50 protein-coding genes (1 of these 50 only partly in view) are annotated in these 57,671 nt (G+C 52.6%); 21 read left to right on the plus strand and 29 right to left on the minus strand.

The genetic code is table 11. From position 1 onward, the window contains the following. Positions 1-4: 4 nt before the first annotated feature. On the minus strand, positions 5-1,378 hold the full coding sequence (gene cpxA / locus JSN25_RS06250) for an envelope stress sensor histidine kinase CpxA (RefSeq protein ID WP_042313425.1): 1,374 nt from the start codon (positions 1,376-1,378) through the stop codon (positions 5-7). Then, complete coding sequence (gene cpxR / locus JSN25_RS06255; RefSeq protein ID WP_038635960.1) at positions 1,375-2,073, minus strand: envelope stress response regulator transcription factor CpxR; 699 nt, start codon at positions 2,071-2,073, stop codon at positions 1,375-1,377. Before cpxR ends, cpxA begins: the two co-directional genes overlap by 4 nt. 150 nt (positions 2,074-2,223) lie before the next feature. On the opposite strand from cpxR, the gene cpxP reads away from it, so the two are divergent. Further along, positions 2,224-2,724, plus strand: coding sequence for a cell-envelope stress modulator CpxP (gene cpxP / locus JSN25_RS06260; protein ID WP_069324867.1), 501 nt, complete (start codon positions 2,224-2,226; stop codon positions 2,722-2,724). Positions 2,725-2,848: 124 nt separating this feature from the next. On the opposite strand, the gene JSN25_RS06265 is transcribed toward cpxP, so the two are convergent. Further along, complete coding sequence (locus tag JSN25_RS06265; protein ID WP_087856657.1) at positions 2,849-3,307, minus strand: DUF3757 domain-containing protein; 459 nt, start codon at positions 3,305-3,307, stop codon at positions 2,849-2,851. A 325-nt stretch (positions 3,308-3,632) separates the two neighbouring features. On the opposite strand from JSN25_RS06265, the gene fieF reads away from it, so the two are divergent. From fieF to JSN25_RS06295, 6 genes are all read left to right on the plus strand, one after another. Then, positions 3,633-4,535, plus strand: a complete 903-nt coding sequence (fieF, locus tag JSN25_RS06270) for a CDF family cation-efflux transporter FieF (RefSeq protein WP_038635968.1) — start codon at positions 3,633-3,635, stop codon at positions 4,533-4,535. Positions 4,536-4,720: 185 nt separating this feature from the next. Next, the gene (pfkA, locus tag JSN25_RS06275; protein ID WP_006686196.1) at positions 4,721-5,683 is read left to right on the plus strand and encodes a 6-phosphofructokinase; all 963 of its coding nucleotides are present in this window, start codon (positions 4,721-4,723) and stop codon (positions 5,681-5,683) included. 204 nt (positions 5,684-5,887) lie between these two features. Next, a complete protein-coding gene (gene sbp / locus JSN25_RS06280) occupies positions 5,888-6,877 on the plus strand; it encodes a sulfate/thiosulfate ABC transporter substrate-binding protein Sbp (protein WP_085049739.1) in 990 nt (329 codons plus the stop codon). Between the two features lie 104 nt (positions 6,878-6,981). Next, positions 6,982-7,731: a CDP-diacylglycerol diphosphatase gene (locus JSN25_RS06285; protein WP_038635973.1), complete on the plus strand. Its 750-nt coding sequence runs from the start codon at positions 6,982-6,984 to the stop codon at positions 7,729-7,731. Positions 7,732-7,804: 73 nt separating this feature from the next. Further along, positions 7,805-9,109: an SLC13 family permease gene (locus JSN25_RS06290; RefSeq protein ID WP_204525536.1), complete on the plus strand. Its 1,305-nt coding sequence runs from the start codon at positions 7,805-7,807 to the stop codon at positions 9,107-9,109. A 113-nt stretch (positions 9,110-9,222) separates the two neighbouring features. Beyond that, on the plus strand, positions 9,223-10,695 hold the full coding sequence (locus JSN25_RS06295; RefSeq protein ID WP_121529791.1) for a DASS family sodium-coupled anion symporter: 1,473 nt from the start codon (positions 9,223-9,225) through the stop codon (positions 10,693-10,695). Between the two features lie 40 nt (positions 10,696-10,735). On the opposite strand, the gene tpiA is transcribed toward JSN25_RS06295, so the two are convergent. Both tpiA and JSN25_RS06305 read right to left on the minus strand, forming a co-directional pair. Continuing rightward, positions 10,736-11,503 carry a triose-phosphate isomerase gene (tpiA, locus tag JSN25_RS06300; RefSeq protein ID WP_038635981.1) on the minus strand — a complete coding sequence of 256 codons (768 nt, stop codon included), beginning with the start codon at positions 11,501-11,503 and terminating at the stop codon, positions 10,736-10,738. Positions 11,504-11,614: 111 nt separating this feature from the next. Next, complete coding sequence (locus JSN25_RS06305) at positions 11,615-12,211, minus strand: YiiQ family protein (RefSeq protein ID WP_038635984.1); 597 nt, start codon at positions 12,209-12,211, stop codon at positions 11,615-11,617. A gap of 100 nt (positions 12,212-12,311) precedes the next feature. Here JSN25_RS06305 and JSN25_RS06310 point away from each other — a divergent pair, with 100 nt between their 5' ends. After that, positions 12,312-12,740: a DUF805 domain-containing protein gene (locus JSN25_RS06310; RefSeq protein WP_038635986.1), complete on the plus strand. Its 429-nt coding sequence runs from the start codon at positions 12,312-12,314 to the stop codon at positions 12,738-12,740. Positions 12,741-12,809: 69 nt separating this feature from the next. On the opposite strand, the gene fpr is transcribed toward JSN25_RS06310, so the two are convergent. The 4 genes from fpr to JSN25_RS06330 form a co-directional block, all read right to left on the minus strand. Continuing rightward, positions 12,810-13,556: a ferredoxin--NADP(+) reductase gene (gene fpr / locus JSN25_RS06315; RefSeq protein ID WP_038635988.1), complete on the minus strand. Its 747-nt coding sequence runs from the start codon at positions 13,554-13,556 to the stop codon at positions 12,810-12,812. Between the two features lie 95 nt (positions 13,557-13,651). Further along, positions 13,652-14,662, minus strand: a complete 1,011-nt coding sequence (gene glpX / locus JSN25_RS06320) for a class II fructose-bisphosphatase (RefSeq protein ID WP_038635990.1) — start codon at positions 14,660-14,662, stop codon at positions 13,652-13,654. Positions 14,663-14,802: 140 nt separating this feature from the next. Further along, positions 14,803-16,311, minus strand: a complete 1,509-nt coding sequence (gene glpK, locus JSN25_RS06325; protein ID WP_085049741.1) for a glycerol kinase GlpK — start codon at positions 16,309-16,311, stop codon at positions 14,803-14,805. A 22-nt stretch (positions 16,312-16,333) separates the two neighbouring features. Continuing rightward, positions 16,334-17,179: an MIP/aquaporin family protein gene (locus JSN25_RS06330; RefSeq protein ID WP_038635996.1), complete on the minus strand. Its 846-nt coding sequence runs from the start codon at positions 17,177-17,179 to the stop codon at positions 16,334-16,336. 428 nt (positions 17,180-17,607) lie between these two features. Between JSN25_RS06330 and zapB the strand changes: the two genes are divergently transcribed. Beyond that, positions 17,608-17,853, plus strand: coding sequence for a septal ring assembly protein ZapB (zapB, locus tag JSN25_RS06335; protein WP_019077914.1), 246 nt, complete (start codon positions 17,608-17,610; stop codon positions 17,851-17,853). A 206-nt stretch (positions 17,854-18,059) separates the two neighbouring features. Here the strand turns inward: zapB and JSN25_RS06340 are convergent, their stop codons facing one another. The 11 genes from JSN25_RS06340 to priA all read right to left on the minus strand — a co-directional run bounded on the left by JSN25_RS06340 (position 18,060) and on the right by priA (position 30,884). Beyond that, on the minus strand, positions 18,060-19,991 hold the full coding sequence (locus tag JSN25_RS06340) for a sigma 54-interacting transcriptional regulator (protein WP_087856660.1): 1,932 nt from the start codon (positions 19,989-19,991) through the stop codon (positions 18,060-18,062). 159 nt (positions 19,992-20,150) lie between these two features. Further along, the gene (locus JSN25_RS06345; protein ID WP_038636001.1) at positions 20,151-21,110 is read right to left on the minus strand and encodes a 2-keto-3-deoxygluconate permease; all 960 of its coding nucleotides are present in this window, start codon (positions 21,108-21,110) and stop codon (positions 20,151-20,153) included. A gap of 86 nt (positions 21,111-21,196) precedes the next feature. Then, complete coding sequence (locus JSN25_RS06350; protein ID WP_085049743.1) at positions 21,197-22,360, minus strand: UxaA family hydrolase; 1,164 nt, start codon at positions 22,358-22,360, stop codon at positions 21,197-21,199. Positions 22,361-22,381: 21 nt separating this feature from the next. Continuing rightward, a complete protein-coding gene (locus JSN25_RS06355; RefSeq protein ID WP_038636007.1) occupies positions 22,382-22,672 on the minus strand; it encodes a UxaA family hydrolase in 291 nt (96 codons plus the stop codon). Between the two features lie 227 nt (positions 22,673-22,899). Then, positions 22,900-23,385 (minus strand): ribonuclease E activity regulator RraA, encoded by a 486-nt coding sequence (gene rraA, locus JSN25_RS06360; protein WP_204525537.1) that lies wholly within the window; start codon positions 23,383-23,385, stop codon positions 22,900-22,902. Between the two features lie 92 nt (positions 23,386-23,477). Next, the gene (menA, locus tag JSN25_RS06365) at positions 23,478-24,407 is read right to left on the minus strand and encodes a 1,4-dihydroxy-2-naphthoate polyprenyltransferase (protein ID WP_160955458.1); all 930 of its coding nucleotides are present in this window, start codon (positions 24,405-24,407) and stop codon (positions 23,478-23,480) included. A 67-nt stretch (positions 24,408-24,474) separates the two neighbouring features. Beyond that, positions 24,475-25,806 (minus strand): HslU--HslV peptidase ATPase subunit, encoded by a 1,332-nt coding sequence (hslU, locus tag JSN25_RS06370; RefSeq protein ID WP_038636017.1) that lies wholly within the window; start codon positions 25,804-25,806, stop codon positions 24,475-24,477. A 9-nt stretch (positions 25,807-25,815) separates the two neighbouring features. Next, positions 25,816-26,346 carry an ATP-dependent protease subunit HslV gene (hslV, locus tag JSN25_RS06375; RefSeq protein WP_003028805.1) on the minus strand — a complete coding sequence of 177 codons (531 nt, stop codon included), beginning with the start codon at positions 26,344-26,346 and terminating at the stop codon, positions 25,816-25,818. Positions 26,347-26,437: 91 nt separating this feature from the next. Then, the gene (ftsN, locus tag JSN25_RS06380) at positions 26,438-27,412 is read right to left on the minus strand and encodes a cell division protein FtsN (RefSeq protein WP_074458535.1); all 975 of its coding nucleotides are present in this window, start codon (positions 27,410-27,412) and stop codon (positions 26,438-26,440) included. 93 nt (positions 27,413-27,505) lie between these two features. Continuing rightward, entirely contained in the window at positions 27,506-28,531 is a 1,026-nt protein-coding gene (gene cytR, locus JSN25_RS06385; protein ID WP_003028807.1) for a DNA-binding transcriptional regulator CytR, read from the minus strand. Between the two features lie 154 nt (positions 28,532-28,685). Continuing rightward, positions 28,686-30,884 carry a primosomal protein N' gene (priA, locus tag JSN25_RS06390; RefSeq protein WP_204525538.1) on the minus strand — a complete coding sequence of 733 codons (2,199 nt, stop codon included), beginning with the start codon at positions 30,882-30,884 and terminating at the stop codon, positions 28,686-28,688. A gap of 257 nt (positions 30,885-31,141) precedes the next feature. Between priA and rpmE the strand changes: the two genes are divergently transcribed. From rpmE to JSN25_RS06405, 3 genes are all read left to right on the plus strand, one after another. Further along, the gene (gene rpmE, locus JSN25_RS06395; RefSeq protein ID WP_038636025.1) at positions 31,142-31,354 is read left to right on the plus strand and encodes a 50S ribosomal protein L31; all 213 of its coding nucleotides are present in this window, start codon (positions 31,142-31,144) and stop codon (positions 31,352-31,354) included. A gap of 338 nt (positions 31,355-31,692) precedes the next feature. Further along, positions 31,693-32,373: an oligogalacturonate-specific porin KdgM family protein gene (locus tag JSN25_RS06400; RefSeq protein WP_087856663.1), complete on the plus strand. Its 681-nt coding sequence runs from the start codon at positions 31,693-31,695 to the stop codon at positions 32,371-32,373. A gap of 89 nt (positions 32,374-32,462) precedes the next feature. After that, positions 32,463-33,887 (plus strand): MFS transporter, encoded by a 1,425-nt coding sequence (locus JSN25_RS06405; protein WP_204525539.1) that lies wholly within the window; start codon positions 32,463-32,465, stop codon positions 33,885-33,887. A 53-nt stretch (positions 33,888-33,940) separates the two neighbouring features. Here JSN25_RS06405 and metJ read toward each other — a convergent pair whose 3' ends face one another. Beyond that, positions 33,941-34,258, minus strand: a complete 318-nt coding sequence (gene metJ / locus JSN25_RS06410; RefSeq protein WP_003825168.1) for a met regulon transcriptional regulator MetJ — start codon at positions 34,256-34,258, stop codon at positions 33,941-33,943. 265 nt (positions 34,259-34,523) lie between these two features. On the opposite strand from metJ, the gene metB reads away from it, so the two are divergent. Beyond that, the gene (gene metB / locus JSN25_RS06415; RefSeq protein WP_069324858.1) at positions 34,524-35,684 is read left to right on the plus strand and encodes a cystathionine gamma-synthase; all 1,161 of its coding nucleotides are present in this window, start codon (positions 34,524-34,526) and stop codon (positions 35,682-35,684) included. Positions 35,685-35,686: 2 nt separating this feature from the next. After that, a complete protein-coding gene (gene metL, locus JSN25_RS06420; protein WP_069324857.1) occupies positions 35,687-38,119 on the plus strand; it encodes a bifunctional aspartate kinase/homoserine dehydrogenase II in 2,433 nt (810 codons plus the stop codon). A gap of 26 nt (positions 38,120-38,145) precedes the next feature. Here the strand turns inward: metL and JSN25_RS06425 are convergent, their stop codons facing one another. Then, entirely contained in the window at positions 38,146-39,330 is a 1,185-nt protein-coding gene (locus JSN25_RS06425) for a cytoplasmic protein (protein WP_204525540.1), read from the minus strand. A gap of 133 nt (positions 39,331-39,463) precedes the next feature. On the opposite strand from JSN25_RS06425, the gene JSN25_RS06430 reads away from it, so the two are divergent. Continuing rightward, entirely contained in the window at positions 39,464-41,020 is a 1,557-nt protein-coding gene (locus JSN25_RS06430; RefSeq protein WP_204525541.1) for a bifunctional metallophosphatase/5'-nucleotidase, read from the plus strand. A 38-nt stretch (positions 41,021-41,058) separates the two neighbouring features. Here JSN25_RS06430 and JSN25_RS06435 read toward each other — a convergent pair whose 3' ends face one another. Next, a complete protein-coding gene (locus JSN25_RS06435; protein ID WP_061382562.1) occupies positions 41,059-41,436 on the minus strand; it encodes a carboxymuconolactone decarboxylase family protein in 378 nt (125 codons plus the stop codon). An 89-nt stretch (positions 41,437-41,525) separates the two neighbouring features. Between JSN25_RS06435 and JSN25_RS06440 the strand changes: the two genes are divergently transcribed. The 3 genes from JSN25_RS06440 to katG all read left to right on the plus strand — a co-directional run bounded on the left by JSN25_RS06440 (position 41,526) and on the right by katG (position 45,827). Then, positions 41,526-42,434 carry a LysR family transcriptional regulator gene (locus JSN25_RS06440; RefSeq protein WP_204525542.1) on the plus strand — a complete coding sequence of 303 codons (909 nt, stop codon included), beginning with the start codon at positions 41,526-41,528 and terminating at the stop codon, positions 42,432-42,434. A gap of 157 nt (positions 42,435-42,591) precedes the next feature. Continuing rightward, a complete protein-coding gene (gene metF, locus JSN25_RS06445; protein ID WP_038636049.1) occupies positions 42,592-43,479 on the plus strand; it encodes a methylenetetrahydrofolate reductase in 888 nt (295 codons plus the stop codon). Between the two features lie 167 nt (positions 43,480-43,646). Then, entirely contained in the window at positions 43,647-45,827 is a 2,181-nt protein-coding gene (gene katG, locus JSN25_RS06450; RefSeq protein ID WP_204525543.1) for a catalase/peroxidase HPI, read from the plus strand. 84 nt (positions 45,828-45,911) lie between these two features. Here the strand turns inward: katG and gldA are convergent, their stop codons facing one another. From gldA to argE, 6 genes are all read right to left on the minus strand, one after another. Beyond that, positions 45,912-47,015 carry a bifunctional L-1,2-propanediol dehydrogenase/glycerol dehydrogenase gene (gene gldA, locus JSN25_RS06455; RefSeq protein WP_038636055.1) on the minus strand — a complete coding sequence of 368 codons (1,104 nt, stop codon included), beginning with the start codon at positions 47,013-47,015 and terminating at the stop codon, positions 45,912-45,914. Between the two features lie 12 nt (positions 47,016-47,027). Continuing rightward, positions 47,028-47,690, minus strand: a complete 663-nt coding sequence (fsa, locus tag JSN25_RS06460) for a fructose-6-phosphate aldolase (protein ID WP_038636057.1) — start codon at positions 47,688-47,690, stop codon at positions 47,028-47,030. Between the two features lie 245 nt (positions 47,691-47,935). Further along, on the minus strand, positions 47,936-48,796 hold the full coding sequence (locus JSN25_RS06465; RefSeq protein ID WP_204525544.1) for an AraC family transcriptional regulator: 861 nt from the start codon (positions 48,794-48,796) through the stop codon (positions 47,936-47,938). 85 nt (positions 48,797-48,881) lie between these two features. Further along, on the minus strand, positions 48,882-50,615 hold the full coding sequence (locus JSN25_RS06470) for a phosphoethanolamine transferase CptA (RefSeq protein WP_204525545.1): 1,734 nt from the start codon (positions 50,613-50,615) through the stop codon (positions 48,882-48,884). 210 nt (positions 50,616-50,825) lie between these two features. Next, the gene (gene ppc / locus JSN25_RS06475; RefSeq protein WP_087856670.1) at positions 50,826-53,477 is read right to left on the minus strand and encodes a phosphoenolpyruvate carboxylase; all 2,652 of its coding nucleotides are present in this window, start codon (positions 53,475-53,477) and stop codon (positions 50,826-50,828) included. A 279-nt stretch (positions 53,478-53,756) separates the two neighbouring features. Then, a complete protein-coding gene (gene argE / locus JSN25_RS06480) occupies positions 53,757-54,908 on the minus strand; it encodes an acetylornithine deacetylase (protein WP_038636066.1) in 1,152 nt (383 codons plus the stop codon). A 155-nt stretch (positions 54,909-55,063) separates the two neighbouring features. On the opposite strand from argE, the gene argC reads away from it, so the two are divergent. The 3 genes from argC to argH form a co-directional block, all read left to right on the plus strand. After that, entirely contained in the window at positions 55,064-56,068 is a 1,005-nt protein-coding gene (gene argC / locus JSN25_RS06485; RefSeq protein WP_038636069.1) for an N-acetyl-gamma-glutamyl-phosphate reductase, read from the plus strand. A gap of 10 nt (positions 56,069-56,078) precedes the next feature. Then, positions 56,079-56,852, plus strand: a complete 774-nt coding sequence (gene argB, locus JSN25_RS06490; RefSeq protein WP_038636072.1) for an acetylglutamate kinase — start codon at positions 56,079-56,081, stop codon at positions 56,850-56,852. A 117-nt stretch (positions 56,853-56,969) separates the two neighbouring features. Next, positions 56,970-57,671, plus strand: the 5' portion of a protein-coding gene (gene argH / locus JSN25_RS06495; RefSeq protein WP_204525546.1) for an argininosuccinate lyase. Its footprint extends 672 nt past the window's final position; the window shows 702 of its 1,374 coding nt (coding positions 1-702); it begins with the start codon at positions 56,970-56,972; the stop codon falls past the right edge of the window.

Raw genomic sequence — 57,671 nt, forward strand, 5'->3', positions numbered from 1 at the left:
GCTGTTAAGCGCGTTTGTACAGCGGTAACCAAATCACCAGCCGTAAACCACCCAGCGGGCTGTCTTCGGCCTTCACCCAGCCACGATGCTGCTGGATCGCGGTTTCCACAATCGCCAGACCCAGCCCCGTTCCGCCAGACTCGCGATCGCGCGCCTCATCGGTACGATAGAACGGACGGAAAATCTGCTCCCGGTCTTCAGGGCTAACACCCGGACCATCGTCGTCCACGGTGATGGTGATCCCGTCTTTATCCACCGCGAAGCCCACTTCAATCTGCGTGTGTGAATAGCGCAGGGCGTTGCGCACAATGTTTTCCAGTGCGCTTTCCAGCGCATTTGGGTTACCGTACAGCGGCCACGGACCCGGCGGGAAATTCACCGTGAGCGATTTACCCATCTGCTCGGCTTCAAAGGCGGCGTTATCCAGCACTTCGCCCCATAGCTGATTGGCTTTCACCGTTTCACTGACCAGCGCGTTTTTCTGCTGATTACGTGACATCACCAGCAGGTCGTTGATCATGCTGTCCAGCCGATGCGCTTCTGTTTCAATGCGCTCCAGCTCCTTGCTCTCGCCACTACGACGACGCAGCAGGGCAGTGCCCAGTTGCAGACGCGTCAACGGCGTTCTCAACTCATGAGAGATGTCCGACAGCAGGCGTTGCTGCGTGGTCATCATCCGCTCCAGCGCCGTCACCATCTGGTTAAAGCTGGCGCCCGCCGCCAGAAACTCCTGCGGACCGGCTTCCAGTTCCGGATGCTGACGCAGGTTGCCCTGGGCCACTTCATCTGCCGCGTTTTTCAACTTACGCGCCGGTTTCGCCAGACTCCAGGCAAGCCAGAGCAATAACGGAGAGCTGACTAACATGGTGACGATCAGCAACAACAGCGGTCGGTCGAACAGCAGGTTGATAAAGTCAGATTGCGAGCTGCTGGCAGGTCGAATGAGATACAACTGGTAGTTATCTTCACCGTCTCTGACGGAAAAAGGCCCGACCATCTCAACGCGACCGTATTTTTTCTTTTGCGGATGGTCGGCGTTATCGGCCTGACCAATAAAGTTACGAATGATCTGCATTTCGTTGCGTTCTGCGCCGATCACGCGTCCTTCCGTGGTAACAAGTAATAACCGCTGTCCTGGCGGCGCCCACTTGTCTATCGCCCGAAACAAGCGACGCCACCACATCAAATCGTTGGGTGGATCGTTCGCCAGTTCAGCTTCAACGTGTTGCTCAATCATCAACCCCTGGCGCTGCTCGCTGTCCAGTAGCTCGGTCATCTGACGTGAGTCGAGCTTGGGTAGCATCAGTACCAACATCAACACCAGTGCCAGCGTCAACCAGAAGATGGCAAAGATGCGTGCGGTTAAACTCCCTATCATGAAGCGGAGACCATCAGGTAGCCGCGACCACGCAGCGTTTTAAACCACGGATGCCCATCTTTACGCTCTGGCAGCTTACGACGCAGGTTCGAGATATGCATGTCGATCGCGCGATCGAAAGGCGTCAGGCGTTTGCCCAGCACTTCCTGGCTCAGATGTTCACGCGAAACCACCTGGCCGAGATGCTGCGCCAGCAAATAGAGCAGGGTGAATTCGGTGCCGGTTAGCTCCAGAGTTTGCCCGTCGAAGCTGGCTTCCTGGCGACCTGGGTTGAGGCTTAACGCATCCACTTCCAGAGTCGGCGAACCGTTGTCGCTGCTCTGCTGCTGTTCGCTCCAGTGCGAGCGACGCAGAATAGCGCGGATGCGCGCGACCAGTTCGCGGTCGTTAAACGGTTTCGGTAAATAGTCGTCCGCGCCCAGTTCAAGGCCGAGAACGCGATCCAATTCACTGCCGCGAGCGGTCAGCATGATTACGGGGGTCTGGTGTGTCTGGCGAAGCGCTTTCAGTGTATCGATGCCGTTTTTCTTCGGCATCATGACGTCGAGCAAAAGTAAATCGATGCTGTCATCCAGAAGCTCGAGCGCCTGCTCCCCATCATGGGCAACCAGCACATCGAAACCTTCCATTTCGAGCAACTCCTTTAACAGGGAAGTCAGCTCTCGGTCATCATCAACTAACAGGATTTTATTCATTGTTTACGTACCTCCGAGGCAGAAATTACGTCATCAGGCGTCGCTAATCTATGACTTTACGTTGTTTTACACCCCCTGACGCATGTTTGCAGCCCGAATCGTAAACTGTCTCTCGTTGAATCGCGACAGAAAAGATTTTGGGAGCAAGTGATGGGCAAAGTTACCGCTGCCGTCATGGCCTCAACGCTGGCATTCAGTACCTTAAGCCATGCAGCTGAAGTCGTCACAGGCGATCACTGGCACCTGGGTGAAGGCTCCGCGCAACGCAGCGTACAGAGCCACATGTTTGACGGTATCAGTTTAACCGAACATCAACGTCAACAGATGCGAGATTTAATGCAGCAGGCAAGACACGAACAGCCTCCTGTTAATGTTAGCGAAATGGAGACAATGCATCGCCTTGTCACCGCAGAGAAATTTGACGAAAGCGCTGTGCGCGCTCAGGCAGAAAGAATGGCGCAAGAACAGGTTGCCCGCCAGGTTGAAATAGCCAGGATTCGCAACCAGATGTATCGCCTGTTAACGCCCGAGCAGCAAGCGGTTTTAAATGAGAAACATGAACAACGAATGGAGCAACTGCGCGACGTCGCGCACTGGCAAAAAAGCTCATCGTTGAATTTATTGAGTAGTAGCAACTCACGTTCCCAGTAGTAACCCTGTTTTCCTTGCCATAGACACCATCCCTGTCTTCCCCCACATGATGTGGGGGTTTTTTTTTGCCCAAAAAACGGTCTCTGATGGGGCGTGCTTGGGTGGCAGGCGAAGGGAGAAGGGATCAGTTATAGACTGTCTGCAGTGGTTCGAATCCGCAGGCGTCTGCTGACTTGTCGCAATCATAAAAACGTTCGGTTTTCGCGGCCGATTCAGGATACCAGTTATCGTTTCCTTCAATCGACACAATCAGATTGCTGAGTATATTCTCTTTCCCTTTACGGCTATACGTCAGGTCAATTTCCTGGCCGTTTGCCAGTTCGTAAGTGCAGTTGACTAATACGCCTTCAGCCAGTTTATTTTTTGCAAAATAAAGTGCAGTGACGAAGCGTTTAATGTCCTTCTGTTGGTGTACTTGAGAATTCCAGCTCCCTTCCCATCCGGATAAGGTAACGGGAGAGGTATAAATATGGTTTTCATAAGTGATGTTTTCTGGCGCTGGGCATTGCATGCTTTCCGTCGCGGCTGCCGCAGAGCCTGAAAGTAGGGCGAGCGTAAGCGCAGTACATATACTATGTTTCATTATTTTTTCCTTTATATTCGCTTGACTTATCTATTACAGAGTGAATAAGTGACCTGCAAGGAAAATATAATAATAAAAGAGTAGTAAAGGCAATATTAATTATGAGTAATTCAGAGGCTGTGCCGATTTTTATTATTATTTAGGTCGTTTGATTTTTAATTGATGCTAAATGATATATATATAAAATGTTTTCTATTATTCACTTTGTTGATAATTGTTTACTCAGGCTGGTGCTAAACGGTTATATCTCATTTTCTACACTTCGCTGTCGTCAGACGATCATCGCTATGAGTTATACTACGCCAAGATGATGGCAGGAGTGTTTATGAATCAAACCTATGGGCGGCTGGTTAGCCGGGCGGCAATCGCGGCGACCGTGATGGCATCGCTGTTACTTTTGATCAAAATTTTTGCGTGGTGGTACACCGGATCGGTCAGTATTCTGGCTGCACTGGTGGATTCTTTGGTGGATATCGCGGCATCGTTAACCAACCTGTTGGTGGTGCGCTATTCTTTGCAGCCGGCCGATGATGAACATACCTTCGGACATGGTAAAGCGGAATCGCTGGCGGCGCTGGCGCAAAGCATGTTTATTTCCGGTTCGGCGCTGTTTTTATTCCTGACCGGGATTCAGCATCTTATCCAACCCACGCCGATGAAAGATCCCGGTGTCGGGGTGATTGTCACCATCATTGCGTTAGTGTGCACAATCATACTGGTCTCGTTTCAGCGCTGGGTGGTAAAGCGTACGCAAAGTCAGGCAGTTCGGGCGGATATGCTTCATTATCAGTCTGATGTTATGATGAACGGTGCGATTCTCATTGCGCTTGGGCTGGCATGGTACGGCTGGCATCGCGCAGATGCCTTGTTTGCGCTCGGGATTGGCATCTATATTTTATATAGCGCATTACGCATGGGGTATGAGGCGGTACAGTCATTGTTGGATCGCGCCTTACCCGATGAAGAACGTCAGGAAATTATTGATATCGTGACGTCATGGCCGGGAGTCAGCGGCGCTCACGATCTTCGTACGCGGCAGTCAGGGCCGACCCGCTTTATTCAGATTCATTTGGAAATGGAAGATAATCTGCCGCTCGTTCAGGCGCATGTAGTGGCTGAGCAGGTCGAGCAGGCAATTTTGCGACGTTTCCCGGGATCGGATGTCATCATTCATCAGGATCCCTGTTCGGTCGTACCCAAGGAAGGCAAGATGTTTGAGCTTTCATAATTCGTTGTAAAAAAAGTGAACCAGGCCAGCATTTTGTGTATAAATTACCACCATTTGGCCTGACCTGAATCAATTCAGCAGGAAGTGATTGTTATACTATCTGCATATTCGTTGGATCGTTTCGATATGCGGAATCGACTTCCGGCAGCAGATTTCATTTTGCATTCCAAAGTTCAGAGGTAGTCATGATTAAGAAAATCGGTGTGTTGACAAGCGGCGGTGATGCGCCGGGCATGAACGCAGCAATCCGTGGTGTTGTGCGTGCAGCGTTGACGGAAGGGCTGGAAGTCATGGGGATCCATGATGGCTACCTGGGTTTGTATGAAGACCGTATGGTCCAGCTTGACCGCTATAGCGTGTCCGACATGATCAACCGTGGCGGTACCTTCCTCGGTTCTGCCCGCTTCCCGGAATTCCGCGACGAAAACGTGCGTGCGGTGGCTATCGAAAACCTGAAGAAGCGTGGCATAGACGCCCTGGTTGTTATCGGCGGTGACGGTTCTTACATGGGTGCGAAACGCCTGACTGAAATGGGCTTCCCGTGCATCGGTCTGCCGGGCACTATCGACAACGATATCAAGGGCACCGACTACACCATCGGTTATTTCACCGCGCTGGGTACTGTCGTCGAAGCGATTGACCGTCTGCGTGATACCTCTTCTTCTCACCAGCGTATCTCTATCGTTGAAGTGATGGGCCGCTACTGTGGCGATCTGACCCTGGCGGCAGCGATTGCCGGCGGTTGTGAGTTCGTAGTGGTTCCGGAAGTAGAATTCAGCCGTGACGATCTGGTTGCTGAAATCAAAGCCGGTATCGCGAAAGGTAAAAAGCACGCGATTGTAGCGATCACTGAGCACATGTGCGACGTTGACGAACTGGCGCATTACATCGAGAAAGAAACGGGCCGTGAAACGCGTTCAACCGTACTGGGTCACATCCAGCGTGGTGGTTCTCCGGTTCCTTATGACCGTATTCTGGCGTCCCGTATGGGCGCGTATGCCATTGAATTGCTGCTCGAAGGTCACGGTGGCCGTTGCGTAGGTATTCAGAACGAAAAACTGGTTCACCATGACATCATCGACGCTATCGAAAACATGAAGCGTCCGTTCAAAGGTGACTGGCTGGACTGCGCGAAAAAACTGTACTGATTGTTTTTTGCGCGCCTGATGGCGCTACGCTTATCCGGCCTTCAGGTTGCTGAGACTTGCAGGCCGGATTAGGCGCTAGCCGCCATCCGGCAATCCCTCAGATTTATTCCTCGAAGTTATAGCAAATCTTTTTTTATTCTTTAATGTTTGGATCGCTTTCTGGCACGCTTTGCTCATCACAACACCACATAAGAGAGCTGGGCGATGAACAAATGGGGCGTAGGGTTAACATTATTGCTGGCATCGACCAGCGTTCTGGCAAAGGACATTCAGTTACTTAACGTATCGTACGATCCAACGCGTGAACTGTACGAGCAGTACAACAAAGCTTTTAGCGCGCACTGGAAGCAGGAAACTGGCGATAACGTCGTGATCCGCCAATCGCACGGCGGTTCGGGTAAACAGGCGACTTCCGTCATTAATGGTATTGAAGCCGATGTTGTGACGCTGGCGTTGGCTTACGATGTGGACGCTATTGCTGAACGTGGCCGTATCGATAAAAACTGGATTAAGCGTCTGCCGGATAACTCAGCACCTTACACTTCCACCATCGTTTTCCTGGTCCGCAAAGGCAATCCAAAACAAATTCATGACTGGAACGATCTTGTCAAACCGGGTGTATCGGTCATTACGCCAAACCCGAAAAGCTCAGGCGGCGCACGCTGGAACTATCTGGCGGCATGGGGCTACGCCCTGCACCACAACAATAACGATCAGGCCAAAGCCCAGGACTTTGTCAAAGCCCTGTTTAAAAACGTTGAAGTGCTGGACTCTGGTGCGCGTGGCTCAACCAATACCTTCGTTGAACGCGGTATCGGTGATGTGCTGATTGCCTGGGAAAACGAAGCGCTACTGGCGACGAACGAACTGGGTAAAGATAAATTCGAGATAGTGACCCCGAGTGAATCGATTCTCGCGGAGCCGACCGTTTCCGTGGTCGACAAAGTGGTGGAAAAGAAAGACACCAAAGCGGTAGCGGAAGCCTACCTGAAGTATCTCTACTCGCCGGAAGGTCAGGAGATAGCAGCGAAAAACTTCTACCGTCCGCGTGATGCTGAAGTGGCGAAGAAATACGAAAATGTCTTTCCGAAGCTGAAGCTGTTCACCATTGACGAAGAGTTTGGCGGCTGGACGAAAGCACAGAAAGAGCACTTTTCTAACGGCGGTACGTTCGACCAGATCAGCAAGCGTTAAATAAATCTGTGAGTTACCAACCCGGTGGCATAACGCGACCGGGTTTTTTATTTGTCATGGTTTTGCGTTACTCTTGCCCCTCAATAGGATACAGGGAACGCGTAATGAAAAAAGCAGGTTATCTTTTACTGGCGGTGATTGTGGTGGCTGCCGCTGCTGGCATTGGTTACTGGAAATTCACCGGCAACCCGGACGCGTTACGCCAGATTGTTCTTCAGCAATGCTTGCCGCACCAGTTGCAGCAGCAGGATCCCGCACCGTGCGTGGAAGTGAAACCAGACGCCGGATATGTGGTGTTCAAAGATCGTAACGGTCCGCTGCAATATCTCTTGATGCCTGGTTACCGTATCAATGGTACGGAAAGCCCGTTGCTGTTGGAATCAGGCACGCCGAACTTTTTCTGGCTGGCCTGGCAGGCGCGTAGCTTTATGAGCCAAAAATACGGTCAGGAGATCCCTGACAAAGCGGTATCGCTGACCATTAACTCGCGTAGCGGTCGTACGCAAAATCACCTACACATTCATATCTCCTGCCTGCGGACCGATGTCAGAAAACAGCTGGATGACAACATGGCGAAAATCAGCACCCGCTGGTTGCCTTTGCCGGGTGGATTACGTGGGCATGAATATCTGGCGCGTCGCGTCACGGAGAATGAACTGGCGCAACGCAGCCCGTTTATTATGCTGGCGGAAGAAGTACCGGATGCGCGAGAGCATATGGGCAGCTATGCGCTGGCGATGGTACGCCAGAGCGATGAGTCCTTTGTCCTGCTGGCGACTCAGCGTAACTTGCTGTCGCTGAATCTCGCCTCTGCTGAGGAAATTCAGGATCATCAATGTGATATTCTGCGCTAACCCTACCTAATCTGGCGTTTACTCCGTATGCCTGTCCCCGTATTCTTGTTGAAAAAAACAACAGGAGACAGGCATGTCGCTCTGGCTTTCGCACCCTCTGTTTATCCCTTCTCTGGTGGTTGGCATCACCATTCTTCTCTGGGCGACGTCGCTGCTGCCGGAATTTATAACGGCGCTGCTGTTCTTTGCCGTGGCGATGGTGGCCAAAATCGCGCCACCGGATGTGATTTTTGGCGGCTTTGCGTCGTCGGCGTTCTGGCTGGTCTTCAGTGGATTCGTGCTGGGTATCGCGATTCGTAAAACGGGATTGGCGGACAGGGCGGCGAGGGCGCTGTCATCGCGATTGACCGACTCCTGGCCGTTAATGGTAGCGAGTGTGGTACTGCTAAGTTATGCGCTGGCGTTTGTAATGCCGTCCAACATGGGGCGCATTGCGCTACTGATGCCGATTGTTGCCGCGATGGCGAAACGGGCGGGAATTAACGACGGCACGCGAGCCTGGTATGGTCTGGCGCTGGCCGTCGGGTTTGGGACGTTCCAGCTTTCCGCGACGATTTTACCCGCTAACGTGCCGAATCTGGTGATGAGCGGCGCAGCGGAAGGTTCTTACGGTATCCACCTGAATTATCTGCCTTATTTACTACTGCATACGCCGGTTCTGGGCTGGCTCAAAGGCGCGATACTCATCGTACTTATCTGCTGGCTGTTTCCTGGTAAGCCCCATGCGCCGCGAGATTTGACGCCGCCTGAGCCGATGAGCCGGGATGAAAAACGTCTGGCATGGATGTTAGCGGTGGTGTTGTTTTTGTGGGTAAGCGAAAGCTGGCACGGCATTGGTCCAGCGTGGACCGGACTGGCGGCGGCGGTTATCACGCTGCTACCTCGGGTTGGCTTTATTAATGGCGAGGAGTTTTCCAGTGGGGTCAATATCCGTACCTGTATCTACGTGGCGGGTATTCTGGGGCTGGCGATCACCGTCACGCAGACCGGTATTGGCAGTGCGGTGGGCGAGGCGCTGTTACAGGTGATGCCGCTGGACGTGGAAAAACCGTTCACCAGCTTCCTCGCGCTGACCGGCATTACCACCGCACTCAATTTTATTATGACGGCAAACGGTGTTCCGGCGCTGTATACCACGCTGGCGCAAAGCTTTGCCGATGCCACGGGATTCCCGCTGCTGTCGGTGATTATGATTCAGGTTCTGGGGTATTCCACACCGCTGCTGCCGTATCAGGCTTCACCCATTGTTGTGGCGATGGCGCTTGGGAAAGTGCCTGCGAGGGCGGGGATGCTGCTGTGTATAGCGCTGGCGGCGGCAACGTATCTGTTGCTTCTGCCGTTGGATTACCTCTGGTTCAGTATACTGGGTAAATTATAACTGTATCTAAATGTTAATTTTTTGTTTTGTGAGATGATGAATTGTTTTATTTGGGCTGATGGCGGTTAATACCGGGGCGCAGATTTGCGCACTGGAAACTCAAGGATTGATTCATGGACAGTTTGACCCCTATCCGCTGTTGGCCTGCCATCATTTCGCTCGCGATCACGCTGACCATCTGGTTTGTTATCCCGTGTCCGCCTGACGTCACTCCGCAAGCGTGGCATCTGCTGGCGTTGTTCATTGGTACGATCGCAGCGATTATCGGTAAAGCCATGCCCATTGGCGCCATTGCGGTTGTGGCGATTATGCTGGTGGCGATGACCGGCGTCACTAACCCCGGGAAACCCTCGGCCGCGCTGAACGATGCCTTGAGCGGCTTCTCTAATCAACTGATTTGGCTGATTGGTTTATCCATCATGCTGTCGCAAAGCCTGTTAAAGACCGGGTTGGGCGCGCGTATTGGCTACGGGTTTATTGCGCTGTTTGGTAAAAGAACGCTGGGTATTGCGTGGGCATTAACCCTTGCGGAAACCCTGATTGCGCCGGTTACGCCAAGCAACACGGCGCGTGGCGGCGGTATTATTCACCCGGTAATGCGGGCGATTGCGGAAAGCCTCGGATCGCAGCCGGGCAACAACGAGAATGGCTCAACGGGCCGCTATCTGGCGCTGGTGAATTACAACATTAACCCCATCAGCTCGGCAATGTTCATCACCGCGACCGCGCCTAACCCCTTAATCGTTAGCTTTTTAACGAAGGGAACCGATGGTGTGCTGAATATGACCTGGGGAATGTGGGCTATCGCCGCGCTGCTTCCCGCGGTGGTCTCACTGGTCGTTATGCCGATTGTTATCTGGTGGCTCTACCCGCCAGCCATCACACGCACGCCAAATGCGCCTCAGTTCGCACGACAAAAACTGGATGCGCTAGGTCCGCTTTCACTGGCAGAGAAAATTACCCTGGCAGTCTTCATTTTGCTGCTCTGCCTGTGGGCGGGAGTGCCCGCGATGTTGATGGGCAGTGGCTGGAGTGTAAACCCTACCAGCGCCGCGTTAATTGGTTTGTCGATTCTGTTGATGGCGGGCGTATTAAGTTGGGATGACATTCTTAAGTGCCGTGGCGCGTGGGATACCATAGTCTGGTTCGCGGCGCTGGTAATGATGGCAGATTTTCTCAGCAAGTTGGGGCTGGTGGGGTGGCTGGCAACCAGCGTGGGTAGCGCAATCGACCATCTTGGTGTGCACTGGAGCATCGCGACGCTATTGCTGATCCTGCTTTACGTCTACTCGCACTACTTTTTCGCCAGTACAACCGCGCATATTACGGCGATGTTCGCTGCATTCTTCGCCGCAGGATTAGGCCTCGGCGCGCCGCCGGCGCTGCTTGGGTTGATGCTCGGCTTCTCCTCCTCGCTGATGATGTCGCTCACGCACTATGGCACGGGTACTGCGCCTATCATCTTTGGTTCAGGCTATGTCACGCTGGCGGAGTGGTGGAAAACGGGGCTGGTAATGAGCGTGGTCAACCTGACCATTTGGGGGGTAACCGGCGCCTTCTGGTGGCACTGGCTGGGATACTGGTAAACCTGATGCGACGGGAGGAGTGCTCCTCCCGCCATACAACTTAAGCCTGTTTAGCGGCTTCTGCTGCTTTAACGATGACTGCGAAGGCGTCTGCTTTCAGAGAAGCACCACCAACCAGCGCGCCGTCGATGTCCGGCTGAGCGAACAGTTCTGCCGCGTTGCCCGCGTTTACGGAACCGCCGTACTGGATGATAACCTGTTCAGCGATTTTCGCGTCAGCTTTAGCAATGTGGTCACGGATGAATTTGTGAACAGCCTGAGCCTGAGCCGGAGTTGCAGATTTACCGGTACCGATAGCCCATACTGGTTCGTAAGCGATAACTACGCCTTCGAATGCCGCAGCGCCCTGAGTTTTCAGAACGGCGTCGATCTGACGTGCGCAGACTTCTTCAGTTTTGCCTGCTTCGTTTTCTGCTTCGGTTTCACCGATGCACAGAACTGGAGTCAGACCCTGCTCTTTCAGCACAGCAAATTTCTTCGCGATCAGTTCGTCAGACTCTTTGTGGTAAGTACGGCGCTCAGAGTGACCGATAATGATGTACTGCGCGCCGATATCTTTCAGCATTTCAGCGCTTGTTTCACCGGTGAATGCGCCAGACAGGTTCAGGTCAACGTTCTGCGCGCCCAGGATGATGTGGCTACCGGCAGCGGCGTGTTTCGCCAGGTCGATATACATTTCCGGCGGAGCAATCGCTACAGCACAGCCAGCAACGCCAGCCAGTTCTTTACGCAGATTAGCAACCAGTTCGTTTACCATATGGCGGCTGCCGTTCAGTTTCCAGTTACCCATCACTAAAGGATGTCGCATTTCATTTCTCCACGCTTGTCAGCGAATTAAGGAATATGGCCGCCCGTCAGGGCAGCATGGTCTGTGAAACAGTATAGAGATTCGTCTGCGGAAAGGCTTTGCTTTTTGTCATCAATTCGCCTTCTCAAGACTTTCTGATAGTGCCAGCTTAATCGGTTCAACAGCGAAGGTCAGCCCCTTTTCACCGTTATCTGCTATGACATAGCGAATAGCGCCTTCTGTTTCGGCGTAATAGTGCTTACCTTTGCCAGCGGCGAGCAATTTTTGCAGCTTTTTCTGACTTTGTTCTTTTGTCAGCAGCGGCGCGACGGTGTGAATGACGGCGGTCATGTATTCCAGCGCTTTCGCTTTCGCCGCCTTTTGTTCAGGCCCCTGAATCGGTAGCCAGGTGATCTGCATACTTTTGATTTTCAATGTACCGCGTTCAAGCGCGGATGACGCATACAGATTTTCGTTGATTTTGCTGGCGGCGCGGGTGAGATTCGCCCGGTCGCGGCTGCTGTCGATGGCACGGAATTCATTGAGGATAAGCTTTGGATTCTGTGTATTAAAGTTTTCACGAAACTGGCTAATCGATAGATCAAAAGTCGGCGCGCCCGCCAGCAAATAGGGGGCCGTGATTGCCGTCGATGGCTCTTCCGCCTGCGCTGTAGTGCTTACGGTTAAGGCTGAAAACAGTAATAAAAACAGTGTAAATCCTTGCTTCATCAATTGTACCTTTCATTCTCACTGCTCACGATTAAAACGGTAACCGTCCGGCTTGTCAAAAGGGTAAACTGTCCTGGAAGGTAATAATAAAGGAACATACATGACCATACAGCAGTGGTTATTCTCATTTAAAGGGCGTATTGGACGCCGTGATTTCTGGATTTGGATAGGTCTGTGGATCGTCAGTATGCTGGCGTTGTTCTCCCTGGCAAGTAAGCAATTACTCGATATTCAAACCGCAGCATTTTGTCTGGTGTGTCTGCTATGGCCGACGGCGGCGGTGACGGTAAAGCGTCTGCATGACCGAGGGCGTTCAGGAGCGTGGGCGTTGCTGATGATTCTGGCGTGGATGCTGCTGGCCGGAAACTGGGCGATGTTACCTGGCGTCTGGCAATGGGCGGTAGGCCGTTTTCTTCCGACGCTGATTCTGGTCGGCATGCTTATCGATCTGGGCGCGTTTGTCGGCACCCAGGACGAAAATAAATACGGTAAAGATACGCAGGACGTAAAGTACAGAGCTGACTCGTAGGCCGGATAAGACGCGTTAGCGTCTTATCCGGCAAAATGCCCGGGACGCTTACCGGGCAGTAAAACGTTCTTACCAGTAGTGTTCAGCGGTCATATGGCCTGGTCGACGGCGCAGGTGTTTGGTCATCTGCCGGGTCTCTTTCAACAGTTGCTGCGTGTCGCGCACCATTTGTGGATTTCCACACAGCATTACGTGGCTGGTTTCTTTATCCATTGGCAGACCTACCGCTTTTTCCAGCTCACCGCTTTCAATCAGCGCCGGCACTCGTCCGGTCAGCGAATTTGCCGCAGTTTCACGGCTAACAACGGTCTGGATACGTAATTTACCTTCGTAGCGCTTTTCCAGCGCCTGCATCAACGGCAGATAGCTCAAATCGGCGGCATAGCGCGCGGCGTGGACCAGCACCAGATTTTTAAAGCGATCCAGATCTTTGCCTAACTGCAAAATCGACAAATACGGGCCGATAGCCGTGCCGGTCGCCAGCATCCACAGCGTGTCGCAATCGGGGACCTCATCCAGCACGAAGAAGCCAGCGGCTTCACTGACCACCTGAACGTCATCGCCAGGCTTCAGCGCGGCCAAACGAGGGCTGAGTTTGCCGTCGGGAACCGTCACCAGATAAAACTCTAAATCGGGATTGTCAGGCGCATTCACGTAGGAATAGGCGCGCTGGACGCGCTCGCCGTCGATTTCCAGGCCAAGCTTGGTAAACTGGCCAGCAGTAAAAGGAAGAACCGGAGCTCGCACGGTCAAACTAAATAAGGCATCGGTCCAGTTCTGCACCTTTGTGACTTTGCCTGTTACCCAATCTGCCATGGTTGTCTCCTGTCTGCTTTGATTGCCTTATCTTCGTTCGTTGGACGAAAGATTTCCAGCCCGGATGGGCTGGAAGGCTCTATTGATCAAATCAATTACAGGATGTGCGCCTGCACATCGGGATCTTTGCGATCGAGATAGTGAATCGACTGAATGCGGCGGATTGTGCGCGATTTGCCGCGGATCAGCAGCGTTTCGGTGGTCGCGATATTGCCTTTGCGGCTAATGCCTTCCAGCAGATCGCCTTTGGTGATGCCGGTGGCAGAAAAAATGACGTTGTCGCTGCGCGCCATTTCGTCCAGACGCAGCGCTTTGCCCGCTTCAATGCCCATCGCGGTGCAGCGGGCCAGTTCCTGTTCGCCAATGCGGCGGTTTTCTTCGCTGTCGCCTTTGACGTCATGACGCGCCAGGAGACGGCCCTGCATATCGCCATCCAGCGCGCGGATAACGGCGGCGGAGACCACACCTTCCGGTGCGCCGCCAATGCCGTACAGCACGTCAACTTCGCTGTCAGGCATGCAGGTCAGAATTGAAGCCGCAACGTCGCCGTCGGGAATAGCGAATACGCGCACGCCCAGTTTCGTCATCTCTGCAATAACGTCATCATGGCGAGGTTTTGCCAGGATAGTGACGGTCAGGTCACTCAGGGGTTTGTTCAGCGCGGCGGCAATGTTACGCAGGTTGGCTTCCAGCGACAGGTTCAGGTCAATGGACCCTTTTGCGCCTGGGCCGACAATCAGCTTTTCCATGTACATGTCCGGCGCGTTCAGGAAGCAGCCTTTATCGCCCACGGCCAGTACCGCCAGCGCATTTGCCTGGCCCATTGCCGTCATACGCGTGCCTTCGATAGGATCGACTGCGATGTCTACCGCATCGCCAAGACCCGTACCGACTTTCTCACCGATAAACAGCATCGGCGCTTCATCGATTTCACCTTCGCCAATCACGATGGTGCCGTCGATGTTGACCTGGTTGAGCATAATACGCATGGCGTTCACCGCCGCGCCGTCAGCGGTATTTTTATCGCCGCGGCCCAGCCATTTATAGCCAGCCAGCGCGGCCGCTTCGGTCACGCGTGAAAATTCAATGGCAAGTTCTCGTCTCATTGCAAACTCGTAGCTGAAAGGAATGGCGCGAAGTGTAGCACAGGGGAGGGGGCGAGATTATTGATGTGTGTGCGGGGTTGTCCCCGCACGAAGATATTGCCGGATAAGACACCTTAGCGTCGCCATCCGGCAATGACGTATTACTCGTCGTGATCTTCCCACGCCATGGCGCGTTTGACTGCTTTTTTCCAGCCGCTGTAACGGAAGTTACGTTCGGTGGTTTCGATGCCAGGACGGAATTCACGCTCGATGACCGCTTTTTCCTGCAGCTCATCCAGGTTTTGCCAGAAGCCGACCGCCAGACCGGCCAGATAAGCCGCACCCAGCGCAGTGACTTCGCGGACTTCCGGGCGCTCAACGCGTGTGCCGAGAATGTCCGACTGGAACTGCATCAGGAAGTTGTTGGCTACCGCCCCGCCATCGACGCGCAGGGCGTGCAAGCGAATGCCGGAGTCAGCCTGCATCGCTTCCAGTACGTCACGGGTTTGGTAAGCGATAGACTCAAGCGTTGCGCGAATGATGTGGTTGGAGTTTACGCCACGGGTCAGACCGAAGATGGCGCCACGCGCATACGGGTCCCAGTACGGTGCGCCCAGACCGGTGAATGCCGGAACGACGTACACGCCGTTGGTGTCTTTCACTTTAGTCGCGAAATACTCAGAGTCGAATGCATCGCTGATGAGTTTCATTTCATCACGCAGCCACTGGATAGAGGCACCCGCCATAAACACCGCGCCTTCCAGGGCGTAGTTCACTTCCCCGGTCGGTCCGCAGGCGATGGTGGTCAGCAGCCCGTTTTCGGACTTAACGGCTTTCTCGCCGGTGTTCATCAGCATGAAGCAGCCGGTACCGTAAGTGTTTTTCGCCATCCCTTCTTTCACGCACAGCTGGCCGAACAGCGCCGCCTGCTGGTCACCGGCGATACCGGAGATAGGAATACGAATGCCGCCCTTACCACCGATGTTGGTTTGGCCGTACACTTCAGAAGAACGACGCACTTCCGGCAGCATGGCGCGCGGAATATCCAGCGCATCCAACATCTTGTCGTCCCAGTCCAGGGAGTGGATGTTGAACAGCATGGTACGTGAGGCGTTGGTGTAATCGGTGACGTGTACGCGTCCCTGCGTCATTTTCCAGATAAGCCAGGTGTCTACGGTACCGAACAACAGTTCACCGCGACGAGCGCGCTCACGCGAACCTTCTACGTGGTCGAGGATCCACTTCACTTTGGTACCGGAGAAGTACGGGTCAATCACCAGGCCGGTGTTATTGCGGATGTACTCTTCCATACCGTCGCGCTTGAGCTTCTCGCAGATATCCGCGGTACGACGACACTGCCATACAATGGCGTTATAGATTGGTTTACCGGTCTCACGTTCCCAGACGATGGTGGTTTCACGCTGGTTGGTAATACCGATCGCGGCAATTTCATCGGAACTGATATCGGCTTTCGCCAGCACTTCAACCAGCGTGGAGCTTTGGGTTGCCCAAATTTCCATTGGGTCGTGTTCTACCCAACCTGCTTTCGGGTAGATTTGCTCGAATTCGCGCTGTGAAACGGCAACGATATTCGCATCGTGGTCCATGACGACCGCGCGGGAGCTGGTGGTGCCCTGGTCGAGCGCAACGATATATTTTTTTTCAGTCATAATTTTTTGTCCCGTAGTCACATTACTGCGAAGCTTTTTGTTGAGTGTTGGCCGCAACGTCTTTCTCTTCAATCGCGCAGACATCGCACGGCAAATGACGACCAATCAGTTTGCGATAGGCCCATGCGCCCAAAATTGCGCCGGTAATCGGGCCAAACACCGGTACCAGGAAGTAAGGGATATCACGACCACCCGTGAAGGCAATCTCACCCCATCCGGCCAGTCCGGCGAACAGTTTCGGTCCGAAGTCACGTGCCGGGTTCATCGCAAAACCTGTTAGCGGACCCATGGAAGCACCAATAACGGCAATCAGTAAGCCGATCAGCAGTGGCGCCAGCGGACCACGAGGTACACCGTTACCATCGTCGGTCAGGGCCAGAATCAGCCCCATTAGAATAGCGGTAATGACCATTTCAACCGCGAAGGCCTGCACAAAATTGATATGCGGGTTCGGATAGGTGGAGAAAGTACCTGCCAGACCCAGGCTCTCGGTACTGCCGCGCACGATATGATTGGTTTGTTCGAAATCGAGGAAAAGATTGTAATAAAGCCCGTAAACCAATGCCGCTGCGCAAAAGGCGCCGGCAATTTGCGAAATAATAAAAGGGACGACTTTGCGTTTATCAAAACAGGCAAACAGCCAGAGTGCGATGGTGACCGCTGGATTCAGGTGTGCGCCAGAAACGCCTGCGGTCAGATAGATAGCCATCGCTACCCCCAGACCCCAGATGATGCTGATTTCCCACTGACCAAAAGTAGCCCCGGCCACTTTGAGTGCAGCGACACAGCCCACACCGAAGAAAATCAACAACCCGGTACCGAGGAATTCAGCAATGCACTGGCCTTTTAAGGTTGATGTTTGACTCATAATCGGATCCTGAAGAGAGTTTAATGTTTATTGTGTGCGAGAAGGTCACTGACATCCCCGGAGCCGGTAGGCACACTGTTAATTTATCGTTAACGCTCAAAAACGAGAAATATCGAAATTAAAATGTGTGTACTGCATCAACAAAATGAGCGTTTTCGCGCCATTGCGCGGTATTTGTTATACAAAAATAATGTGAGCTGAATCATTTCACCGATCAATCTCTTAACACTTAAGCGTTATGACAGTCATGTCACCAGGAGAAAGACTAAAAGTGTTGCAAACCGCAATCTGCGCGGGATGCCGCTGGACAGGGATGACGCGGCTTCATACAATCGGTGTTAAGTAGAGTGCGCTCGTTTTTATTAAGGCGTCGCCGGTTATCGGGACGAGGATTTTTATCCATCAACGCCTTGCAATTCAGGAGAGGTATGACGATGTCATTAGAAGTGTTTGAGAAACTGGAAGCAAAAGTACAGCAGGCGATTGATACCATCACGCTGTTGCAGATGGAAATCGAAGAGCTGAAAGAAAAGAATAACTCACTGTCGCAGGAAGTTCAGTCTGCACAGCAGCAGCGTGAAGAACTGGAGCGTGAGAACAACAATCTGAAAGAACAGCAGAACGGCTGGCAGGATCGTCTGCATGCCCTGCTGGGTCGTATGGAAGAAGTCTAATCCTCGTCATATTTCACGTTATGGCGGCGTTGGCTGCGTGCGTTCACCCCAGTCACATAGTGGCCTATGCTCCTGGGGATTCACTTACTTGCCGCCTTGCCCTGACGCGAAATCTATAGAGGATTTAGTTTGTAGGCCGGATAAGGTGTAAGCCGACATCCGGCAATACTTATCTTTGATAACGGCCTTGCTTGCGGGCTTTCCCATCAATCACCAAGCCAACGGGTGAACGAGCTACGGTCAATATCCAGTTGCTTCGCTGCACGGCTTTTGTTGTTTTGCTGTCGTAGTAGCACCCCTTTGAGAATACGGCTACGGATCCGTTTATACGGCCCTTCGAGCAACTGGCAGTCCGGGCAGTGATGGCGAGGTTGTTGGGGGGAAGACGCTTTATCGGCTTGTAAATCCTCAATCAGTAACGTGGCGGCAGAAAGAGACACCACGCCGGATGAAAACGATAACGCCAGGCGCTCCATAATATTATTCAACTGACGTACGTTACCCGGCCATAAATATTTTTTCAGCTCACTCCATAAACTTTCGCTCAATGCAATGGGAGGCAACTGATAGGACTTTCTCAGCGCATCTAAAGTTGTTTGCCCAATAAGTTGGATATCGTCCGGGCGTTCACGTAACGGTAATGTGGTGACCTTGAGCACATTCAAGCGATAAAAAAGGTCTTCTCTAAAATCACCGGCTGCAATCATTGCCGGTAAGTTTCGGTTTGTGGCCGCAATAACGCGGACGTTGACCGGAATCATGTGATCTGCGCCCAGGCGCATCAGTTGGCGCTCTTGCAGAATGCGTAAGAGTTTTGCTTGTAAGAACTTATCCAGTTCGCTGATTTCATCAAGAAAGATGGTGCCGTTATGCGCCAGTTCAAACATCCCTGCGCGGCCTTTTTTAGAGGCACCGGAAAACGCGCCATCGACATATCCAAAGAGTTCGCTTTCCATAATTGAAGCGGGGATTGCGCCGCAGTTAACCGCAACAAATGGCCCATTGCGATGTGAACTGGCGTTATGAATGCTCTGCGCCAGAACCTCTTTGCCGGTACCATTTTCACCGAGTAGCAGTATTGTTGCTTCGGTTTCCGCATATATCCTGGCTAACCTTAAGCGATCCTGCATTTCACGGTTGCAGGTAATAAAATCTTCGAAGTGATACCTGGCGTGAAATCCTAACTTTTTCGCTTCTTTGATTCTTATCTTCTGCTCAGCATTCTGTAAGTTAGATGATGTCTGGAGGGTGATCACCACGCGGTTGAGATTTTCGTTTTCTACAATGGGGAACTGGTTAACCACAAATTCGCCATAGGGTGTGTTGATTAACTCATTTTCTATCGGGATATTATTTTGCAGGTCTTCCCAGTTTAGCGTTAAGGAAGGTATTTTTTTACTGATTAAATCATGTTTACTGAGTTGTAAAAGCTCGACGGCTTTATGGTTACAGTGAATGACCTTACCGCAATTATCAATGAGAAGAATGAATTTATTGGTGTGGTCAAGTAACAGGTTTAGCTGGTTTTGCTCAATGCGCTCATTAGCGAGCGCCTGATACAGCTGAATTGCCTCATGTAATGCCAGTTCTATGGACTCGACACCTGAATGGAAAGGGATGAAATGTTCCATGCTGTGTGTGCCAAAATAAAGCGGGCAAATGGCATCGCCAATAATAAGATCTATCTGGTTATTTTGTGTGTAATTGACAAAGTCATTTCTGACATTCTCAATGCAAGGGTTGGCCATTTCGTCAATGATAAACTCAGTGAGCTGCAGATTAAGCATCCTGGCTATTTTCATACAGCCGTCGATAACGCTGCGAAACCCAATAACCCCAATATTTTTATTGAGCCCAAGATATGGCCTGAGGGCATCGATAATATCATAGGCGGATGTTTTTATTTCAATGACAGGCTGCGGTATTTTTTGTTTAAGCATCCATGCCATGCCACCGCGACTAATCACAAGATCAGGGGAATTCGTGCGCAATATCGGGATCACGGAATCAACATCGTCGAGGGTAGCATTTAATATCGTTAGATTTGCGATGTGCTTATATCGGATAGACAGGCGTTCAGCTTCGAGAGAGAGCGCTTGTAAAGGAGAAACGATGTAAATATTAGGTAATTTTAACATGTTGAATCCAGCATGATCATGATGTGAAGTCGATAACGGTGGAAACAGTTGTCGGCATTATTGCAGAAACAGTAATCCATTCACGACTTACTGTTTCTGCAATCTTTTTGTCACATAAATGGTGAACAGCGGAATTGTTTTCGATCAACTCTGTGGAATTTATGTTTTTGATAACTGCTGGCGTTGGGCGATTCTCCTTTGTTCGCGGCGAGCAACCCAGGCGGTTATAAACGGTACGACTAAGGAGGTGACGATCGTAGAGGCGGCAATCTGCGGCGTCGCTACGGCGATTAATGCTGACACGCTGGGGTCAACTGCGGCGATGGCTGCGGGGGTCGCAACGGCGTTACCGGCCGTCGTGGAGACTGCCGCTCCGGCGATGCCTGAACCTCCGACAAAACGGGAGACGGCAACATTAATCAGCGCGCCAATGAATGCGGTCATGAGACCCAGAATAACCCCTGCGAATCCGGCCATCAGCAGGGTGCTGAAATCGATTCCGGTACCCAGACCAAAAGAGAAGAAGGGGATCAGCATCGCGCCGCCGCTTTTCAGGAACGAACGCATATCCTCATCCAGATTTCCGAGCAGCATACCAATCAGTATTGGTAAAACAACGGCGAACAGTTCCATTATTGGGATCGACACCAGCCCAGCGGCACCCATCGCCACCATCGTCAGAAAGGGGCCTTCAAGTACGGAAAGCACAGCGATAGCGCCCGCATCGGTTTCATTGCCAAACTGTTTGGTCAGTGCAGCGTAGAGGCCCATATTCGCATTGGTCATAGCCGCGATAATGGCGAGTGCAGACAAACCAAAGAAGCCGTTGGCGCCACAAAACTTTGCGACCAGTAAGCCAATTGCTGTCCCGACAACCAACTTGGACAGCATAATGGCGAACCCTTTTTTCAGGGCGACCGGCGCGGCCTGTAGGCGGATTTCAGCGCCCATACAGACAAAAAATACGCCCAGGATAGCGAGAGCGCCATGAGCTACCGCCGTCGAAAAGCTCCCTATTTCTAAAGCACCAGGACAAAATGTCTTTAATAATGCTCCGATCAATAACGGGATTACCATCATCCCGCCTGGGAATTTCTCAATTGTTTGTTTTATTTTCATGAGGAGACTTCCGTGTTTTCGTAACGGATATAAATGATGGGAATATGTTATTTATTCCCACCGTATAGGGTTATATTTCTATCGTCTTAAAATGTTGGTGCGATCTTGTAAATAGAGAATTCCTTATGCCCAAGATCTTCAGCTTTGGTTGTTTTACCATTAGAAACCTTAATGATTTCCTGATAAATTACCTCGCCCATCTCATTAATAGAAGATTCTCCCCGCATAATCGATGAAACATCAATATCAATGTTGTCGCGCATTTTGGTAAATGTTTCTTCGTTGGCGGTGATTTTGATCACTGGCGCAATCGGGTTTCCCGTGGGGGTTCCGCGCCCGGTAGTAAAGATAATAATTTGTGCGCCGCCGGCCACCATCCCGGAGATGGATTCGATATCTTGTCCAGGGGAGTCCATCACCCATAGTCCACGACCGCCAGGGAAATCTGCGTATTGCAGGACGCCCTGTAGCGGTGAATGACCCGCTTTGTGCATGCAGCCCAGAGATTTTTCCTCAATGGTGGTGATACCGCCCTGGATATTACCTGGCGTCGGTTGCCCGCCCCTGATATCTGCGCCCAGGGCTTTCGCTCTTTCTTCACACCCCACAACCAGCTTGATTAAATCGTCTGCGACTTGTGAATTAATGGCCCGACGAGCAACAACGTGTTCTGCGCCAATGAATTCGGTGGTTTCTGAAAGAATCGATGTGCCACCATCGTTAACTAACAAATCAGATGCAACACCACAGGCAGGGTTGGAGGCGAGGCCAGAAGTGGTATCAGAACCTCCGCATTCCATTCCGAGGATCAACTCGCTGACGTTTATTTCTTCGTAGTCTTGCTGGGACAAATCCTGCGCATACTGACGTGCGATTGAAATTCCGCGCGCCTGACACTGCAAGGTCCCCCCTTCATTCTGAATTGTGATGCAGGAAACCGGCTTACCAAATTTCGTGATTTCTTGTGCAATGTGAGTAGGTTCAGCGCCTTCACAACCCAATCCGACAACGAGTATGGCGCCAACGTTGCCGTTCCTGGCAACGTTGATCAGTGTTTTTTCGGTTAATGCAGCATCACCAGCAATCTGGCAGCAACCAAAATCATTATTAAGCCAGGTTGAGCCATGAACCTGAGCGGAGATGTCCTGAGCCACTTTATTGGCGCAAACGCTGGTAGGTAAAATTAAGACGTAGTTGCGAATACCCACGCTGCCATCCGGACGACGATAACCTTTGATTGTTTTTTTCATTTTCACTTGTTCCTTCAGCCTTTATTTCCAATCCCCACGGCCACGTTCACTTTCAACATTATGAACATGAACATAATCTCCGGTCTGGATAGGCTTTGTTGCCCGACCAATGGATTCACCGTATTTGTAAACTTCGCCATGAAGCGCAACGGCTTTAATGGCAAATTTATGACCGTAAGGGATGTCATCACGTAAGGTGATGGTCAGATTTTCATTGCCAACAAACATGTTAGCGACGTCTCCGGCCTTGAGGGGCTGGATAGCAGTAGCAACGCTATCTTGCGGGTTAATAACCACTGCATTTTTCTTCATAAAAAATCCTTATGCGCTTTGATTGGATACAGTGGTATAAAGCATAAGGCGTGCCATGTTTTTAACTTGTTGTTTATTAAGACAAATAACACGCAGAGTGGGAAGGGGGAGATAGAGCCGCTGTAAGTAGCTTCATCAGTTGCGGCAAATAGCTACAGTTGCAAGGCGTGCAAAAGGTGGGTACGACGGAAGCGCATAAAAAAAGGCACCTTGCGGTGCCTTTTTGATCACTCGATATCGAGCGGGTCTTCGGAGAGGATTATCCCGGTGTTGTCGGCGTAAAGGTGGTCGCCGGAGAAGAAGGTCACGCCGCCAAAGTTGACGCGCACATCGCTTTCCCCAATGCCTTCACCTGAAGCGGCTACCGGAATTGCGGCAATCGCCTGAATGCCGATATCCAGTTCTTCCAGATCGTCTACCTGGCGTACTGAGCCGTAGATGACCAGACCTTCCCATTCATTCTGTACGGCCAGCCGCGCCAGTTCGGCATCGACCAGCGCGCGGCGAACAGAACCGCCGCCATCGACCAGAAGAATGCGACCACGGCCGTTCTGTTCGAGCAGATCGTACAGCAACCCGTTGTCCTCGAAACATTTTACCGTGATGATTTGTCCGCCAAACGACGACCGTCCCCCAAAGTTAGAGAACAGCGGTTCCACGACGTTGACATCTTCCTGATAGATGTCACAAAGCTCGGATGTATCGTATTTCATAGGCTTAACGTTTAGTTGCTGCGAGAATTTTTAGTATATCGCGCTATGTGTACTGTTGGCAAAATCATCAATTGTTAATTGATATTTGTCAGTTAAAGAGACCACTGACTTAAGAAAATTCCAACGACAAACAGCAGGTTAGTTAATAGTGCCGCTTTTACGGTGCGTTCCAGCATCGGGCGCATTGCCTCAGGGTTCATCTCACGCATCACGTAACGCGCCTGTTTGAAAAGCAGCGGAGCGGCAAGAATAAACAACCATCCCCATAGGCTTTGCAGCGAGAACAGGTTAAACAGCGCCAGACAGACCAGCGTACCCATCAGCAGGCAGGCATGGTAGCGGCGGGCATTCACGGCGCCTAAACGCACGACCAGCGTGTTCTTGCCATTCTCTCTGTCGCTGTTGATATCGCGCAGATTGTTGACGTTGAGCACAGCGGTTGCCAGCAGGCCGCAGGCGGTGGCAGGCAGAATCAGCGCCGGAATCAGCGTATGGGCCTGTAAATACCAGCTTCCCATCACGCTGAGCCAGCCGAAGAATACCAGCACGGAAATATCGCCCAGACCGATATATCCGTAAGGGCGATTACCCACGGTGTAAGTGATCGCGGCGATAATTGACAGGCCCCCGAGCACCAGGAAACCGACAAAATCCGCCAGCGTGTGACAGGCCACGGCAACCAGGGCCAGACCAGACAGACAGATCAACACTACGGTGACGATCAGCGCGCGCTTCATCTGCTCTTGGGTGATAACCCCTTTTTGCATCCCGCGCAGCGGTCCAATGCGATCGGGCGTGTCGCTGCCTTTGACGGCATCGCCATAGTCGTTAGCGAGATTGGACAGAATTTGCAGCAGTCCCGCCGTAATCAATGCCAGCAGAGCAACCAGCGGATCGAAGTATCCTTGCCACCATGCTAATGCCGTACCGACGATGATCGCCGCGAAGGCGAGCGGTAAGGTCTTAGGTCGTAAACTTTCCAGCCAGGCTTGTGAGCGGCTAATTTGTTGTTGTTCAGTCATATTTAGCGCCAATAAAAATGGGGCTTTATCAGCCCCATCAACAGTGATGAAAATGCATTGAACGCGATTATAGGATAAAACGGCTCAGATCTTCATCTGCGACCAGCGCATCCAGATGTTTGCTCACATAATCGGCATCAATTGTGATGCTTTGGCCGTTCAAATCGCTCGCATCATAGGAAATATCTTCCATCAGACGTTCCAGAACGGTGTGCAGACGACGCGCACCGATGTTTTCGGTGGTTTCGTTAACCTGCCAGGCCGCTTCGGCAATGCGTTTAATGCCCGATTCGGTGAAGTTAATGTCCACACCTTCGGTCGCCATCAGCGCTTTGTACTGAACGGTGATGGAGGCATTCGGTTCGGTCAGGATACGCTCAAAATCGCTGGTGGTCAGCGCCTGTAGTTCAACGCGAATCGGTAGACGACCCTGCAGTTCCGGGATCAGGTCCGACGGTTTCGCGACCTGGAATGCGCCAGAAGCGATAAACAGAATATGATCGGTTTTCACCATGCCGTGCTTGGTGGAGACCGTGCAGCCTTCAACCAGCGGCAGCAGGTCGCGCTGTACGCCTTCACGGGACACATCCGGACCAGAGGATTCGCCGCGCTTACAGATTTTGTCGATTTCGTCGATAAACACGATCCCGTGCTGCTCAACGGCGTCGATAGCTTCCTGTTTCAGCTCTTCCGGGTTCACCAGTTTAGCCGCTTCTTCTTCAATCAGCAGCTTCATCGCGTCTTTGATTTTCAGCTTACGCGGTTTTTGCTTCTGACCGCCCAGGTTCTGGAACATGGACTGCAACTGGCTGGTCATCTCTTCCATGCCCGGAGGCGCCATGATTTCAACGCCCATCGGTGCGGCGGCGAGATCGATTTCGATCTCTTTATCGTCGAGCTGGCCTTCGCGCAGTTTTTTACGGAACGCCTGACGCGCGGCAGAAGGTTCCTGCGGCTGCTCAGACTGTCCCCAGTTATTTTTAGCTGGTGGGATCAGCACGTCGAGAATGCGCTCTTCCGCCATCTCTTCAGCGCGGAAGCGGTTTTTCTCGATGGCCTGAACGCGAACCATCTTAATGGCTGCGTCGGTCAGATCGCGGATGATCGAGTCAACTTCCTTACCAACATAGCCAACTTCGGTAAATTTGGTTGCTTCAACCTTGATGAACGGCGCGTTGGCCAGTTTTGCCAGGCGACGGGCGATTTCGGTTTTACCGACGCCGGTCGGGCCAATCATCAGAATATTTTTCGGCGTCACTTCATGGCGCAGCTCTTCGTTGAGCTGCATACGGCGCCAGCGGTTACGCAGGGCAATCGCCACGGAACGCTTAGCGTTATCCTGGCCGATGATGTGTTTGTTCAGTTCGCTGACAATTTCGCGTGGGGTCATTTCAGACATGGGGGATCCTTACGCTTTGGAGTTCAATTCTTCGATGGTATGGAAGTGGTTGGTATAAATGCAGATATCCCCTGCAATATCCAACGCTTTCTCAGCAATCTCGCGCGCGCCAAGCTCGGTGTTTTCCAGCAGAGCGCGTGCAGCAGCCTGGGCGTAGGGACCGCCGGAGCCGATGGCAATCAGATCGTTTTCTGGCTGGATGACGTCGCCGTTACCGGTGATGATGAGTGATGCCGTTTCATCTGCGACGGCCAGCAGCGCTTCGAGTTTGCGCAGCATACGGTCGGTACGCCAGTCTTTTGCCAGTTCAACGGCCGCTTTCACCAGGTGACCCTGGTGCATTTCCAGCTTGCGTTCGAACAGTTCAAACAGCGTGAATGCATCCGCAGTACCGCCCGCAAAGCCCGCAATGACTTTGTCGTTATACAGACGGCGGACTTTCTTCACGTTGCCTTTCATTACGGTGTTACCCAGTGTGGCCTGACCATCACCGGCGATTACCACATGGCCGTTACGGCGTACGCTTACTATTGTTGTCACGAGCAGACCCCTTGGTTACAAATGCAGAATACAGGCCCCGCACAGGATGCGGGGCGTAATGCAAGTATAGATGGGGGGGATTTTGGGGGTTTCAACCCCCAGTGGCGAGTCGAATGCAGTTTGTGTGACCAGCAACCTTCAGGCGGCTGATGGTATTGTCGGCATTCTCTTTGCCTTTGAGCGGACCAATAACCACGCGATTCCAGCCGTTATTAGTGGTAATTCGCGAGTTGAACCCTTCAAAGGCCAGCTGCGCGCGCACGGTTTCTGCCTGCTCAGCACCTTTAAATGACCCGCACTGAACCATCCAGCGGCGTTCATCTTTTTTCTCCGCCGTCTGTTTTGGCGGCTGCGTTTCATTCGTTATTGGCGCGGCCGGTTGCGTTTTCGGCTGAGCGGCGGTGGTATGCGCAGGCGTTTGCAGCAGATCCTGATACGGCTGTTGCGCCGCCGGTTTTGGCTGCGGTTTCGGCTGTTGTACCGGTGCGGTTTGCGCCGTACGCGTTTGCGGTTGCTGGTACGGCTGTTCCGTTGCCCGTTGGCGTGGTTGTTGAGCCTGCTGCTGCGTAGTGTTCCACTGCTGCTGTTGCACCTGACGTTGACGCTGCAGCGTTTGCTGGCGTTGCTCAGGCGTTTGTTCGTTCCATGGTACTTCGTTGAGCTGCGTTGGCTGTTGACGCATATCAGCCTGCATCTGCGCCAACAACTGGCGCTGTTCATTGGTTAACTGGTCGGCGTTCAGCACCTCGCCGCCGGCAGACGGTTCGGTAGGCGCGCGTACGCCAGGCTGACGGCTTTCCAGCTCTTTGATGTATCGCCAGCGCTCTTCCGGTTTTGGTGGAATGCCATTTCCGGTGACTTTCTGGTTTTGCAGCGTTTCGGACTCTTCTTTCTTGTGATGCGTAATGAAGTACAGACCACCGATAAAGGTCACGAGTACGGCTGCAGCAATAGCAACCATAGCGGGCGATACCGCAGGCGTATTGCGTTGTTTTTTCCGTGATGTGCTCTTTTTGCGCCGCGAAGGTGCCGGTTGGCCGCGACGTACATAATCTCGTTGTGCCACTATCGTTTCGCTGTATTTATTCGTTCGTCAGCCCGCCATGTTACTTAAGCGGCGGGCCTTTGACCAGACAGGGGAGTCCGAAAGCACTTTACTTTACGTCAGTGCCCGGGTTGTACCCCGAATAATAAGCTCGCAGTCCAGTAAACGTGAGCCACTGCTGACGTTCTGCCCTTGTAATTGATCGAGCAGTAACAGCATAGCTTCGCGTCCGATATCGAAACGCGGCTGTGCGACGGTTGTCAGGGGTGGATCACAAAATTCCGCGAGCGAAATGTTATCGAAGCCAATGATCGATAAATCGTCGGGTACTTTCAGGCCCTGACGTTTGGCGTAAGAGAGGGCGCCAAGCGCCATGACATCGCTGTGGCAGAAGACTGCGGTAGGCGGCTGTGGTAGCGCCAGGAGCTGTTTAAGCGCATTAGCTCCCGCTTCATAGGTAAAGTCTCCGCGCGCGATGAAATGCGGATCGACCGTAATTCCGCTGCGGCGCAGTGCCTGAACGTAACCTTGCAGACGGTAATGGCACAGCGGCATATCCTCTGGTCCGGCGATACAGCCAATGCGTTTATGTCCCAACTCCAGCAGATAATTCATCGCGTTGAAGGCGGCGGTGAGGTTATCAATGTGCACGGTGGGGAGTTCCAGCTCTGGCGCGAACTCGTTGGACATAACCATCGGCGGTAAATTACGCTGCTCTTCAACGCTGGCATCAAACGGCAGGCGCGAGCTGAGCAGGACCATGCCATCGATCTGCTTGGTGATAATGAGGTTAAGAAAGGTCTTTTCCTGCTGATTCTGGTGCGCGCAATCGCCGATCAGCACCAGATATCCCTGTTCTGCGGCGGTGACTTCTATGCCACGAATGACTTCGCTAAAAAACGGATCGCAGATATCAGGCACAATCACCAGAATGGTACGTGACTCATTACGCTTTACGTTGCGTCCCATCGATTGAGGTAGATATCCCACTTCCAGAGCTGCCTGCTCAACCTTGTTACGGGTTGACTGCGAAACTTTGTCTGGATTCATTAATGCGCGGGATACGGTTGCCGTTGAGACTTTCGCCTTCAGGGCAACATCTTTCATCGTAGCGGCGGCAACCTGCTTATTCGGTTTCACTCTTTCTCCTCGCCAGGGCGGCTGGCACAGACTCGTCCCTGGATAACCTTCATCTGAAACATTTTTATCAGATAGTGAATGGAAGCGGTTACAGAATTTTCATAAAAAGTGTGATGGATCTTTAATTTTACGATCCGCCTCGCATCGTGAGGGATTATCCCTCGATGGGATCGACATCCAGCACCCATTTAACCTTACGCGCATCGGGTAACGTATTGATCAGCGCCAGTGTGCCGCTGACGATATGCTGCAGGCGAATTCGCGATGGGTGCTGCAACAAAATTTGCCAGCGATAGCGACCGCCACGTTTGGGTGCCAGGGCGGGAACCGGGCCTAACACCCACAGTTTTTCATCGGCCAGCGGACTGGCCTGAATCAGATTTCGTAACTGCTGCAAGAACATCGGCGCATGCTGGTTGTTGTGATCTTCTGCCCGCACGATCACATGGCTGGTCCATGGGGGAAGCTGGAGCGTTTGTCGCTCGGCCAGCGCCTGCTCGGCAAAAGCGTCATAACCTTTATACAGTAAGGTTTGCAGTAGCGGATGTTCAGGGTGGTGCGTTTGCAGCACCACTTCACCCTGTTTCCCGGCGCGACCGGCACGCCCGGAAACCTGCGTGTAGAGCTGGGCGAAGCGTTCTGCCGACCGGAAATCTGCGGAGAACAGCGCGCCGTCAACGTCCAGCAGCGCCACCAGGGTGACGTCCGGGAAATGGTGGCCTTTCGCCAGCATTTGTGTGCCGATCAGGATTCGCGCGCCGCCGCGATGCACTTCCGCCAGATGCTGCTCCAGCGACCCTTTACGGCTGGTCGTGTCGCGATCGATGCGTGAGATGGGCACGCCGGGGAAAAAAGGCGCCAGAGCCTGCTCAAGCTGTTCGGTGCCGAGTCCTACCGGAACCATATGCGTTGAGCCGCAGGAAGGGCACTGACGCGGTATCGGACGCTGACTGTCGCAGTGGTGGCAGCGCAGATGGTGCTGCGCCTGATGCAGCGTGTAGTAGTGATCGCAGCGCGGGCATTCAGCAATCCAGCCACAGTCGTGGCACAGCAGGGCAGGAGCAAAACCCCTGCGGTTTAAAAACAGGATCACCTGGTTATCCGCCTGCAGGTGCTGACGCATACGGGCGATAAGCGCAGGGGCGAGTCCGGCCTGTACCTGCTGACCTTTCAGATCCAGCACGTGCTGAGTGGCTGGGCGCGCATTTCCGGCGCGGCGCGTCAGGCGCAGCATGCGGTATTTTTTCTGCCGCACGTTGCACAGCGTTTCCAGCGCTGGGGTGGCTGAGCCGAGAATAATGGGAATTTGTTCGCTATGGGCACGATAAACCGCGAGGTCGCGCGCATGATAGCGCCAGCCTTCCTGCTGTTTATAAGAGCTGTCGTGCTCTTCGTCGATGACAATCACGCCCAGATTTTTAAACGGTGTGAACAGCGACGAGCGCGTGCCGATGACAATCGCCGCTTCGCCATTTTTCGCCTTCAGCCATGCCGAAAGACGTTCGCTGTCATTTAAACCCGAGTGCAGGACTTCGACCGGCGCATTGAAGCGCTCGCGAAACCGAGCAATAGTTTGCGGCGTCAGGCCAATCTCCGGCACCATCACCAGCGCCTGTTTGCCCTGGGCGAGCACATTTTCCAGTACGCTTAAATAGACCTCTGTTTTACCCGATCCCGTCACGCCCGCTAATAGCCAGGCGCTAAAACTGTCCGAGGCGCTGTGGATCGCCCCGACGGCGGTAGCCTGTTCGGTATTCAGCCGTAGACGCTCACCGGAAACCGCGTAGTGCGTACGCCAGTCGCTAAAGCCTGGCGTTTCGCTTGCCAGGTCGCACAGGCCTTTTTTACGCAGCGCCTGCAAGGCGGCGTCATTAAATTCCAGCTCTGCCACCTGGTCGCGCCAGATTTTTCCCTGGCGTAATGCTGCCAGCGCCTGCTGCTGCTTGGGAGAACGCTTCAGGCCGTTGAGATCAATAACCTGGCCCTCTTCAGTGGCAAACCAGTACCACATGGGCGCGTTGGCAGCCGGGCGTCCCTGGCGTAGCAGAATCGGCAGGGCATGAAACAGCACGTCGCCAATAGGATGATGATAATAGTCAGCTGCCCACAACAGCAGACGCCAGACGGAGGTCGAATAGACCGGCTCGCTGTCCAGCACTTCGAGAACGGCTTTCAATTCGTTGAGCGGCAGTTCGCTGTGCTCGCTAACGGAAAGGACGATGCCGACGCGCTCCTGTTGCTTGCCAAAAGGCACGCGTACACGACACCCGGCTTTGGCGCTCATGCCTTCCGGCAGAAGGTAGTCAAAGGTGCGAGGTAGCGGAACGGGTAAGGCAACGTGCGCAACGGGCATTGAATCATCCTGACTTGAAATCTGGCCGGTTAGTATACACATTAGTGAAGGGTAGAATGCGGATCAGTTTGCATGAGCAGGTTAATTTCTGTATGATTCGCCGCCTTTGATGCAAATTGATTGCGTCAAACAATGACCATTACCCGAGAATTTCAAGCTGTTGATGCAGTGTGAAAGGTGACGGGGAATAATTAACATCGCGTGGTGTCTGGCGTTAGGGCTGGAAGAGCGACGCGGCCTTAAACTGAGGTTTTCCCATGAAAAAAGATATTCACCCGAAATACGAAGAAATTACTGCAAACTGCTCTTGCGGTAACGTCATTAAAATCCGCTCCACTGTCGGTCACGATCTGAACCTCGACGTGTGCAGCAAGTGCCACCCGTTCTATACTGGCAAGCAGCGTGATGTTGCTACCGGTGGCCGCGTTGATCGCTTCAACAAGCGTTTCAACATCCCAGGCAGCAAATAAGTTTCAGCTGTCAGAAAAAAGCGCCTTTCGGCGCTTTTTTTGTTTCTGCGCCTGAAGAATGAAATTCATATTGATGTGTTGAATAGTGTCTTTTATTTAATAAATAAAACAGTGTTTTTATTTTTTAGGTAAAATGTTTCTACTGGTGATCTACATCCTTTTTATCTTCTGATTTTTGCCACTCATGCCAATTGTTGGCAAAATACCAAAGGTTTCTGCTTTCTTTCTAAAATACACTTTCGTGGAAATATAAAATTATTCTTAATCCTTCATCGTTTCCCATTAATGGACGGAACGAGATGGATAATTTCCTTGATTTAGTGTGAAGAGGGATGGTCATGAAATTTAAATCTGCGTTATTACTGATTCCATTATTCTCTGTGACCGCGCAAGCGGGTTATGTTGATTATCGTCATGAATATTATGACGATGGGCGCAATTACGATCGTGTTTATATGTCTCATCGTTTTGCGACTGGTTTTGGTGTAGCCGTTGAAGCCATTTCACGTTCCGAAGATACGCAATCTAATGATGCGTGGAATAATATGGAAAGTAATGGCAACGAGTATACTGCAAGCTACCAGTTTACCTGGCGGGATCTTATCTGGCAGCCGGGTATTGCGATCGAAACGGGCGATAACATCACGATTTACAAACCTTATATCCGCGTACAGTACAATATCAATGACAACTGGTGGACTGCGTTCCGCTATCGTCAGGAGTACATGCGCAGAAACACTGACGGCAAGGATGATCGCATGGTCTATCGTCCGGAAGCATGGCTCGGTTATAACATTCATGACTGGATGTTTGAGCTTAACGGTATTTATAAAATTGCCGATAGCGAAGATTTATATAACAACCGAAAAGACGATTATGAATATAACTTCCGTGTAGCTTATAAAATAGGTTCCTGGATTCCATTTGTTGAGGTGGGTAACGTTTCCTCCGGTTATAACACCACCACCACAGACGATCGCCAGACTCGTTATCGTGTCGGTCTCGGTTATAACTTCTGACCGTTAATACTCTTCATAGCGGTTTATTACGCTGAGCATCGGTATATCCATATAGTTTGCGTGAATAATGAGTCTAAGGAGTTGATATCATGTCTAATGATGGAACTATAATCGGAAGTAATCAAAGTATTGCTGTCAGGCCTTTCGGATTAAGAGATAAATTTGGTTATTTGTGTGGCGACCTCGGAACCTGTTTTATTCTTGGACTGGTGAACAGTTTTTTAATGATTTATTACACCAACGTACTCGGTATTTCCGGGGTTATTGTCGGCTCGCTCTATTTTGTGACCAAACTCTTTGATGCGTTTGTCGATGTTGGCGTAGGGCGTTTATGTGATACCTCTAAACTAACGATACATGGACGGTTTAACCCGTGGGTGCGCCGTATGAAATATCCATTTTGCATCATTGCGGTCGTCCTGTTCCTGCCATTTGTGAATGATTTTTCTTATACGGCGAAAATTATCTACATCTGCTGCTCCTATTTTATCTACGGTTCGTTGTTATCGACGGTCAGTATCCCGTATGGCGCCATGTCTGCGGCGATTAGCTCGAACCCGGAAGATCGTGTTTCGCTCTCAACCTGGCGCAGCGTTGGGTCTGCCATCGGCGGTGGGGCAACCGGCTTTTTTATTCCCATTCTGATGTACACCACCCTGGTGGACGGAAGCCAGGTGATTTCCGGGCAGCATTTCTTCTGGATTGCCATGGGTTGCGCAGTACTGGGTTTTATCTTTTTAACCCTGACCTGTCAGTTAACGACAGAACGTGTGCGTGTGGAGAGAAAAGAGAGCATGCCCGTGTCGGTACTGCTGAAGGGGCTATTACGTAATAAGGCGCTGATTGTTTTGGTTGTGGTGGATCTGCTGATTGTGATTAATCAGGGGTTGTCCGGGACCAATATGACCTACCTGTTTAATGACTATTTCCATAACAAAGAGGCCATGTCCGTTGCATTGCTGTTTACCTTTGGTTCTCTGGTTTTGCTGGCGCCATCGGCATCCTGGCTCACGAAGCGGTTTGGTAAAAAAGAAGCAAGTGTAGGCGCGTTGCTCTTTGCGGTAGCGATGTATCTGATTATGTACTTCGTCCACATTACCGACGCGAAAGTCTATTTGGTTTTCCTGTTTCTGGCGACGCTGGGGGCGGGGTTATTCAACCTGATGATATGGGCGTTTATGACCGATGTTTGTGATTATCACCAGTATGTCACTGGCGATCGTGAGGATGGTACCGTTTATGGCGTGAACTTCTTCGCCCGCAAGGTTGGTCAGGCGTGCGCCGGGGCGATTGGCGGCTTTATGCTGGCCATCATTGGTTATCAATCTTCCTCAACGGGTGGGGCTGTGCAAACCAGCATCGTGCAGGAAAATATTTATACGATGGCGAATCTCTTGCCGGCTTTGTGCCTGTTTTTGGCGGCGGTCATTCTGATTTATTGCTATCCATTGAACCGTAAAGAAACGCTCAAAATGGAAGAAACATTGAATAAACTCAATGGTATTAGTAAGTAATGTTGTGAAAGATGGCGGGAGCAATCCCGCCTTCTTTCATCTTTCTCTAACGATCAGTATTCCCACGTTTCCGGGTTGATACCCAGTTCACGCATGATTACCTTTGCTTCTTCCGGGATTTCATCACTGCGTTCTTTACGCAGGTCGTCATCGTTGGGTAGTGGTTGCCCGGTAAAAGCATGCAGAAACGCTTCACACAGCAGTTCGCTGTTGGTGGCGTGGCGCAGGTTGTTCACCTGACGACGCGTGCGTTCATCGGTAAGGATTTTTAACACCTTCAGAGGAATGGAAACCGTAATTTTTTTTACTTGCTCACTCTTCTTACCGTGCTCAGCGTATGGGCTGATATATTCGCCGCTCCATTCAGCCATGAGATACCTAATCCTCTTCGTCATTAATATTGAGGCCAGAACCTGAGCCCGGACCATAATTGCGCGTAGTTTATCGTAGTGGCGCGGCCCTGACACGAAGTAAGCCGACGCGGATGTACGCTAATGCATATAATTTTAACGGCTATTTGCGGTTTGCTCAATCTATACGCAAAGAAGTTTAGATGTCCAGATGTATTGACGGCTATCGCAACTATGATTAATCTGGTGCCTGACTTTTCACCGACTCAGCCAGGATCTCCTCTCTATGACGCGTAAACAGGCCACCATCGCAGTGCGTAGCGGATTAAATGACGACGAACAGTACGGTTGCGTTGTCCCGCCGATTCACCTCTCCAGTACCTATAACTTTACCGGCTTTAATGAGCCTCGCGCCCATGACTATTCACGCCGCGGTAACCCGACGCGCGATGTGGTTCAGCGCGCGTTGGCAGAACTGGAAGGTGGCGCGGGTGCGGTACTAACCAATACCGGCATGTCGGCGATTCATCTGGTGACGACGGTATTCCTGAAACCTGGCGATCTGCTGGTCGCGCCGCACGACTGTTACGGCGGCAGCTATCGCCTGTTTGACAGTCTGGCAAAGCGAGGCTGTTATCGCGTACTGTTTGTTGATCAAGGTGATGAGCGGGCGTTGCAGGCGGCGCTGGCGGAAAAACCGAAGCTGGTGCTGGTAGAAAGCCCAAGCAACCCGCTACTACGCGTGGTGGATATTGCGAAAATCTGTCAATTGGCGCGTGAAGCTGGTGCAGTCAGCGTGGTAGACAACACTTTTTTAAGCCCGGCACTGCAAAATCCACTGGCATTGGGCGCCGATCTGGTGTTGCATTCATGCACGAAATATTTAAACGGTCACTCAGACGTGGTGGCTGGTGTGGTGATAGCGAAAGATCCGGAAACGGTCACTGAACTGGCGTGGTGGGCGAATAATATTGGCGTGACCGGCGGCGCGTTTGATAGTTATCTGCTGTTGCGCGGCCTGCGTACTCTGTCACCGCGTATGGAGGTGGCGCAACGTAATGCTCAGGCGATTGTTGATTATCTGCAAACGCAGCCGCTGGTGAAAAAATTGTATCACCCATCATTGCCGAATAATCAAGGGCATGAGATTGCCGTGCGTCAGCAAAAAGGCTTTGGCGCGATGCTGAGTTTTGAACTGGATGGCGATGAGCAAACGCTGCGTCGCTTCCTTGGCGGGCTGTCATTGTTTACGCTGGCGGAATCGTTAGGAGGCGTTGAAAGTCTGATCTCCCACGCCGCAACCATGACACACGCGGGAATGGCACCAGAAGCGCGCGCGGCGGCAGGGATTTCGGAAACGCTGCTGCGTATCTCCACCGGTATTGAAGATGGCGAAGATTTAATTGCCGACCTGGAAAATGGCTTCCGGGCTGCAAACAAGGGGTAAACATGAGTGTGATTGCGCAGGCAGGGGCGAAGGGTCGTCAACTGCACAAATTTGGTGGTAGTAGTCTGGCTGATGTGAAATGTTATCTGCGTGTCGCAGGCATTATGGCGGAATACTCGCAGCCTGATGACATGATGGTTGTTTCAGCCGCAGGCAGTACCACTAACCAGTTGATTAGCTGGCTGAAGTTAAGCCAGACCGATCGTCTTTCTGCGCATCAGGTTCAGCAGGCGTTACGTCGCTATCAGAGCGAGCTGATTAGCGGTTTGTTACCACCAGAAGTGGCCGACGGTCTGATCGGTGCGTTTATTCACGACCTGGAGCGTCTGGCCGGATTACTCGACAGCGGCGTGAACGATGCCGTTTATGCTGAAGTCGTCGGACACGGTGAGGTATGGTCGGCGCGTTTGATGTCCGCTGTCCTTAACCAACAAGGTCTGGAATCGGCCTGGCTGGATGCGCGCGATTTTTTACGTGCGGAGCGTAGCGCTCAGCCGCAGGTGGATGAAGGTCTCTCCTACCCATTGTTGCAGCAACTTCTGGCGCAACATCCGGGTAAACGCCTGGTCGTTACCGGCTTTATTAGCCGTAACAACGCCGGTGAAACGGTACTGCTGGGGCGTAATGGTTCTGACTACTCGGCGACGCAGGTTGGCGCGCTGGCCGGGGTTTCCCGCGTAACCATCTGGAGTGATGTCGCCGGGGTTTACAGCGCGGATCCGCGTAAAGTAAAAGATGCCTGCCTGCTACCGCTGCTGCGTCTGGATGAAGCCAGCGAACTGGCGCGTCTGGCGGCTCCGGTTCTCCATGCCCGTACCTTACAGCCGGTTTCCGGCAGTGATATTGATCTCCAACTGCGTTGTAGCTATACGCCTGAGCAAGGCTCAACGCGTATTGAACGCGTGCTGGCTTCCGGGACCGGGGCGCGTATCGTGACCAGTCATGACGACGTCTGCCTGATTGAGTTTCAGGTTCCCACCGGTCAGGACTTTAAGCTGGCCCATAAAGAGGTCGATCAGATTTTAAAACGCACCCAGGTGCGTCCGCTGGCGGTCGGTGTGCATCCCGATCGCCAACTGCTGCAATTTTGCTATACCTCCGAAGTCGCTGACGGCGCGTTGAGAATTCTTGATGAGGCCGGATTGCCGGGCGAGCTGCGTCTGCGCCAGGGGTTGGCGCTGGTGGCGATGGTCGGGGCGGGCGTCACCCGTAACCCGCTGCACTGCCACCGCTTCTGGCAGCAACTGAAAGGTCAGCCGGTCGAATTCACCTGGCAGTCGGAGGAGGGCATCAGCCTGGTTGCCGTACTGCGTACCGGACCGACGGAGAGCCTGATTCAGGGTCTGCATCAGTCAATTTTCCGCGCGGAAAAACGAATCGGCCTGGTGTTGTTCGGGAAGGGGAATATTGGATCACGTTGGCTGGAGCTATTCGCCCGTGAGCAAAGTACGCTCTCGGCGCGTACCGGATTAGAGTTCGTGCTGGCGGGCGTGGTCGATAGCCGCCGTAGTCTGCTGAATTATGAAGGGCTGGATGCCAGTCGCGCGTTGGCCTTCTTTGATGATGAGGCAGTGGAACAGGATGAAGAGTCATTGTTCCTGTGGATGCGCGCCCACCCGTATGATGATTTAGTGGTGCTGGACGTAACCGCCAGCGAGCAGTTGGCGGATCAATATCTGGATTTCGCCAGTCACGGTTTCCATGTTATCAGCGCTAACAAACTGGCGGGTGCGAGCAGCAGTAATAAGTATCGCCAAATCCATGATGCGTTTGAAAAAACCGGTCGTCACTGGCTGTATAACGCCACCGTGGGCGCAGGTTTGCCGATCAACCATACCGTGCGCGATCTGATTGATAGCGGAGATACCATTCTGTCGATCAGCGGGATCTTCTCTGGCACGTTGTCGTGGCTGTTCCTGCAATTTGATGGCACGGTGCCGTTCACCGACCTGGTGGATCAGGCGTGGCAGCAGGGGCTGACCGAACCAGACCCGCGGGTGGATCTTTCCGGCAAGGATGTGATGCGCAAGCTGGTGATTCTGGCGCGTGAAGCGGGTTACGACATCGAGCCGGATCAGGTTCGCGTGGAGTCGCTGGTGCCTGCGCATTGTGAAGAAGGCTCTATTGACCATTTCTTTGAAAATGGCGATGAACTGAACGAGCAGATGGTGCAGCGTCTGGAAGCGGCGCGTGAAATGGGGCTGGTGCTGCGCTATGTGGCGCGTTTTGACGCTAACGGTAAAGCACGTGTGGGTGTTGAAGCGGTACGTTCTGAGCACCCGCTGGCGGCATTGTTGCCGTGCGATAATGTGTTCGCCATTGAAAGCCGCTGGTATCGCGATAACCCGCTGGTGATCCGCGGACCTGGCGCAGGCCGCGATGTGACCGCCGGAGCCATTCAGTCGGATATCAACCGCCTGGCGCAGTTGCTGTAGTTTGCGTTGCCGGATGGCGCTTACGCTTATCCGGCCTGGCTATGACACGAACCATAGGCCCGCGAAGCGGCAGCGCCACCGGGCAAATCGCTCTGGGTGATCAGGATGTTGTATTTCTCCGTCAGCGTCCTTATCGTCTGAAACACCGCATGGGCCGAGTAACGGGCACTATCCCGAAATTCCGGCTGTTGCTGTAGCCAGGCGATAAAATGATGACTTGCCCTCAGGGTTATCGAGGCCCCTTTTTCAACCTGACCCTCCGTTAACAGACACACCATTTTACGCCTGTTGCCCTGTTGCCAAATCTGCCACTGGTTTTGCCACCATCCCTGATAACTTTTACCCAGTAATTGCCAGGGTCTGGTGTGTTGATCGTCGCCCATTTCTTCATCCACAAACCAAAGCGAGGTGTGATGTTCGCGAAACTGTTCCGCCCATGCGGTAATCACAGCGCCGCGCAGAAAGCATTCGTGGGCGATGATGTGCATTTTAATCGTAGGCCAGAGATGGCTCAGGACGCGGAAATGCCCATGCGCGGTAATGACCGGGCGTAAAATCTCACCGCTGGCGTTACGTTTGAGCATCGCGCTGCCGTACTGAATTTCGTCAAACTGGCTGCGGCGTAAAAACTGCGTTTCTCGCAGATTTACACGCTGGATCACATCGTCATGATTCACTGTGGCCTCGACCATCCCGCGCCAGCGGTAAACTATTGACTCGCCAACAGAATGAAGAGTGAAGTTGCTGGAAATATGCAAAATATTGCCGCGAATAGCATCAAAACTGAGTAATACATACAGTTTCTGATCTGCACTTGCGCCCTGAAAAGGGACGATCAGTGGCACCGTCACTATTTGTTCTGGCGGATCAATAGTCGTCGATGGCGGTTGTCTGGGGGTCCAGACTTTTCTACAGCTCCGGCACTGTAGGCGCTGGGTTCCCTGTGGGTTATGTCCATAACGGATCGGTTCCCGCTGATAGCAATTTGGGCAAAAAAGACCGCTGTTAATTGCAAAATGTGTAAAACAGGCGGCCAACCACTCGCGGAAATGTTCAGCGTTAAACAGCGGGGGATAACTTCCGCATGCCCGGCAGTGCAGGGCGGCGTAGCCCAGTCGGTAATCGGGCCAGCTGTAATCAACGGAGTTTGCCAGCCCCAGATTTTTGCAGCCAAAAGACTTGCAGCAGTTGATGGTGAACAGAGAAGTCATCGCATTACCAACGATTTTTAATGGTCGTTGATTTTGCCCTGCAACTATTACCGATGGGTGTGAGTCTTCTCACATAAAAAAACCTTTCAGAACGTAACGTAGCGATTCTTTATATGACTGAAAGGGATTGATTATGAAGTTAAAAATGCTTGCTGTCGGTGTTCTGGTATCGCTGCCGTTATGGGCGTCAGCGAAAGACGTCACGATTATCTATACCAACGATCTCCATGCCCACGTCGAACCTTATAAAGTCCCGTGGATTGCTAATGGCACACGTGATATTGGCGGTTGGGCCAATATCACGACGATGGTGAAGCAGGAAAAAGCGAAAAATAGCGCGACCTGGTTCTTTGACGCGGGTGATTACTTCACCGGGCCGTACATCAGCAGCCTGACAAAGGGCAAGGCGATTATCGATATCATGAATACGATGAATTTCGATGCCGTCACTATGGGGAATCATGAGTTCGATCACGGCTGGGATAATACGTTGTTGCAACTGAGCCAGGCGAAATTCCCCATTGTGCAGGGCAATATCTTTTACCAGAACAGCAGCAAAATGTTCTGGGATAAGCCCTGGACCATTATTGAAAAAGATGGCGTAAAGATTGGCGTCATAGGTCTGCACGGTGTGTTTGCTTTTGATGATACGGTTTCGGCTGCGACGCGCGTTGGCATTGAGGCGCGGGATGAGGTGAAGTGGCTACAACGTTATATCGATGAATTAAAAGGTAAGGTCGATCTGACGGTGGCGTTGATCCACGAAGGTACGCCGGCGCGTCAGTCCAGCCAGGGAAGTACAGATGTGCGTCGTGCGCTGGATAAAGATATCCAGACTGCAGGTCAGGTGCATGGCCTGGATATCCTGATCACCGGCCATGCGCATGTGGGCACGCCAGAGCCGATTAAAGTCGGTAATACCTTAATTCTCTCCACCGACAGCGGCGGTATTGATGTCGGTAAACTGGTGTTGGATTACCAGCAAAAACCGCATCAATTTACCGTGAAGAATTTCGAGCTGAAGACGATCTACGCCGATGAGTGGAAACCCGATCCGCAGACGAAACAGGTGATTGATGGCTGGAATAAAAAGCTTGATGAAGTGGTACAACAGACGGTTGCCAACTCTCCGGTTGAGCTGACGCGTGCTTACGGAGAATCCTCCTCGTTGGGGAATCTGGCGGCGGATGCATTACTGGCTGCGGCGGGTAAAGATACCCAGTTAGCGCTTACCAACTCAGGCGGCATTCGTAATGAAATCCAGGCAGGTGCGATTACGATGGGCGCAGTTATTAGTACCTTCCCGTTCCCGAACGAGCTGTCTACGATGGATCTTACCGGTAAGCAACTGCGTAGTTTGATGGAGCACGGCGCGGGTTTAAGCAACGGCGTACTACAGGTATCCAAAGGGTTTGAGATGAAGTACGACAGCAGCAAACCGGTTGGCCAGCGGGTCACCGTATTGACGCTAAACGGCAAGCCAATTGAGGACGCTGTGATTTATCACATTGCCACCAATAGTTTTCTGGCAGACGGCGGTGATGGTTTTACGGCATTCACCGAAGGCACAGCGCGTAATACATCCGGCGGTTACTATGTCTCTAATGCCGTCGTTGATTATTTCAAAGCGGGAAATACGCTGACGGATGAGCAACTGAAAGGCATGCGTGTGGAAGATGTGAAAAAGTAACGCGTTCAGGCCAGCAGACAAGCCGCTGGCCTGTTGTTTTAGCCTCTGTGGGAGGCAAACACCTCTTTCGCGGCGAACAGACCATTCAACGCGGCCGGAAAGCCAGCGTATACGGCCATCTGCATAATTACTTCTACGATCTCATCCTGTGTTAAGCCAACGTGTAATGCCGCGCCAATATGCACTTTCAACTGCGGGGCGGCATTACCCAGCGCCGTTAACGCCGCGACGGTAGCAATCTCTCTACTGCGTAAATCCAATCCCGGTCTTGAATAGATGTCGCCAAAAGGAAATTCAAGCAGGTAGCGGGCGAAGTCTGGCGCAATATCTTGCAGACTTTCGATGACCGCATCGCCCCCTTTACCATCCACTTTTTGCAGCATCTTCTGACCGGTAATAAAGCGTTCTGAATGCATAATCTCTTCCTCATTTGTCTGGTATATAGCCTGAGGATAGAGCGTGCAGAATGATTGGGATAATACCGTTTCCGTGATACCTTTTTGGTATGACAACATCGCCTTTGCACTCTCTGGATATTCGTCTGCTGCGTTATTTTTCCGTAGTAGCGGAAGAGAACAATATGAGCCGGGCGGCGCAACGTTTATTTATGTCGCAGCCGCCGCTGAGTCGCCACATTCGCCAGCTTGAAGAACGTCTGGGGATGACGCTTTTTGTCCGTCATACCCGTGGGCTGACGCTGACGGAAGACGGTCTGCGCGTACTTGAAATAGTGCGCCCAGTGCTGACGATGTACGAAGAAACCTGCGCGACGTTGAGCCAGTTAGCGCAAGCTGGGGAGCACTCTCTGCGCCTGGGGCTAAGTACGGCGTTTGAACAAGGTGTTTTTGCTCCGCTTGAATCGCAGCTACACGAGCGTACGGAGAGGCTACATATTGTTCGTCATGGTTCGCCTGAGCTGGTGCGTCAGGTTCGTCGGGGAAAACTGGATGCAGCGCTGGTGGCGTTACCGCTTGAGACTCCCGGGCTTACCGTCATGCCACTCGGCTGGCAAGAGCCGATGATTGCCGCATTACCCGCGATCTGGCCAGAGGCGAGCCTGCCGTCACTCTCATTAACGACGCTGAACCACCGACCACTGTTCTGGTTTAAACGCGAACGGAATCCTGCCTTTTTTGATTACACCCGACATATTTTTCGCCGCGCCGGTTACTCTCCAGCCTGTATTGAAGAGCCGCTGGAACATGACGTGCTGCTGGCGCGGATCGCGCATGGCGACGGTCTGAGTTTACTCCCGGCCTCCTTTTCCGCTATCCAGCGTCAGGGCGTGATATTTCTGCTGCTTACCGATTCCGAATTGCGTATCCACGTGGGACTGGTAATGCTGCCTGAGAGCGAAGCAACGTTGCAGTGGTTGCAGACGGTTGTGAACCAATCCCTCGGTCTTTCAGGTTGATGTGAATTATTTTCACGTTGACTGAGTATTCCTCACCTTTAACGATGATTTTTGTGTTGACGCCAGCGTGCTTTTCCGTCATTTTTACATCTAGACGTCTAAACGTATAGCAGTTCACAACACAACATATAACGACAAAAGATTGATGAGGTAAGGTATGAGCTTTTTTCACGCCAACCAGCGGGAAGCGCTGAATCAGAGTCTGGCCGAAGTACAGGGGCAGATTAACGTTTCTTTCGAATTTTTCCCGCCGCGCACCAGTGAAATGGAGCAAACCCTGTGGAACTCTATCGATCGCCTGAGCAGCCTGAAGCCGAAGTTTGTTTCAGTCACTTACGGTGCAAACTCTGGTGAGCGCGACCGCACGCATAGCATTATTAAAGGGATCAAGGATCGCACCGGGCTTGAAGCGGCGCCGCACCTGACCTGTATTGATGCGACCCGCGATGAGCTGCGCACTATTGCTCAGGACTACTGGAATAACGGTATTCGTCATATTGTTGCCCTGCGCGGTGACCTGCCGCCGGGGAGCGGTAAACCGGATATGTATGCCTCTGACCTGGTGACTCTGCTGAAAGACGTTGCGGACTTTGATATTTCCGTTGCGGCTTACCCGGAAGTGCACCCGGAAGCGAAGAGCGCTCAGGCCGATCTGCTGAACCTGAAGCGTAAGGTTGATGCCGGTGCGAACCGCGCGATCACCCAATTTTTCTTCGATGTAGAAAGCTATCTGCGTTTTCGCGATCGCTGCGTTTCTGCGGGTATCGATGTGGAAATTATTCCGGGCATCCTGCCGGTATCTAACTTTAAACAGGCGAAAAAATTTGCCGACATGACCAACGTTCGCATTCCGGCGTGGATGTCGACCATGTTTGCTGGCCTGGATGATGATGCGGAAACCCGCAAGCTGGTGGGCGCAAACATCGCCATGGATATGGTGAAAATTCTCAGTCGCGAAGGGGTGAAAGATTTCCATTTCTATACTCTCAATCGCGCCGAAATGAGCTACGCAATTTGTCACACGCTGGGAGTAAGACCGGCATAATCAGTACGTCAGCCCTCTGCGGAGGGTTTTTTATTGATCATTTTGATCTACATCTCTGTAACTAAAAATATAAAAGGATCTGGCTATCGAATCTGTGGGTTATTTCGACTATATCTAATCTCTGGTGGTGTATATCGTAGTCATAACACTGTAAAGGGAGCATATAGATGAGCATGTCCGACGATAGCCAGAACGCATCAACTGCCGGTAAGTGTCCTTTCCATCAGGGCGGGCCGGATCACAGCGCGGGAGCAGGAAGAAATAACCGCGACTGGTGGCCTAATCAACTCCGCGTTGATCTTTTGAACCAACATTCCAATCGTTCGAACCCGCTGGGTGAGGACTTCGACTACCGCAAAGAATTTAGCAAACTTGACTATTCTGCCCTGAAAGGGGATCTCAGAGCCCTTCTGTCCGAATCTCAACCGTGGTGGCCTGCTGACTGGGGCTCTTATGCCGGTTTGTTTATCCGTATGGCATGGCACGGGGCAGGGACCTATCGTTCCATCGATGGACGCGGTGGCGCGGGTCGCGGACAACAGCGTTTTGCACCACTGAACTCCTGGCCGGACAACGTCAGCCTGGATAAAGCGCGTCGTCTGCTGTGGCCAATCAAGCAGAAATATGGCCAGAAAATCTCCTGGGCCGACCTGTTTATCCTCGCGGGCAACGTGGCGCTGGAAAACTCCGGCTTCCGTACCTTCGGTTTTGGCGCGGGTCGTGAAGATGTCTGGGAACCGGATCTCGACGTAAACTGGGGTGATGAAAAAGCCTGGCTGACCCACCGTCACCCGGAAGAACTGGCAAAAACGCCGCTGGGCGCAACCGAAATGGGTCTTATCTATGTGAACCCGGAAGGGCCGGATCATAGCGGCGAACCGCTTTCTGCGGCCGCGGCGATTCGCGCGACCTTCGGTAACATGGGAATGAACGACGAAGAAACCGTGGCGCTGATTGGCGGCGGTCATACGTTAGGTAAAACCCACGGCGCAGCACCTGCTTCCCACGTTGGGGCCGATCCTGAATCCGCGCCGATTGAAGCGCAAGGCTTAGGCTGGGCCAGCAGCTATGGTAGTGGCGCGGGTGCAGACGCGATTACTTCCGGCCTGGAAGTGGTCTGGACGCAAACGCCGACCCAGTGGAGCAACTATTTCTTCGAGAACCTGTTCAAATATGAGTGGGTGCAGACTCGCAGTCCGGCTGGTGCTATCCAGTTCGAAGCGGTGGATGCGCCGGAGATTATCCCCGATCCGTTTGATCCTGAGAAAAAACGCAAGCCGACGATGCTGGTCACCGACCTGACGCTACGTTTCGATCCTGAGTTCGAGAAGATCTCTCGTCGTTTCCTCAATGATCCGCAGGCGTTCAACGAAGCCTTTGCCCGTGCGTGGTTTAAACTGACGCACCGCGATATGGGGCCGAAAGCGCGTTACATCGGACCGGAAGTGCCAAAAGAAGATCTGATTTGGCAGGATCCGTTGCCGCATGCGTTCTTCAACCCAAGCGAAGAAGATATTCTTAACCTGAAGGCGACCATTGCGGCTTCCGGGCTGTCAGTAGGCGAGCTGGTTTCGGTGGCATGGGCTTCTGCATCGACCTTCCGCGGTGGGGATAAACGTGGCGGCGCGAATGGCGCTCGTCTGGCGCTCGACCCACAGCGTGGTTGGGATGTGAATGCTACCGCAGCACGCGTACTGCCCGTGTTAGAGGGTATCTATAAATCAGCCCATACCGCGTCGTTGGCCGATATTATCGTGCTGGCTGGCGTCGTAGGCGTGGAGCAGGCCGCAAGCGCTGCGGGTGTCAGCATCAATGTTCCTTTTGCGCCGGGCCGCGTAGATGCGCGTCAGGATCAAACGGATATTGAGATGTTTGAACTGCTCAAGCCAATTGCGGACGGCTTCCGTAACTATCGTTCTCGCCCTGACGTATCAACCACTGAGTCTTTGTTGATTGATAAAGCGCAGCAGCTGACGCTAACCGCACCGGAAATGACCGTGCTGGTGGGTGGTATGCGCGTACTGGGCACCAACTTCGATGGTAGTCAGCACGGCGTCTTTACCGATCGTCCTGGCGTACTCAGCACTGACTTCTTCGTCAATTTGCTGGATATGCGTTACGAATGGAAAGCGGTTGATGAGTCACAAGAGCTGTTTGAAGGCCGTGACCGTCTGAGCGGCGAAGTAAAATACACCGCAACTCGCGCCGATCTGGTGTTTGGTTCTAACTCTGTACTGCGTGCAGTGGCTGAAGTTTATGCCTGCAGCGATGCGCATGAGAAGTTCGTGAAGGACTTTGTGGCGGCATGGGTGAAAGTGATGAACCTGGATCGTTTCGATCTGCTGTAAACAAAAACACCGGATGGCGCTTGCGCATATCCGGTATGGTATGAATAAAAAATCCCCGCGATTGCGGGGTTTTTTATTGGCAGGTTATTCCCACTCTTGCAGATAACGCTGCCCATACTGGTCAGCGACCAGCAACGCGGCATACACCTGGTCCGGGGTCGCGCCGCCAGGCATGTTGTGGATGGTTTCGCCTTCAGCACAGGCCGCCTCTGCCACAATGCGCATTTTCGCCGGGATATCCTGTTTGATGTCCAGTTGCGCCAGAGTAATCGGTAGTCCAACGGAATGACACAGCGCCGCCACGGTTTCGATCTCATCGACCGGCGCGTTTTCCAGCACCAATTGCGTCAGCGTACCAAACGCCACTTTTTCGCCGTGGTAGTAATGATGCGCATCCGGGATCGCCGTCAGGCCGTTATGAATGGCGTGAGCCGCTGCCAGACCACCGCTTTCAAAACCGACGCCGCTAAGATAGGTATTGGCTTCAATAACGCGCTCCAGCGCAGGCGTAACCACGTGCTGCTCGGCTGCCAGCATCGCTTTTTCACCTTCTTCTATCAACGTATTAAAGCACAGCTCAGCCAGAGCCAGCGCCGCCTGGGTGCACTGACCACCCGCCATGGTGGTTGCGCCGCTGCGTGAACAGGCACGCGCTTCGAACCAGGTCGCCAACGCATCGCCGATGCCTGCGGCTAACAGACGTGCCGGTGCGCCCGCGACTATTTTAGTATCCACAATGACCCTGTCCGGGTTGTTCGGCAGTAGCAGATAGCGATCGAATTCACCCGCATCGGTGTAAATGACGGACAGCGCGCTGCACGGTGCATCGGTAGAGGCGATGGTTGGCGCAATGGCGACAGGCACGCCCATAAAGTGCGCCAGCGCTTTGGCGGTATCCAGCGTTTTCCCGCCGCCAATACCGAGTACTGCGCCACACTGCGCTTTTTCCGCCACGCCGCGCAAACGGTCGATTTCGTTTTGCGAACATTCGCCGCCAAAAGGCGCGATCTCCAGCGCCAGTCCGGCATCCTGGAAGCTTTTTTCCAGTGCGGACTGTGCGAAGCCTAAGACAAACTTGTCCCCAACAACCAGCCAGCGTGCTGCCAGTGGTTTGAGATAGCTGCCAAGACGGGTAATAACATCGGCACCCTGGATGTACTTACCAGGTGATTGAATAATGCGATCCATACTTTATTTCCCTCACAGGTTGATGTGACCAAATGCGTTGTTCCAGTCCTGCTCAAACTTCTCTATTGCTGACTCTACCGCAGGGGTATTGAGCATTTGTTGCGCTACGTCTAAGGGCAGGGTAATTGCTTCACATCCTGCCAGTAAGCAATCGAGCGCCTGACGCGGGGTTTTAAAGCTGGCCGCCAGTACCATGCTGTTTGGCGCATGTAGCTCCAGTAGCGTTTGCAGTTCCTGTACTGTGCGGATCCCGTCGCCGCCCTGAGCGTCAATGCGGTTAACATATGGCGCGATATATTTTGCGCCAGCCAGCGCGGCCAGTAGACCTTGCGAAGCACTGTACACGGCGGTTCCCAGGGTGGTGATACCCTCTTTTTTCAGTAACCTGATGGCGGCCAGACCTTCAGCAGTAACGGGGATTTTCACTACGATACCCGGTACGGCATTGCTCAGACGTTTGGCTTCTTCCACCATCCCCTGCGCGTCGCGGCTCATGGTTTGGGCAAAAAGAATGCCCTCTTCGCCAATGGCGTTTTGCAGGCGCGGCAGCACATCCCAGATGGATTCTTTGCTTGCCGCCACAATGCTTGGGTTGGTGGTGACTCCCGCGATAGGGAAGATACGGGCCAGACGTTCGACTTCCGCGACGTTGGCGGTATCAAGGTAAAGTTCCATACAAAACATCCTCTTAATTTTGCGTGAGCAGCCCGTTGCCGGAATGCGTTGTTGTGCACAGGATAAGAGTGTTTCGCCGCATGGCGCTATCTGACAAATCTGCCAAAAGCTGGATAAATGTAATGTATCGACAAAAGTGAGACTTACTTCACATGTCAGTTGCAGGTGGGGTTTATTAAGGTGATGTGGGTTATGAGTTCATTTCTTATATTACAAAAATCCAGTTAATATTATTTTTGTCTTCTTTATTGCTGATGGATCGCTTTCTCCGTCAACTGGCTGTGATATTGCCGACGATATTCTGAGGGGGAACGCTCGGTATTCTTGCGAAACAGGCGGCAGAAGTAGTTGCTGTCAACAAACCCACAGGTGTGCGCCACGTCTTTGATCTTCAGCTCGTAACCCTTCAGTAGCGTCTTCGCGTGTTCAAGTCGCGTGTGGTTCAGGTATTCGTTAAAACCGATTGCGCCCGTTTTTTGAAACAGGTGGGAGAGGTAATTGGGCGAGATGTAGAACGCTTGCGCGACCGATTCCCGGGTCAGCGGTGAAGCGTAGCGTTCGTCAATATAGTCGCGAATGGCTTCGAACAGCGCCTGACTGCGCGACGCGGTCTGTATTTGGCTGCCGAGCAGATCGCGACAGTGGCTCAGCAAGCTCGCGACGATTAGCCTGGCCGTTTGCTGCTCCTGCGGCTGCATCTGTATTTCATTAAGCGTTTGCAGCAGGAAAGAGCCAATACGCGGTCCACGCCGTGCGACATGCTGCCTGGCGAGGTTTTGATATTGCTTGCCGTCCCACTGAACGACGTTGAAACCCAACTGCTGCTTGCTGAACAGAATGCTGAGCGTGGTGACCGGTGTGAGCCATTGCGGAAAGTTCCAGCCGCCGGCCGGAACGAACAGGACATCGCCAGGTAGTAACGTCGCGGCTGCGCCGGCAATACCCTGATCGGTGAGATCTCCTTCCAGCACAATCTCCAGCCGGGGAAAATCAACCTGATATGCCAGTTCCGGCACTGAGCTACTGGTGCTGGCAAAGTAAATCTGGCGCAGCGGTGTGGGGCCGTTAATCAGGCGGGCGAGAAGATGGCTGATGTCGTGATACATGTTAATCCCTTGCAGGCAGCAGACAGGGAGAACAGTAACCGCCATCATAAAAAAAGGCCACTCTTAAAGAATGGCCTGTGTGGGATTATTGATTACCGATTTGATCGCCGTAAGGCAAGGTATCGTAATCAATCAGGGCATTCTTCTTGTATGGATTGCCAATCCAGCGAGTCGTCTCTTTAAACTGTGGGCTGGTAATGGAACGCGTTGGCTCGAAGCCATCGTAAGTGAAGCCCGCTAAATCAGACCAGGTATGGATTAGCTCTGAGCTGCTGTATTTACGATTCACATCCTGTGAGAAATCCCGAGGGTGCGCGGCCTGCCATTTTTCCGAGGTCCACAATAAGAACGGCACCGTATACATATGGCGTGTCGGATTGTCTTCATTACGGCCCTGCGTTTTATGCGGCGGCGTGTCGTACACCTCTTCACCGTGATCGGAGAAGTACAACAGGAAACCGTTCGGATCGGTCGCTTTGTAGTCTTTGATCAGGCTGGCAATGATGTGGTCATTGTAGACATTCGCGCTGTCGTAATCGTTGTAGGCTTCCAGCTCATCATTACCCAGGCCAGGGGGAACATTGTCGATATTGTTGTCGAACTTGCCCTGACCATCCGGATAACGGAATTTATACTTAATATGGGTACCCAGCAGGTGAACGATGATGAATTTTTTCGGCGCCGGGTCGGCCAGGACTTCTTTAAATGGCGCCAGCACATTGCTGTCATACTCGCGTGCGCTTTGCGTACGCTGCTGGTTCATATAGAACTGCTTATCTGTCTGCTTAGAGAATACCGTCAGCATGGTGTTGCGGGCAGTCATTGTCTGCTGATTGGTGATCCAGAAGGTTTTATAACCCGCCTGTTTCATCATGTTCATCAGGGATGGCTGGGTCAGATACAGATCCGGGTTCTTCTCGTTGGCAAAGGTCAGCGCCTGCTGCAGGATTTCAATGGTATACGGACGTGAGGTCACGACATTATTGAAAACGGTGAAGTTAGGATCGGTTTTATGCAGCGCATCCAGTTCCGGTGTGGTTTCACGCGGGTAACCATACAGGCTCATACGACCACGCTGCGTTGACTCACCAATCACCAGCACTAATGTGCGTGGCGCGTCACCGGAATGGTCTTTAAAGTTGGCCAGCGGAGGCAGGGCATTGTTTTCATTCAGCAGGCTATTGAGCGAGGTCAACTGCTGGCGATACTGATAATACCCGGAGATAAATTGCCACGGCGCGGCGGGCTCCATACGCGAAGCGAGACCATCCAACGTTTTTTCAAACGGTTTATGTTTGATGAACGTGTTAACCGCCATTGGGTGCAGAATCAAGCCATATAACAGCGCAAACGACACCAGATAGCGCCAGGGCGATGGAATATGAACAGGGCGCAGACGCGTCCACAGCAGAATCGCCATTGCCGTATACGCCAGCGCGATTAACACAATCTTCAGACTGAAATATTGGCTCAGATATTCGCTGGCTTCGTTCGCATTGGTTTCGAACATTACGTACAGAACGCTTTGCGAGAACTCTTGCCCGTAGATGACGTAATAGCTCAGAGCGGCCAACGAGGCAGCCCATAGCATGACACCAATAACGGCAGCAATAATACGGATACGGTTTGGAAATAAAAATACCGGAATCAACCACAGCGAACTGAATAGCAAGGAGTCGCGTAAACCGGTAGATCCGCTGTAGCCGCTAAAGTAGATAACGGCCTGCAGTAATGAGGAAAAAAACCAAAAATAGAGGAGCGCCCAACCCAGGGCTTTCCAGCTAAATGCAGGTTTAGACTGGGGTTGTAAGGATTGCATAGTGTGAGCCTGTCTTTAATCGTGTCGCCAAGAGTAGCGGGTAAATATTAAGAGGAACTGAAGCGTCGCGATGTTAAAAAACGCGTTTTGTTGATGATCCATTCATTAAATGAATAAATTCAGGCGGGAATATATTGAAAATGAAGCTGTTATAACAGCGATTTTTGATGTCGCCTTCGCGCAATAGCACGAAGGCGACGGGAGGGGACGTTAGCCTGTATTGCGCATACCGGCAGCAACACCTGCGATGGTTACCATCAGCGCTTGTTCAACGCGTGGATCTGGCGCATTGCCTTGCTCTTCCGCCAGGCGCGAGCGGTGTAACAGCTCTGCCTGTAAAACGTTCAGCGGATCGGTATAAACATTCCTTAACTGGATGGACTCGGCAATCCACGGCAGGTCGGCCATCAAATGTGAGTCATTGGCAATCGCCAGCACGACGTCGATATCTGCTTCCAGGCGCTGACGCAGTTCTTCGCCGAGCGGCCACAACTCTTTTTTGACCAGACGTTGATCGTAGTATTCAGCCAGCCACAGGTCTGCTTTAGCGAAAACCATTTCCAGCATGCCAAGGCGTGTGGAGAAGAATGGCCAGTCGCGGCACATTGCTTCGAGTTCGCTTTGCTTACCGTCTTCCACCACTTTTTGCAGCGCGGTGCCTGCCCCCAGCCATGCCGGGAGCATCAGGCGGTTCTGCGTCCAGGCAAAGATCCATGGAATGGCGCGCAGAGACTCTACCCCACCAGTCGGGCGGCGTTTTGCCGGACGTGAGCCGAGCGGCAATTTACCCAGTTCCTGCTCTGGGGTTGCGGAGCGGAAGTAAGGGACGAAGTCTTTGTTTTCACGTACATATCCACGGTAGAGCTCACACGAGATATCAGAAAGCTCATCCATGATATGGCGCCAGTTATCCTTCGGCTCTGGCGGCGGTAACAGGTTGGCCTCAAGGATGGCTGCGGTATATAGCGACAGGCTGCTGATGGTCACTTCCGGCAGGCCATACTTAAAGCGGATCATCTCACCTTGTTCCGTCACGCGCAGGCCACCTTTCAGGCTGCCTGGCGGTTGAGAAAGCAGTGCGGCATGCGCAGGCGCGCCGCCGCGACCAATGGAACCACCGCGGCCATGGAACAGCGTCAGCTCGATTCCGGCTTTTTCACACGTTTTGATCAACGCGTCCTGAGCCTGATATTGCGCCCAGGAGGCCGCCATTACCCCCGCGTCTTTTGCGGAGTCAGAGTAGCCAATCATGACCATCTGTTTGCCCTGAATAAAGCCGCGGTACCAGTCAATATTCAAGAGCTGGGACATGACGTCATCAGCATTGTTGAGGTCGTCCAGTGTTTCAAACAGCGGCGCAACCGGCATAGCAAAACCGATCCCGGCTTCTTTCAGCAGCAGATGTACGGCCAATACATCGGACGGCGTTTTCGCCATCGAGATAACATAGGCGGCAATGGAGCCATACGGAGCTTCGGCAATGACGCGGCAGGTGTCGAGCACTTCGCGGGTATCATTGCTTGGTTCCCAGTTACGTGGCAGAAGCGGACGCTTGGAGTTCAGTTCGCGGATCAAGAAAGCCTGTTTATCCGCTTCTGACCAATTTTCGTAGTCGCCAATGCCCAGATACCGGGTCAGTTCGCCCAGCGCTTCAGTGTGGCGGGTGCTTTCCTGACGAATATCAATACGTACCAGCGGCACGCCGAAACATTTCACGCGGCGCAAGGTGTCGAGCAGTTCGCCATTGGCGATGATGCCCATGCCACAGGCTTGCAGAGACTGGTAACACGCGTACAGCGGATCCCAGAGCTGTTCGTTTTGGGTGAGAAGGCCGGCAGGTTTCGGTAATTTCTCGCCTTTCAGGCGGGCTTCCAGCCAGGCTTGAGTTGCCATCAGACGTGAACGCAGGGTTTTCATCAGATAACGGTATGGTTCTGCTGAGCCTTCTTCGCCGACCAGCGCCAGCAGTTCCGGCGTGGCATCCACCATCGACAGTTCAGAGATCAGAAACTGAATGTCTTTCAGGAACAGGTCGGTGGCTTTCCAACGGCTGAGCAATAGCACGTGACGGGTGATATCCGCCGTCACGTTCGGGTTGCCGTCACGGTCGCCGCCCATCCAGGAGGTAAAGCGAACCGGAACAAAATCAACGGGCAGCTTATAACCCAGATTCTCTTCTAACTGTTCGTTCAGTTCGCGCAGATAGTTCGGCACGCCTTCCCACAGGCTGTTTTCGACCACGGCGAAGCCCCATTTGGCTTCATCAACCGGGCTTGGGCGTATCTTGCGGATCTCATCCGTATGCCAGGACTGGGCAATCAACTGGCGCAGACGGCGCATCAGTTGATGGCGTTCATAATCGACGAGATCTTTGTTATCAAGCTGTTTGAGACAGGCGTTTACTTCGCCCATTTTATGGATCAACGTACGACGGGTGATTTCTGTCGGGTGGGCAGTCAGAACCAGCTCCAGGGAGAGTGACTCCACGGCTTTTTTGATGGTGGCTTCATCGAGATTGGGCTGGTCTTTCAATTTACGCAGAGTGCGAGCAATCACTTCCGGGTTGCTGGCTGCTTCGCCTTTGGGCGAAATGCTGTGGTATTGCTCGGCGGTGTTGGCCAGGTTCAGGAACTGGCTAAACGCACGGGCAACCGGCAGCAGTTCGTCGTTAGACAGGTTTTGCAGCGTCGTAAGTAGCTCCTGGCGATTGACTTCATTGCCAGCGCGGGATGATTTGGACAGCTTACGGATTGTTTCTACGCGATCAAGAATGTGCTCTCCCAGCGCATCCTTAATGGTCTCTCCCAGCACTTTGCCGAGCATACTGACATTACTACGCAACGCGGAATATTGTTCGTTCATATTTACCCAGACACCCCATCTCTTTTGTAAATGTCCTGTATCTTTCGCGCCGCCGTCAACACTGCTGCAACGTGAAATTTTTCGGACTTAATTTTTTTGCCGTCTTTTATAAAGCCACGTAAAACTCGTGACGTCAATTGCTGCGAAATCGGTTCAGCAAACGAAAAAATGGCGGGAATTTACGTTATTTAATTCACATCGAATCAAATAAGCTGTGCTTATGAAAATGTTAATAAATGACCTTGCTCACCGCTGAAGGATGAGCAAGGTTATAAACGATTAATGCCAGCAGAAATGATGCACAACCTGGGTGATCAATTCGCGAGTTGGCTTAATGAAGCGTGTTTCCAGGTATTCATCTGGCTGATGTGCCTGATTAATGGAGCCTGGGCCCAACACCAGCGTCGGGCAAAGCGTCTGGATAAACGGCGCTTCAGTGCAGTAGTTCACCACTTCCGTTTGCGCTCCCAGCAGTTTTTCGACGACTTCAACCAACTGATGGTCTGGCGGACACTCATAGCCAGGAATAGGCGGATGCAGTTCCGACACCGTCAGGCGACCCGGCCAACGCTCGCTGACAGGGGCCAGCGCATCGTTAAGTAAACCATTAAGATCGTTGAGCGTCATGCCGGGCAGCGGGCGAATATCCATATGCAGCTCGCAGCAGGCGCAGATTCGGTTGGCGGCGTCGCCACCGTGGATATGACCCAAATTTAACGTCGGGTACGGAACGGTAAAAGCGTCATGGTGATAGCGTTCTTTCAGGTCATCGCGCAGAGTCATGATATGGCCGATAGCATCATGCATGAGTTCAATCGCATTGACGCCACGCGCTGGATCGCTTGAGTGACCCGACTGCCCCAAAATGCGAATTGCATTAGAGATATGCCCTTTGTGCGCACGCACCGGCTGCAGGGAGGTGGGTTCGCCAATGATCGCGCAGTCCGGGCGCAGAGCGGTGGTTTCAGAAAAGTAGCGCGCCCCCGCCATGCTGGTCTCTTCGTCGGCAGTGGCCAAAATGTAGAGGGGCTTTTTCAGCTTCGCTACGTCGACGTCGCGCAGCGCATCGAGGATAAACGCGAAGAAGCCTTTCATATCTGCCGTACCCAGGCCGTAGAGCTTATTGTCATGCTCTGTCAGGGTGAACGGATCGCGCGTCCAGCGTCCGTCGTCAAACGGCACGGTATCGGTATGACCCGCTAACAACAGACCGCCAGCCCCTTGTCCAATGCTCGCCAGCATATTGAATTTATTGCGCGTATCGGGGACCGGCTGAACCTCTACATTGAAGCCTAAATCTTTGAACCAGCCCGCCAGCAGAGTGATTAAACCTGCATTGCTTTGATCCAGTGCTTCTTCGGTGGCGCTAATCGATGGCGTGGCAATCAGAGCGCGGTAAATCTCGATAAATGGCGGTAAATTGTTTTTCATTGTTGACACACCTCGGGTCATGATAGTATCAATATTCATGCAGTATTTATGAATAAAAATACATTAACGTTGAGCGTAATAAAACCCACCAAGTGTAAGGTGAGGTGATAAAGGCTTATACCTGGCAACAGAATCTAAGAAGGTGAGCTGCCCCGATGTTGAATACGCTGATTGTGGGCGCCAGCGGCTATGCCGGCGCAGAGCTTGTGACCTATGTAAATCGCCATCCTGATATGAACATAACCGCTTTGACCGTCTCAGCGCAAAGCAATGATGCAGGAAAACTCATCTCCGATTTGCATCCGCAGTTGAAAGGCATTGTCGATTTACCGTTGCAGCCAATGTCGGATATCAGCGAGTTTAGCGCAGGGGTGGACATTGTGTTCCTCGCTACAGCGCATGAGGTCAGTCATGACCTGGCCCCGCAGTTTCTGCAGGCCGGATGTGTGGTGTTTGATCTTTCAGGCGCGTTTCGTGTTAACGATAGCGCGTTCTATGAAAAATATTATGGCTTTACCCATCAGCACCCCGAACTGCTGAAGCAGGCGGTGTACGGTCTGGCGGAGTGGAGCGCAGAGCAACTGAAAGAAGCGAATCTGGTTGCCGTACCGGGTTGTTATCCGACGGCGGCGCAGTTGTCGCTGAAACCACTGATTGACGGCGGACTGCTGGATCTCAGCCAGTGGCCGGTGATTAATGCGACCAGCGGCGTCAGCGGGGCAGGCCGTAAAGCGGCTATCTCGAACAGCTTTTGCGAAGTGAGCCTGCAGCCCTATGGCGTGTTTACCCATCGTCATCAGCCGGAAATCGCAACTCACCTCGGCGCGGAAGTGATCTTCACTCCGCATCTGGGGAACTTCCCGCGCGGAATTCTGGAAACGATCACCTGCCGTCTGAAAGCGGGCGTAACCCATGCGCAGGTGGCCCAGACACTGCAACAAGCCTATGGCGATAAACCACTGGTACGTCTGTACGACAAAGGCGTTCCGGCTCTGAAGAATGTGGTGGGCTTACCGTTTTGTGACATCGGGTTTGCCGTGCAGGGAGAGCATCTGATCGTGGTGGCGACCGAAGATAACTTATTAAAAGGCGCGGCGGCACAGGCGATGCAGTGCGCAAATATCCGTTTCGGCTTTGCTGAAACGCAGTCTCTTATTTAAGGGTGCAACAATGAATCCATTAATTATCAAGCTGGGCGGCGTTTTACTGGATAGCGAAGAGGCGCTGGAGCGACTGTTTACCGCACTGGTGAATTATCGTGAGTCGCATCAGCGTCCGCTGATTATTGTGCACGGCGGCGGCTGCGTGGTTGATGAGCTAATGAAGCAGTTGAATCTGCCGGTCAAAAAGAAAAACGGCCTGCGCGTCACCCCTGCCGATCAGATAGATATTATCACTGGCGCCCTGGCGGGTACGGCGAATAAAACCTTACTGGCCTGGGCGAAAAAACATCAAATCGCTTCTGTGGGCCTGTATCTTGGCGATGGCGACAGCGTAAAAGTGACGCCGCTCGATAAAGAGCTGGGTCATGTTGGACTCGCGCAACCGGGTTCGCCTAAGCTAATTAACACGCTGCTGGCAAGCGGTTTTCTGCCGGTAGTCAGCTCCATCGGCGTCACTGAAGATGGACTGCTGATGAACGTTAACGCCGATCAGGCGGCAACAGCGCTGGCGGCAACGTTGGGGGCGGATCTGATCCTGCTCTCAGACGTGAGCGGTATTCTGGATGGTAAAGGTCAGCGTATTGCCGAAATGACCGCCGCGAAAGCGGAGCAGTTGATCGACCAGGGGATTATTACCGATGGCATGATCGTGAAGGTCAATGCGGCGCTGGATGCCGCGCGCACGCTGGGTCGCCCGGTGGATATCGCCTCCTGGCGTCATGCAGAGCAACTCCCGGCGTTGTTTAACGGCACGCCGATCGGTACCCGTATTCTGGCTTAATTATTTGTATGCCCGATGGCGGCTACGCCTTATCGGGCCTACGTGAACAGAACCTGCAGGCCGGATAAGCGTAGCGCCATCCGGCATTGAAATTAAAAGAATTTAAGGAAGCATGTTATGGCACTTTGGGGTGGGCGTTTTACACAGGCAGCAGATCAGCGGTTTAAACAGTTCAACGACTCGTTGCGTTTTGACTACCGCCTGGCAGAACAGGATATTGTCGGCTCTGTGGCCTGGTCCAAAGCGTTGGTAACGGTCGGCGTACTGACTGCCGATGAACAGCTGCAACTGGAAGAGGCGCTGAACACGCTGCTGGAAGAGGTGCGTGCCAACCCGCAACAAATCCTGCAAAGCGATGCCGAAGATATTCACAGTTGGGTGGAAGGTAAGCTGATTGATAAAGTCGGCCAGCTTGGTAAAAAACTGCATACCGGGCGTAGCCGTAATGATCAGGTCGCGACCGACCTTAAACTGTGGTGTAAAGACACGGTTATTGAATTACTCTCTGCCAACCGTCAGTTGCAAAGTGCGCTGGTGGTGACGGCGGAGAATAACCAGGACGCCGTTATGCCGGGTTACACCCACCTGCAACGTGCGCAGCCGGTGACGTTTGCTCACTGGTGCCTGGCCTATGTCGAAATGCTGGCGCGTGATGAGAGCCGTCTGCAGGATGCGCTTAAGCGTCTGGACGTCAGTCCTCTGGGCTGCGGCGCGCTGGCGGGTACGGCATATGAAATCGATCGCGAACAACTGGCCGGCTGGCTGGGCTTTGCTTCGGCAACGCGCAACAGTCTGGACAGCGTTTCCGATCGTGACCAC

It is taken from the genome of Citrobacter cronae, assembly GCF_016893685.1.
GTDB lineage: Bacteria > Pseudomonadota > Gammaproteobacteria > Enterobacterales > Enterobacteriaceae > Citrobacter > Citrobacter werkmanii.

Coding starts and splice junctions, on each gene's coding strand:
- cpxA (WP_042313425.1), bottom strand. CDS start 1,378: ATGATAGGGAGTTTAACCGCACGCATCTTTGCCATCTTCTGGTTGACG.
- cpxR (WP_038635960.1), bottom strand. CDS start 2,073: ATGAATAAAATCCTGTTAGTTGATGATGACCGAGAGCTGACTTCCCTG.
- cpxP (WP_069324867.1), top strand. CDS start 2,224: ATGGGCAAAGTTACCGCTGCCGTCATGGCCTCAACGCTGGCATTCAGT.
- JSN25_RS06265 (WP_087856657.1), bottom strand. CDS start 3,307: ATGAAACATAGTATATGTACTGCGCTTACGCTCGCCCTACTTTCAGGC.
- fieF (WP_038635968.1), top strand. CDS start 3,633: ATGAATCAAACCTATGGGCGGCTGGTTAGCCGGGCGGCAATCGCGGCG.
- pfkA (WP_006686196.1), top strand. CDS start 4,721: ATGATTAAGAAAATCGGTGTGTTGACAAGCGGCGGTGATGCGCCGGGC.
- sbp (WP_085049739.1), top strand. CDS start 5,888: ATGAACAAATGGGGCGTAGGGTTAACATTATTGCTGGCATCGACCAGC.
- JSN25_RS06285 (WP_038635973.1), top strand. CDS start 6,982: ATGAAAAAAGCAGGTTATCTTTTACTGGCGGTGATTGTGGTGGCTGCC.
- JSN25_RS06290 (WP_204525536.1), top strand. CDS start 7,805: ATGTCGCTCTGGCTTTCGCACCCTCTGTTTATCCCTTCTCTGGTGGTT.
- JSN25_RS06295 (WP_121529791.1), top strand. CDS start 9,223: ATGGACAGTTTGACCCCTATCCGCTGTTGGCCTGCCATCATTTCGCTC.
- tpiA (WP_038635981.1), bottom strand. CDS start 11,503: ATGCGACATCCTTTAGTGATGGGTAACTGGAAACTGAACGGCAGCCGC.
- JSN25_RS06305 (WP_038635984.1), bottom strand. CDS start 12,211: ATGAAGCAAGGATTTACACTGTTTTTATTACTGTTTTCAGCCTTAACC.
- JSN25_RS06310 (WP_038635986.1), top strand. CDS start 12,312: ATGACCATACAGCAGTGGTTATTCTCATTTAAAGGGCGTATTGGACGC.
- fpr (WP_038635988.1), bottom strand. CDS start 13,556: ATGGCAGATTGGGTAACAGGCAAAGTCACAAAGGTGCAGAACTGGACC.
- glpX (WP_038635990.1), bottom strand. CDS start 14,662: ATGAGACGAGAACTTGCCATTGAATTTTCACGCGTGACCGAAGCGGCC.
- glpK (WP_085049741.1), bottom strand. CDS start 16,311: ATGACTGAAAAAAAATATATCGTTGCGCTCGACCAGGGCACCACCAGC.
- JSN25_RS06330 (WP_038635996.1), bottom strand. CDS start 17,179: ATGAGTCAAACATCAACCTTAAAAGGCCAGTGCATTGCTGAATTCCTC.
- zapB (WP_019077914.1), top strand. CDS start 17,608: ATGACGATGTCATTAGAAGTGTTTGAGAAACTGGAAGCAAAAGTACAG.
- JSN25_RS06340 (WP_087856660.1), bottom strand. CDS start 19,991: ATGTTAAAATTACCTAATATTTACATCGTTTCTCCTTTACAAGCGCTC.
- JSN25_RS06345 (WP_038636001.1), bottom strand. CDS start 21,110: ATGAAAATAAAACAAACAATTGAGAAATTCCCAGGCGGGATGATGGTA.
- JSN25_RS06350 (WP_085049743.1), bottom strand. CDS start 22,360: ATGAAAAAAACAATCAAAGGTTATCGTCGTCCGGATGGCAGCGTGGGT.
- JSN25_RS06355 (WP_038636007.1), bottom strand. CDS start 22,672: ATGAAGAAAAATGCAGTGGTTATTAACCCGCAAGATAGCGTTGCTACT.
- rraA (WP_204525537.1), bottom strand. CDS start 23,385: ATGAAATACGATACATCCGAGCTTTGTGACATCTATCAGGAAGATGTC.
- menA (WP_160955458.1), bottom strand. CDS start 24,407: ATGACTGAACAACAACAAATTAGCCGCTCACAAGCCTGGCTGGAAAGT.
- hslU (WP_038636017.1), bottom strand. CDS start 25,806: ATGTCTGAAATGACCCCACGCGAAATTGTCAGCGAACTGAACAAACAC.
- priA (WP_204525538.1), bottom strand. CDS start 30,884: ATGCCCGTTGCGCACGTTGCCTTACCCGTTCCGCTACCTCGCACCTTT.
- rpmE (WP_038636025.1), top strand. CDS start 31,142: ATGAAAAAAGATATTCACCCGAAATACGAAGAAATTACTGCAAACTGC.
- JSN25_RS06400 (WP_087856663.1), top strand. CDS start 31,693: ATGAAATTTAAATCTGCGTTATTACTGATTCCATTATTCTCTGTGACC.
- JSN25_RS06405 (WP_204525539.1), top strand. CDS start 32,463: ATGTCTAATGATGGAACTATAATCGGAAGTAATCAAAGTATTGCTGTC.
- metJ (WP_003825168.1), bottom strand. CDS start 34,258: ATGGCTGAATGGAGCGGCGAATATATCAGCCCATACGCTGAGCACGGT.
- metB (WP_069324858.1), top strand. CDS start 34,524: ATGACGCGTAAACAGGCCACCATCGCAGTGCGTAGCGGATTAAATGAC.
- metL (WP_069324857.1), top strand. CDS start 35,687: ATGAGTGTGATTGCGCAGGCAGGGGCGAAGGGTCGTCAACTGCACAAA.
- JSN25_RS06425 (WP_204525540.1), bottom strand. CDS start 39,330: ATGACTTCTCTGTTCACCATCAACTGCTGCAAGTCTTTTGGCTGCAAA.
- JSN25_RS06430 (WP_204525541.1), top strand. CDS start 39,464: ATGAAGTTAAAAATGCTTGCTGTCGGTGTTCTGGTATCGCTGCCGTTA.
- JSN25_RS06435 (WP_061382562.1), bottom strand. CDS start 41,436: ATGCATTCAGAACGCTTTATTACCGGTCAGAAGATGCTGCAAAAAGTG.
- JSN25_RS06440 (WP_204525542.1), top strand. CDS start 41,526: ATGACAACATCGCCTTTGCACTCTCTGGATATTCGTCTGCTGCGTTAT.
- metF (WP_038636049.1), top strand. CDS start 42,592: ATGAGCTTTTTTCACGCCAACCAGCGGGAAGCGCTGAATCAGAGTCTG.
- katG (WP_204525543.1), top strand. CDS start 43,647: ATGAGCATGTCCGACGATAGCCAGAACGCATCAACTGCCGGTAAGTGT.
- gldA (WP_038636055.1), bottom strand. CDS start 47,015: ATGGATCGCATTATTCAATCACCTGGTAAGTACATCCAGGGTGCCGAT.
- fsa (WP_038636057.1), bottom strand. CDS start 47,690: ATGGAACTTTACCTTGATACCGCCAACGTCGCGGAAGTCGAACGTCTG.
- JSN25_RS06465 (WP_204525544.1), bottom strand. CDS start 48,796: ATGTATCACGACATCAGCCATCTTCTCGCCCGCCTGATTAACGGCCCC.
- JSN25_RS06470 (WP_204525545.1), bottom strand. CDS start 50,615: ATGCAATCCTTACAACCCCAGTCTAAACCTGCATTTAGCTGGAAAGCC.
- ppc (WP_087856670.1), bottom strand. CDS start 53,477: ATGAACGAACAATATTCCGCGTTGCGTAGTAATGTCAGTATGCTCGGC.
- argE (WP_038636066.1), bottom strand. CDS start 54,908: ATGAAAAACAATTTACCGCCATTTATCGAGATTTACCGCGCTCTGATT.
- argC (WP_038636069.1), top strand. CDS start 55,064: ATGTTGAATACGCTGATTGTGGGCGCCAGCGGCTATGCCGGCGCAGAG.
- argB (WP_038636072.1), top strand. CDS start 56,079: ATGAATCCATTAATTATCAAGCTGGGCGGCGTTTTACTGGATAGCGAA.